We start from the raw sequence: 57,671 nt of genomic DNA, 5'->3' as shown, positions 1-57,671 counted from the left end.
GAATACGATCATCACGGTACGCATCGAGGCGCCGGATGAAGCGGGGGATTGGTCATGAGCATGGCAAGCAGGAAGCAGGAAATCGTCCGCCGTATCGCCTTGCTGGCACATGAGCAGCCGGTGCTGGGCAGCGGGCTTTGGTTTCATACCGATGTTCGGAATAATTTTTACTACGCCTCCTATTTATTCGCGGCCGCAGCGAATCCCGATCTGCAGCTTTCCTTCGACCGGACCGAGGCGCAAGCGAAGGCATGCCGCATCTTCACGGAGCTGCTTGAGCTGCAGGACCGGGACCCGCACAGCGGGACGTACGGGCACTGGCCGCTGCACCTGCATCCGGTTCCCCGCGAAGCGGAACCGAATTCGCTGCCGGTGGAGCTGATGGGCTCGCTGCTGATGTATTTCTTCCACCGTTACGGCGCGGGGCTGCCGGAGCGGCTCCGGGCATCGATGCGGCAAGCGCTGGAGCACGTATACCGAAGCGGGTTTTTCCGCAAGCCGCTGCGCGATTACAACCATCATGAGGCCAAATATACGGCGGCCAAATTGCTGTTCGGACAGTGGTTCGGCGACGAGGAACTGCTTCAGGACGGCTGGCAAAGCCTGAAGAGCACCTTGCTCCACGTGCAAACCAAGGGGATGCCGGAATACGGCTGCCTGCCGTGGTTTTGGCATTGGGTGCAGGCGTTCACCTGTGCGTTGGAGATGGTCCGGCAGGAGGAGATTGCGGCTGACTTACGCGCGATGCTCGACTATTTATGGACGGAAAGGTCGCTCTATTATGTCAAGGGCGCATGGGCGGGGCCTCATTCGCGCGGCTTGAGCCACGACATTCCGAAGGATGCGAACGTACTGTTCGATTACGTGCAGTACGGCGATTTCGAGCTGCCTCACGAGCTTCCAAGAGTGGAATATGCCGGATTTCTATCGTATGAAGCTCCCGCCCAAGCGAAGGCCGCTGCGCTTGACCGTAGTGTCCCCGCCGAAGTCAAGCGGGTCGTGACGAAGCAGACGGATTCCGGCGAGGTTCGGCTGAATACATACGCGTATATGACGCAGCATTATGCGGTCGGAGGCGTGCTGGAGCGGTTCCGGGAATACGATAACGAACAGCACCGCTGGGATGTGACGTTTCCTTTGGTCAACCATGACAGCGTGAATCAGCTCTTCTTCTTTCAGCCCGGAGACCATTATTCGGCCGGCGATCCGCGGCATCAAAGCGACGGCGGCGACATTGCCTTGAACCGGAACGTGTCGATAGCCTTGTACCCGGCGGCACATGGAAGCGGGGAGCGCATGGTCGGTATTTTACCGAAAGGCGATTGGCGGATGGAAGAGCGCTCGCTGTACGGATTCATTAACGATGAAGTGTACGCAGCTGTCTTCTTGCTCTTACCTTATGCAGCTGAACAATTGGACGATCGGATAACCATAACAGGGGAAAACGGCAGCAATGCCGTTGTCGTCGAGGTCATCAGTACGGAAGAGGCGGGAGCGATCGGGATCGGAAGCTTCGACAGCTTCGTAGCGGCGATGAGGGGGAAGCGTCCGCAGTTTGAAGACGCGGCGAAGGGATTCATACGCTATACTAGCTTGCTGGGCAATCAGGTGGCTCTTTCAGTGGAAATATGATTTGCGACACTTATATGTGCATGCGATGAAAGCGGTGATCGTCTTGACGAGGTCACCGCTTTCTGTATGCCATGCCGAACATTTCCGGAATGAAATTTCGCATAAGTTGGGCGAATTAGCCGCTGTTTATAATCAACTCATCTTGAACCTGTCAGCCGCTCGGCCAGCTCCCTCAAAATCAGCTCCCTCCCCCGGGGCGTCCAGCTGAGGAGCAGCCAATTCGAGATCAGGTGCGTGCCGGGATTGGCCTTCGCCTGCATCGAGGCCCACGCGGGAGTTTGCCGCAGCCTGGACAGCAGCGCCTCCACTTGAGGCTGCTGGCTCCGCCGAATTATAAACAGATGATCAGTTTCGAGCGGCGGAAACTCCTCCACGGTAAGCTCTTCCCTCATTTTATTGCGCGGTACGGCATTGCCCGGCCGGAAGCCCAGCTCGGCATATAACAGCTCATTGAGCGGGTGATGGACCGTCCCCTGAATCCGAACGACGTCTTGAATCACCTGAAGGACGGTCAACGTTTCCTTCTCAACGAAGCGGCCCAGCTGCTCCCGGGTTCGGTCCACCAGCTCGCTCAACCGCCGCTCGGCTTGCAGCGCCTCCTTCTCCCGGCCGACGAGATCGGCGATTTGCATCAGCGCGGCCCGCCAGTTCAAGTCATGCTGCAAAATAACCGTAGGTGCAATTTCCTTCAACGTATCGTATAAATCCCGATGAAAGAAATCGCCTACGATCAGGTCCGGCTTCGCCAGCCGCAGCTGCTCGAGCTGCGAGGAAAGCGTGCGCGCATATTCGGCTTCGTCCATCCAGGGATACCTGTAGCAATCGACGGCGGCAACCGCCTCTGTTCCTATCGAGGAAAAATGATCCTGAAAGGCGCAGCGCGAAGCTGCGGCCACCTTGAGGCGCTCTCTCTTGATGAAGTGGGTGGGCGAAAGGCCGACATACTTTTTGAAAATACGGCTGAAATAGTACTCGCTGCTGAAGCCGACGGCCGCCGCCACTTCCTTGACGGGAAGAGCCGGCGACAGCTGCGCTTTCGCATGATGAATCCGGATCTGATTTAGATAGTCGGTGGGAGAATGGCCCGTTGTCCGTTTAAAGCTGCGGCAAAAGGCGTTCGGCGTCAGCTTGGCCCGGTCGGCCAGCGTCTCCCGGCTTAATTTTTCAGCATAATGCTGATGCATGTAGGCGATGCAGGCTTCTACACCCGTTTCGGCAGATGGAGCCGTTTGCCGGCCGGTCAAATCATGGCGGAGGTAATCGAGCAGCCCCTGCAGCCGGATATCGGATTGACTCTGTGCGTGTCCGGCGAGCTCGGCTTGATAAGCCGCATAAAGCTCCTTTGTCCGGAGTAGCCCCTGCCCGATATCCCGGATCGGCAAGCGTCCTGGCGAAAGCTCAGGCGGCGGCTCGAGGGAGCCCGGATGCGCCGCCGCCGTATAGCGGCCCCGCCGCTTAGCAATTGTAATCGGCTCCAGCACGATGACATAATATTCGATCTCCGGCGAATGGACGTCGGCTTGCAGCTTCATTCCAGGCGCCAGGAAAAACCATTGAGGCGCATCGATCGCAACGTGTTCTTGGTCCACGTGCAGAACGCCCCGCCCTTCGGCGACGAATAAGAGCATGGCTGCCGGTACGGTTCTGCGGCTTGAGGATAACGTCTTGCGGCGCAGCCGGCGGATCGAAGAAAGCAGGTACACGGTTTTGCCGCTTGTTGTACGGACTGAGCCTGAAGGGGATACGATCATGAGGACAGGACTCCTTATAAGAAATAATCGTAAGCCTCGTCGAGGATACAATCGTGAATCAAAACGGATACACCAGGACATGGACGAACGAACGGCGATGCCCTACACTTTAAATGATAACAAGAATCATTATCAAAGAAAAGGGAGAGAGAAACAAATATGTCAAGACAGAGAAGGCAATTCCAGGTTGTGTCGCTGCTGCTGATGATTACGGCACTGCTCCTATCGGCTTGCGGCGCGAGCTCGCCGGCGTCTACGGGTGCGGCATCCGGCACGGCGGCATCGGGTACGGCGCCCGTCACTGCAGCGCCTGCGGCAAGTAAGAATGAGGCCAAGACGACGGCCAGTGCGTCATATACCGTCAAGCATGCGATGGGGGACACAACGATCCCGGCCGCGCCGAAGCGAGTCGTTGTGCTCGTGAACGATGCGGTTGAGGCTTCGCTTACGCTGGGGATCAAGCCCGTGGGCATGGTGAAGGCATGGGGCGTGAAGCCGATGTACGATCATTTGAAGGACCAGCTGGAGGGCGTTCAGATCGTCGGCGATGAGAACCAGCCGAACCTCGAAGCGATCGCGGCGTTGAAGCCGGATTTGATTATCGGCAACAAGCTCCGGCAGGAAAAGATTTACCAGCAGCTGTCGAGCATCGCGCCAACCGTATTCTCCGAAAGAACGAATTCCGATACGTTTATCAATTACAAGGTATATGCGGAAGCGCTGGGCAAGAAGGAAGAGGGCGACAAGAAGCTCGCCGAGTTCGACAAGCGGGCGGAGGAGCTCAGGAAGAAGCTGGGCGACAAAATCAATACGAAGGTATCGCTGGTCCGTTTCTACATAGAAGATAAAGTAAGAATTTATTACCATGACACGTTCCCGGGCGGCGTTCTGAAGAAGGTCGGTCTGCAGCGGCCGGCTTCCCAAGACAAGCCGACGTTCGCCGAAATTATCGGGAAGGAACGAATCCCGGATGCGGACGGCGATGTGATCTTCTACTTTACGCTGGAGGATGAGAAGGGCATTACGACGAAGACCGAGAAGGCATGGCAGGAGGAGACGCTGTGGAAAAACTTGAATGCGGTCAAGAACGGCAAGGCGTTCAAAGTGAATGACGGCATTTGGAATTCCTCAGGCGGTATTATCTCGGCCAATCTGATGCTGGACGATTTGGAAAAATATTTGCTCAAATAAGCGTGATGCCGCGCTGCAGATGAAGATGAACTTACCCGCATTCCGTCCTTCGGCACGGATGCGGGTTTGAATTTTGCCTGCGAGGCACAGTGGCGGCGGAAAGGTTCGGCAACACATGATACTTCAATCGAACAGGTCAAAGGGTTTGGGCTTGCTGTGGGGCTGGGTACTGGTGGCGGTCTTGTTTTTGTCCAGCAACGTGTACGGCTATGCCGATACGACATGGCTGAGCGTGTGGAACGCCTATACGAATTTTGACGGGTCGAACGAGCATGCCATTATTCGCGGGATCCGTCTGCCGAGGGCCGTCGTAGCGTCGCTGGTCGGGTCCGCACTGGCGATGGCAGGAGCGCTGATGCAGGCGTTAACCCGAAATCCGATGGCGTCCCCCGGCGTACTCGGCATCAATGCGGGAGCAAGCTTCTTTATTGTGGCGGGAGTCGCTTTTTTTTCGGTCACCTCGCAAAGCGAATTCGTGTGGCTTGCTCTGGGCGGCGCCGCTGCGGCGGCCGTGTCCGTCTATTTCGTAGGCTCGGTTGGGCTAGAGGGCATGACCCCGCTGAAGCTCACTTTGGCCGGGGCGACGATGTCAGCCTTGTTCTTATCCTTCTCATCCTCGATATTGGTGTCCAGCGAAGGAACGCTGGACAACGTACTGCTCTGGCTGGCGGGCTCGGTCGAAGGGCGGAGCATGGACAACGTGCTGCCGGTGCTGCCTTTGTTCGCGATAGGCTATGCGCTTGCACTCAGCCTCGGCAAGGCGATGAATGTCATTTCGGTCGGCGAGGATGTGGCGAAAGGGCTCGGTCAGCATACGTTTCGAGTGAAGCTGCTTTCCCTGTTTGTCGTCGTCCTGCTTGCGGGGGGCTCGGTATCTGTAGCCGGACCGATCGGCTTTGTCGGCCTTATTATCCCTCACGTAGCGAGGGGGCTGGTCGGCATCGATCACCGCTGGACCATCCCGTATTGCGGCGTTCTCGGCTCCGCCCTGCTGCTGGGGGCGGATATTAGCGCAAGGTTTGTCGCCTTCCCGAAGGAAGTGCCCGTCGGGGTGATGACGGCCATTCTTGGCGCCCCGTTCTTTATTTATTTGGCGCGAAAGGAGCTGATGGGCAAATGAGCCGGTATGTCACGATTCGGGTGCCGGGAGGCAAGTTCTCCACGTTATTCGAGAAGAGAGCGGGCTGGATCGCTGCGGCCCTTCTGCTGCTGCTGATCGCGCTGTCCGTCATCAGCATCGGCGTGGGGACGCTGCAGATCCCGCCCTGGCGCACGGTGCAGATGCTGGCCGCCGGTCCCGCAAGCGGGGAGATGGAAGCGAACATCATCTGGAATTTCCGAATGCCGCGTCTGCTCCTGGCGCTGATGGCCGGCATGGCGCTGGCTTTGTCCGGCACGGTGCTGCAGGCCGTCGTCCGCAATCCGCTCGCTTCCCCCGACGTGATCGGCATTACGAGCGGGGCTGCGATGATGGCAGTGCTGTACTTGGCGATTTTCAACGTCACGACGAGCATCCAGTGGCTGCCGCTGTTTGCTTTTGCCGGAGCGCTTGGGGTGGCGGCGTTCATTTATTTGGCTGCATGGAAGCATGGGGTATCTCCGATGCGGATGATATTGATCGGACTGGGCGTAACCGCGCTGCTGGAGGCGTTCAAGACGCTGTTCCTCGTCTTTAGCCCGATATTTGTGACCAGTCAGGCGAAAATTTGGATTACCGGCACCGTATACGGGGCGAACTGGACGGGCGTTCAATTTTTTGCCCCGTGGCTGCTCGGCCTCATCCCCGTGCTGGCCGTGCTGGCAAGGAGGCTGAACATTCAGGTGCTCGGCAACGAGCTTCCGGTGCTGCTCGGCGGCCGCATCCAGCTGCAGCGGTTTGCCTTGATCGGTACCGCAGCGGCTTTAGCCGGGGCGGCGGTCGCCTTTGTCGGCGGCGTTGGCTTTATCGGCCTGATGGCGCCTCACCTGTCGCGCAGGCTGGTGGGCGGGGCGCACGGACTGCTGCTGATCTGCTCGGCGCTTGTCGGGGGGATTCTGCTCGTTGCCGCGGACCTGGCGGGCCGGACGCTGTTTGCCCCGCGGGATATTCCGGCCGGCGTGTTCACTGCGGCGATCGGAGCGCCATTTTTTCTCTACACGCTGATTAAAGTAAAGAAGAGACGGTCCTGAAGACCTGATAAGGAAAGGAATGAACGGCAATGGATGCTTTGGCTGCGCAGGCTTTATCGTTAGGCTATGGAGACAGCGCCATTATCGACAATCTGGATTTGCAAATACCGCGGGGCCAAATCAGCGTGCTGATCGGGAGCAACGGCTGCGGCAAATCGACGCTGCTGCGCTCTTTCGCCCGTCTGCTGAAGCCGGCGCAAGGCTCCGTTCTGCTGAACGGCCGCAGCATTGCGCAGATGTCGACGAAAGAGGTGGCGAAGCAGATGGCCGTGCTGCCGCAGGGGCCGACGCTGCCTGAGGGGCTAACGGTGCTGCAGCTGGTCCGGCTGGGGCGCTACCCGTACCAGACGCTGTTTCAGCAATGGTCCGAGGAGGATGAGCGGAAGGTCATGCAGGCGCTCCGAGTGACTGATCTGGAGGAGTTTAAAGAGCGGCCTGTCGATTCGCTGTCCGGCGGACAGCGGCAGCGGGCTTGGATTGCCATGACGCTGGCGCAGGACACGGAGGTGCTGCTGCTGGATGAACCGACAACGTATCTCGATATGGCGCATCAGGTGGAAATATTGGATTTGCTGTTCGAGTTAAATCAGCGGGAACAGCGGACGATCGTGATGGTGCTGCACGATTTGAATTTGGCGTGCCGGTACGCGCATCATATGATTGCCGTTCACAATAAGGGCGTCCATTCTCAGGGGCTTCCGGAAGAGATCGTCACGAAGACGATGATTCGCGAGGTGTTCGGCATGGAGTGCGAGATCGGTACCGATCTCTTGTTCGGGACCCCGGTCTGCATTCCGCACGGCAAGGGAAGAGTAATCGCGTCCGCCCCGGAGAAGAAGAGCTCTCGCGAGCTGCTTAAAGCGTTTTGATGAAGAAGCGCCATCGCCGCTCTTACTCCGATCGGATAATCAAAATGATCAATTTAGAGTATTTTCACCAGTGCTGGAAAATGGTAGTATAAACCCACGTGAATGATAATGGTTATCAATATCAATTGGCGGATAGCGATCCGGACTCATTCATGGACGGTTACCATGCAAGCGAGGTGAAATGATGACATATAAGAGCCATCGTGCCCGATGACCTCCGCATGGAAAACGAATTTCCGGCTGCTGTGGGTCGGGCATTTTTTGTCGGTGCTTAGCTCGATGGTTATCGCGCCCATGCTGCCCTTCTACGTGGAGCAGCTGGGGGAGGACGATCCGTCATCCGTCCTGATGTGGAGCGGGCTGTGCCTCGTTGCGCCGGCTGTGTCTGCGGCTATGACGGCGCCGTTATGGGGCAGGCTCGGCGATCTGAGCAGCCGCAAATGGATGGTCGTGAGGGCGCTTCTGGCCACCGTCTGCGTGCTGGCCGCTATGGCCTGGGCGGCGACGCCGCTCCAGCTGCTCGTGCTGCGCTTTCTTCAAGGAGCGCTAGGCGGCGTCGTGGATGCGGTCGGCGCGTTCGCGGCATCCGAAGCCCGGCCGGAGGAGCAGGGGCGGGTGCGCGGGCAGCTGGAAGGTGCGCTTGCGGCAGGCTCCATGCTGGGGCCGCTGCTCGGCGGGCTGTTTCTTGGCACCGTCGGCTTCCGCAGCTTGTTTCTGCTGCTCGGCGGCGTTCTGCTGCTGTGGACGCTGCTTTGTTGCTTGAAGCTGAAGGAGAGCCGCCGCGAACGGCCTGCTGCCGCGAAGCCTGCAGGCGGCAAGGGCGCCAGGCTGTGGACTTCGCTGCTTGGGGACAAGCGGGTAATCCTGTATTTATCCGCCGGTATTGTTGCCAATTTTGCGATATACGGTCTGCTGCCTGTGCAGCCGCTGCACGTCAAGCAGTATGTCGGCGATCCGTCGCAGACGGCTTTGTGGGTCGGCATGCTGCAAGCGGTCAATTGGGCTTCCGTCTGGCTGTCTTCGGGATGGTGGGGAAGAAGAAACGACGCTTCGCCGGTGAACCGCAACTTTATGATTGCCGCCGCATTGTGCGGAGCGGCTGTCTACATGCAAGCTTTCGCACCGGGCGGCGTGTGGCTGTTCCCGTTCAGGGCCCTGCAGGGCTTTGCATCCAGCGCGCTGCTGCAGTCCGTATTTGTGATCGTGACCCGCGCCTCCCCGGGCGGACAGCTCGGTATGAGGCTCGGATGGACAAGAAGCATTCTGTTTACAGGCCAAATTGCCGGTCCGATGGCGAGCGGCTGGCTTGGGGCGGAGCTCGGTTCATCAGCGATTCTGGCGCTGTACGGGACGATGATCGCGGCGGGAGGGCTGCTGGTCGGGCTGTTTGCCGGCGCTCAAGCTTCCGCTTCTTCGAACGGAGCTCATGCCGGATCGGGCGTATCGAACATTGAACGCACTTAAGAATTTAAGATCGAGGAGGCGCTCCCATGAGGACAACGAAACGTCAAATGCATTTGAATTTGTTCGTGCTCAACACAGGCCATCACGAGGCGTCGTGGCGTCACCCGGATACGAACCCGGAGCGGGTGACGGACATTCGCTACTATACCGAGCTGGCACAAGCCGCCGAGAGAGCGAAGCTGGATTCGCTGTTTATTGCCGATGCGCTCGTCCTGACCCCGGCGATCAAGTACAAGATCGGCGGCGCACTGGAGCCGCTGACGATGCTGTCGGCGATTGCCGCCGCAACCGAGCGCATCGGTCTGATCGGTACCGTGTCGACCACCTACAGCGAGCCCTTCAACGCCGCCCGTATGCTCGCTTCCCTCGATCATATTAGCCGGGGCCGGGCGGGCTGGAACAGCGTGACCTCGGTCGGCGATGCGACGGCCCTGAATTTCGGACTGGAGCGTCATCCGGACCATGGGGACCGCGCTATGAGAGGGCCAAAGAATTTCTAGACGTCATGAAGGGATTATGGGACGGCTGGCAGGACGATGCTCTAGTGATCGATAAGAAGACGGGCATCTTTACCGACTACGATCATAAAATTCACCCGTTAAACCATAAAGGGAAATATTTTTCCGTCAAAGGGCCATTGAACATCGCTCGATCTCCTCAGGGCTACCCGGTGCTTGTGCAGGCAGGCTCCTCCGATGCGGGCATGGAGCTTGCCGCGGAAACGGCCGAGGTTGTATTTACGGCTCAAGGCTCTTTGGAGCAGGGACGGCGTTTTTACAGCGATTTGAAAAACCGGATGGCGAAATACGGGCGGTCCCGCAATGAGCTGCATATTTTGCCCGGCTTCAGCCCGATCATTGGCGATACCGAAGCGGAGGCGAAGGAGAAGGAAGCGATGCTGGCGGAGCTGACGACGGCGGAATTCGGTCTCATTCGGCTGTCCAATTCGCTCGAGATCGATTTATTCCGTTACCCGCTGGACGGCCCGGTACCGCTGGAGGATTTGCCTCCCATCGATCAGGTCAAAGGACAGAAGGCGCGGTTTCAAATGTTTGTCGATATGGCGCGCAAGGAAAACTTGACGATCCGTCAGCTGATTTTGCGCACGGCCACCGCTCGCGGGCATTATACGGCGGTCGGAACGCCGGAGCAAATCGCCGACCAGATGGAGCAGTGGTTCAACGAAGAAGCGGCCGACGGCTTTAACGTCATGCCGCCGTATTTTCCGGGGGGCTTTGAGGATTTCATCCATCGGGTCGTGCCGATTCTGCAGAAGCGCGGCTTATTCCGTACGGAATACACAGGAACGACGCTCAGAGAGCATATGGGACTGAAGCGTCCGGCAGGCAGAACGCTGCAGACGGTTTGACAGATCCATGATCACGGATTAGGAGTGAAATGATGACTGCAAGGAAGCTAAGGCTGATTGTCGATTCCAGGATTCACAGCGCAGGAGAGAGGGAGAAGCTGGCCCATTTGCACAGCTTGATCGTGAAGGAGCTATCGGCGATGGATATGGCCGATCGGGTCGTCATCACGCTGGAATGCGAACCGCCTGGCGAACCGGGGATGATGACGGGCGCGGAACGTTCCGAAGCGGCGCGCGCGGTTCCGGACGGCCCGTTCGGAAGATTAAGCGAGCGGCAGCGTCAGATCGCCTACATGCTCTGCAATCATTATTCGATCAGAAGAATCGCAAGCGAGCTGTACGTTTCGGAGAATACGGTGAAAAAGCATATGCAAAATATGAAAAAAGCGCTGGAGCTCGAGCATTCCGGTGCGGAGTTTATATATTATCTCAAGTAAATGATGCTAGGAGGCCGCGCGGACGAGCCTGCCCTGCATGAAATCTCCCGATTGCCGCAATAAAAATTACTTCAAACGTATGAAAACGATTATCCGAATGAGGAATTTACGGGGTTTTCCGGCGTATGCTACGATACTCGCGAAGATATTGAGAATGATTATCATTATCTTCGAGTTGAAGTTTGAGGAGGAACACTAATGGTATCCATCATGCATACGGAGCGGGACGTTACGTCGGTCAAAGGCTCGGTAGCCGACTGTGTCGGCGGTACGCCGCTCGTTCATTTAAGCAGGCTGTTTCCGCAGAAGCATGTGCAGGTCATAGCGAAGCTCGAATATATGAATCCGGGCGGGAGCATGAAGGACCGGCCCGCACGTTACATTATCGAGCATGGATTGCGCACCGGCGCCATCGATTCGCGTACGCATCTGATCGAGAGCACCTCCGGAAATCTAGGCGTCGCTTTGGCGATGATGGCCCGGATTTACGGGCTAACGGTTACCTGCGTCGTCGATCCGAAAATCGCTCCTACGAATTTGAATATATTGCGGCAGATGGGCGCACGAATCGAAATGGTTGAGGAGCGCGACGAGCAGGGAGGGTACCTCATCACCCGGATTCGCAAGGTGAACGAGCTGCTGCAGCAGGTTCCCCATTCATTCTGGATCAATCAATATGCCAATGAAAATAACTGGAAGGCGCATTATGAAGGAACGGGGGCGGAAATTGCCGAGTCGCTGGATCATGCGGATCTGTTGATTGCAGGAGTCAGCACGTCGGGCAGCATTATGGGCACGAGCCGCCGGATGCGGGAGAAGTTTCCGGCGCTGCGGGTCATCGCCGTCGATGCCGTCGGATCGATTCTGTTCGGAGGAGCGCCGGGCAAGCGGGAGCTGCCCGGCATCGGTGCGAGCCGTATCCCGGAAATTTTAAACCGGGCGGAGATTGACGATTTTATCTACGTCAGCGATAAGGAATCGGTACAGGGCTGCCGGGATTTGCTGCTCAGCGAAGGGATTTTCGCCGGCGGCTCGTCGGGTTCGATCGTCGCTGCAATCCGCAAGCTGCTTCCCAAGCTTGAGGCGGAGGAAGGGCGGCTGCTGAGAATCGTGACGCTTCTGCCGGACCGCGGGGATCGGTATCTGGACATGGTGTACGACGACGAATGGGCGGCGAAGCTGCCCTAAGCCTTCAAATTCGCAGGAACCGTGAACCGCATAGGGAAAGGAAGGGGAATGAACATGACGACAAATTCATTGCAGGAACAAGCTCGGACGGAGGAGGGAAACGCCATAGCTGCAGGAGCGGCATCCGGCGTTTTCCGCTCGCCGAATCCGGAGCTGCTGTATTTAAACCGCGAGACGATTGCCGGACTGGGCGGAGGCTCTTCCAGGCTGTATGCGGAAGCGCTGGAGGAGGCGCTGACACTGCATGCCCGCGGCGATTTCGTACAGCCTCTTAAGCCGTATTTGCGGTCGGCCGGCAAGGAAGGACATATTGCCGACCGGATCATCGCCATGCCGGCGCATATCGGGGGCGCACAGCCGATGTCCGGTATCAAGTGGATCGGAAGCAAGCATGATAACCCGCAGCAAAGAGGGATGGAACGGGCGAGCGGCGTTATCGTGCTGAACGATGCGGAGAGCCACTATCCGATCGCGGTGCTGGAGGCCGGACTGATCAGCAGTATGCGTACGGCTGCGGTGACGGTTGTCGCGGCCCGGTATTTGGCGCGGAAGGGCTTCACGTCGGTTTCCTGCGTCGGCTGCGGCGTCATTGCCAAAGCGCAGCTGAGCTCACTGCTCGAGCATTACGAGCACATTTGTGAGGTACATTTATTTGATCAGTCCGAGTCCGCTGCAAAGCGGCTTGCAGAGACGCTGCAGGCGAGCTGTCCGCACGTTAAGTTCCTGGTGGCAAACAGCGCCGAGCAGGCCGTCCGGCAAGGGGAGGTCGTGGTGACCTGCACGGTGACCGATACGCCTTATATTCCTTTCGAATGGCTTCGCAAAGGAGCTTTCGTCAGCAATATTTCCATTATGGATGTGCACAAGGAAGCGTACCTGCTGGCGGATAAGGTCGTTGTCGACGATTGGGAGCAGTCCAATCGCGAGAAGAAGGTATTGAACCAGCTCGTGCTGGAGGGACGCTTCTCGCGCGAGCAGCTGTACGCCGAGCTCGGGGAAATTGTGATCGGCTCGAAGGCCGGCCGGGAGCGCGAGGACGAAATCATTATTTTGAATCCGATGGGTATGGCGATCGAGGATATCGCTTGCGCAAGACGCATATATTTACACGCGTTACAGGAAGGGGCCGGCTTGCGGCTGCCGTTATATTAAGCGGAGGGAGAACGTGACATGCTGCACAACTATGAGCCTGCCTTAGCTGCACCCTTGGCCGGCCGTCAACAGGCGGAGCAGGCGGCGCTGCGCGGACTGCTTAACTGCTACTTGCGGGAAACAGGCGTGTTCGACCCGAGACTCCCGGATGGTCGGACGCTGCCCGGCTTTATCCGGCAAAGCGCCGGCGAAATCCCCTTCGTCATCTTGCTGCCGGCAACGGGAGCGAGGATTGCGGGAACGCTCGCTTATTATTCAATGACGGGTCAGCACGACTATGGGGAACGCTTTTATGCGGCATATGCGGATGAGAACGATGACGCCTACGCTTTGCTCGATGCAGGACAGCTCATCGACCTGCTGCTTGCCGAGGTCAGCTTTCGGGAGCCTGCCGGCTTGAGAAGTAACCGCCGGGCGGAGATGAGGGAGCAGATCGGGATCAGCATCCGCCGAACCGCCAAGTATATTGCGAGCAGATCCGAGCGTGCGGATATCGCGCCTGCGGACGGGAGCCCGCTCTCTTATATCCGATCCGAGCAATCCCTCATTCTGGGGCATCCGTTTCATCCGACGCCGAAAAGCTCGGAGGGCTTTACGGATCGTGAGCTGGAGCAGTACGCGCCGGAAATGGGAGGGGCGTTTCCGCTCCACTACATGGCTGTAGCCCGCGAGTGGGTCCGGGAGGAATGGGTAGGGGAACGCGGCGAAGTGCCGGCTGAGGTGCGCGGGCAGGCGCTGAAGCGGCTCGGTGCGCGAGCGGGAGAGTACGAGCTGCTTCCGCTTCATCCGTGGCAGAAGCGGTATGTGTGCGGGCAAGCCGCCGTCAAGGAGCTGCTGGGCCGTGGCGATTTGGTCGACCTTGGCGCGATCGGGCCGGTCGTATACCCGACATCGTCCGTCCGGACGGTGTGGGAGCCTGCGGCGGCGATGTTTTACAAGCTGCCGCTTCATGTCCGCATAACGAATTTCATCCGCGAAAACACAGTCGAGCAGGTGCGGCGGACGATGGACGCGGCTCGCGTGCTGCAGCGGGCGCTTGAGCAGCGTCAGGCGGCGGGAGACGGCTTAGGCGGGATGTGTATCCTGCGGGAGACCGGATACCGGACTGTGGCTATTCCCGGCGCCGGGGCGGCGGAGAGGGAACGGCTGATGGCAAGCTTTGCCGTCGTTTACCGGCCTGCGTCGGAGCTTGACGAAGAGGAGCGGACCCGCTGCTTTGTCGTAGCTTCCCTGCTGGAGGAGAGCGGTGATTCCGGCGAGCCGCTGCTGTTCCGGGCTGTGCGCCAGTCGAGCGGCGGCCGGCTTCCGGATTGGCAGGAATGGCTGGCGGCGTATTTGCAGCGCTCCATGCTGCCGCTGCTCCGCTTCTTTGCCGAGACGGGAATCAGCCTGGAAGCCCATGTGCAAAATTCGCTCGTATCGCTGGAGAACGGACTGCCGGCTCGTTATTACGTGCGCGATCTGGAGGGTGTCAGCGTTCACAGCGGGAAGGCGGCGGCGCTCGGCTATACGCCGCAGACGGTACCGGCGGACAGCCCGGTGCTGTACTCCGGGGCGGAAGCCTGGAAGCGGCTGAAGTATTATTTTGTCGTCAATCACTTGAGCGCTTTGATCCATTGTATTGCCAAATACAGCCGGACCGAAGAAGCGTACTGCTGGAGGACGGTTCGCCGGCTGCTGCATGCAGAGCGGGGGCAATGCCTGATCAATGGCACAAAAGAGGAGCTCTCCGGCTATATTTACGATTTGCTTACAGCGCCGGTGCTGCCGGCTAAGGCCAACTTCGTCAGCAGGTTTCAAGGACGGGGAGAAACGCCGGATTTCGTAACGATACCGAATCCGATTGTTGACTGCGAGGTGACACAATGAACGGGCTGCAAGATGAAGTAAAGCCAACGTTGTTTCGTGAGAACGCATGGGCGGAGGCGCTGCGTTCTCATGAGTTTGCGCGCGTGGAGCGCAGAATGCTTCGGCAATTGATTGAAACGTTACTCTACGAGCGTATCGTGGTCAGCGGGCACATGTTCGACCCGGACGGTAAAGAGGAGGAGCGCTTTGAGATTTACGGTACGTCCGCGGAAGGCGTTCCCGCTGCATATATCGTGCATGGGCGGCTCAAACGGAGCTTCGCGCGCATCCGCCTTAGCCGCCGGCATCCGATCGAGCGGCTCGGACCGGACGGGGAGCTATCCGAAGCGAGGCTGAGTTTATTCGTATGGGAGGTGCTCGGTCCCCGTGTTCCGCAGGAAAGGCTCGAGGCCTTCTCGGAGGAGCTGCTGCAAACGCTGCTCAAGGACATCCAAGCGCAGTTTGCGAATCCGCTGGCGGAGCTTCGGGGCTCCGAGCGCAGCTACGATGCGCTGGAGGGGAACGTCATGGACGGCCATCCTTACCACCCAAGCTACAAGTCCCGAATTGGCTTCAGCTTGTCGGATAACGAGGCGTACGGTCCGGAGTTTAAGCCTGCCCTCAAGCTGATTTGGCTCGCCGTACCGGCTCAGGATAGCGAACAGGCCGTATCGGATTCGCTGTGCGGCAGCGAGTTTATGCAGGCGGAGCTGGGAGCCGAGGTGCTGGCCGGCTTTGCGGCCAAGCTGAGGGAAGCGGGGAAACGTCCGGACGACTATCGCTTCGTGCCTGTCCATCCATGGCAGTGGAGAGAGTCGACAGTGCGCGTGTTTTACCGGCAGCTTGCCGACGGCCGCATGATTGTGCTTGGCGAGGGTGCTGACGAATACCGTCCGCAGCAATCGATCCGCACGCTTGCGAACATCAGCCGCCGGGAAAGGGCGTATGTGAAGCTTCCGATGAATCTTATCAATACGTCAACGAAACGGACGCTGGCTAAGCATACGATTTTGAACGCGCCGCTCATCTCGGATTGGCTTGCGCGCCTAATTGAGCAAGATGAAGAAGCGGTGAGGATGGATTTCGTGCTGCTGCGGGAAGTGGCGGGCGTCGCCTTCGATCACGAAGCGATGCCGGAGCCTGACAGGCAGGCGGCTTACGGAACGCTCGGGGCGATATGGCGGGAAAGCCTGCACGGCTATTTGCGCAGCGGCGAGGAAGCGGCGCCCTTTAATGCGCTGTGTCATGTGGAACGAACAGGGAAACCGTTCATCGATCCGTGGATTCGACAGGTTGGGCTCGAGGCTTGGACAAGGAAGCTGCTCCTGTGCTCGATTGAGCCGCTCCTTCATCTGCTGTTCGCCCACGGCGTCGCGCTGGAATCGCATGCGCAGAACATGGTTCTCATTCACAGGGACGGATCGCCGGTACGGGTCGCGTTCAAGGATTTCCACGACGGGATCCGTTTCTCGCGGGCGCATCTCACGGCTCCGGATGCTTGCCCGGCGCTGCATTCGCTGCCTTCGTACCATGCGCGCGTGAATCCGAACTCGTTTATCGAAACGGATGAGGCGGAGGGGGTACGCGACTTTGTTCATGACGCGTTCTTCTTTATTAACTTGTCGGAGCTCTGTTTCTTCTTGGAGGAGCACTACGGTTTGCCGGAGGAACGCTTCTGGGGGATCGCTGCCGAGATCATTCACGGTTATCAGAGCAGTCATCCTCAGCATGAAGCGCGCTTCCGGGCGTTCGATCTGTTCACGGAGACGATCCGGGTGGAGCAGCTGACGTCCAGAAGGCTGTTCGGGGACGCGGAGGTTCGGCTGCAGGCTGCGCCGAACCCGCTGCATCCGTTCAGGTGAGCGCGATGCTGGGAACGAATCATGTGAAGCGGAGGCTGCGAGAGGGACAGCCCGTATTCGGGCTGATCGGCTCCATTCCTTCTCCTGTCGTTGTTGAAATGGTCGCTTGCGCCGGATTTGATTTCATAATTATCGATACGGAGCATGTCATGGTCAATCCGGAAACGCTCGAGCATATGATTCGTGCGGCGGAGGCGGCGGGAGTGACGCCGCTCGTCCGCGTATCGGAGCCGAATCCGAAGGAAATCTTGCGCGTGCTGGATGCGGGTGCGCTCGGCATCGTCGTCCCTCAGGTGGAGTCGCGGGAGCAGGCGGAGCGGATCGTGCGCGCCTGCAAATATGGCCCCGAAGGGAGCCGCAGCCTGAACAGCGGGCGGATGGGGGCGTTCGGTAAATCCGATCTTGCCGGTTATATCAAGCGGGCGAATGAGGAAATCATGGTCGTGCCCATGATTGAAAGCAAAGCAGGTGTGGAGCGGGCGGAGGACATCTTGTCCGTGCCGGGGATCGATATGGTGCTCGAGGGGGCGGCAGATCTGTCGCAATCCTACGGCATTCCGTGGCAAACGCGTGCACCGGCCGTCAAGGAAGGTCTGCGGCAGGTGCATGCCGCCTCCTGCCGGAGCGGCGTACCGTATTGCGCGATTCCGCGGGCTGCGGAGGATTACGCCGAGTGGTGCAGGCTTGGCGTTAAGGCGTTCGTCCTTGGCGATGAGCGGGGCGTGTCGTTTCGGGCGCTGCGGGCGCATCTGCAGGCATTCGCCGCTTCGGAGCAGCCATAATTTGATAGGGAAAGGCGGGGGCATTCATGAGTGTAGCGGTATTGAAGAAGGAAGATAAGGTCATTGCTTGGATCGAGCAGTGGAAGCGGGAGCGCACGCAGCCGGTATCCGCATTTATATACGATCTGAAGGCGTTAAGGGAGCGCGCAATGGACATCGTACAGGGATTGCCGGACGGCTGCCGGCTGTTTTATGCGATCAAGGCGAACCCCTCGAAGGTTATCCTGGAGTGCCTGGAGCCCATTGTCCATGGCTTTGAGGCCGCGTCCATCGGAGAGGTGCGCAAGATTCGCGAGGTTTCGGAGCACAAGCCCGTTATTTTCGGAGGCCCCGGCAAGAAGGACGAGGAGATCGCGGAAGCGCTGGAGCGGCGCGTGATGCTGCTTCATGCGGAAAGCACGCATGAGCTGCGCCGGATATCTTTGCTTGCAGGCAGGCTTGGGGTGACGGCTTCGGTGCTGCTGCGCGTGAACCTGCGTGCATCGTTTCCGGAGGCGACGCTCGTGATGGCCGGGCGTCCGACGCAGTTCGGAATCGATGAAGAGCAGGTGCCGGAGGCGATCCGCTTAGCGCTGTCGCTGCCCCATGTGCAGCTGGAAGGCTTCCATCTGCACTCGATTTCCAATAACCTTGATCCTCAATTGCACGCCAAGCTGATCTCCGTCTATTGGGCGCGGGCGAAGGAATGGCAGGAGGCCTACAGCCTGTCTCTACGATACTTGAATGCGGGAGGCGGCTTCGGTATTTCGTATACGGATCCGAATCGGACATTCGATTGGAGTGTGTTTACTACCGGGCTGCGAGATGTTCTTGCGGAGCAAAGCATTCCGGGCGTCGAGCTGCTGTTCGAGCCGGGACGCTACATGGCCGCAGCCTGCGGCTACTACGCCGCCGAGGTCATTGACTTAAAGTGCAATCACGGCAAGCATTATGCGATACTGCGGGGCGGCTCGCATCATTTCCGGCTGCCGGGAGCGTGGCAGCACAGCCACCCGTTCGAGGTCGTGCCGCTGGAGCGGTGGGATTATCCGTTCGCTCGTCCTGAAGTTCGCGATGTCGAAATTACGGCGGCCGGCGAGCTGTGTACGCCGAAAGACGTGCTGGCAAGAGATGTGCGCGTAGCCCGGCTGCGTATCGGCGACGTGCTTCTCTTCCACTACGCCGGCGCCTACGGCTGGACGATTTCCGCTCACGATTTCCTCAGCCATGCCCATCCGGAGCATGTTTTCCTAGGGAGGGAACGGTCATGAGTATTGGCGGCGTCAATCTTTCCGCCTCTATGCCGGCACAGGAGCATGACGCGACAGCTGAGGCGTGTAGTGCGGAGGAGCGAATCCTTGCCGATTTGGTCAACGCTTTGCTGGCCGAGAACGTCTGGGGAACGGCTGAGGCTTTTACCGACTTACGGCAGGCTGCGTTCGAAATTCCCGGCTGGCGCACGGCAGATACGGACCTGGTTTGCTGCCAGTGGCGGATCGACAAGGAAGGGGGCCATTTCCTTGCGGTCCCCGTTCGTTCCGCCATTGTGCAAGCTTACCGGTATGCGGGCGGCGGTGTGTTTGAAGTGAAGGCGGATTTGCCGGAGAAGGCCGTTCGCCTCGGGCCGGTCGAGCTGCTGCAGCGGTTGACGGACAGTCTTTATGCAGGCGCCCGCAAGGAGGAAACCGCTTCGGCGGGGGGCTTCTCTGAAGCCGGGGAGGGTCCTGCCAGGCTGCTGCAGCTGCTCCGGCTGTCACTGGAGCAGACGCGATGGACCGAGGGCTATGCGAAGAGGTCCAGGCAATCCGGGCTGCAGCGTGAAGACGGAGCGGAACGCGGGCATGGCAGCAGGCTGGAGCGGATGTGGAGCATCATAGAGCTGGAGCGCCGAGCTTCGCTCCGGGACCGCCCGTTTCATCCCGTCGCCAAAGCAAAGGGCGGATGGACGCAGACCGAATATGAAGCGTACAGTGCGGAATCCGGTCTGCCGATCCGGCTGCGGTGGCTGGCGGTGCGGCGCAGCCGTCTGATCTCCGGCAGCGGAGCGCAGGATCCGGCCGGCAGCCCATTCCAGGCTCCGGCCGAGCTGCTGCTCACACCCGGCGACCGGCGGCGTGTGGAGGAGGCGATGGCCCGCCTCGGGCTAGCGCAGGACGAATATATGGCGCTGCCGGCCCATCCGTGGCAGGCCGAAGCCGTGCTGCCCGGCATGCTGCCGGAAGAGCTGGCTGAGGGCGTCTTCGTACCGCTGGAAGTGGAGGCCGGCGAATACTACGCTACCTCGTCGGCCCGGTCGCTTGCGCCGGCGGACGGCGGCGCACAGCACGTCAAGCTGCCGCTGGGCATCGTATCGCTCGGCGCGGTCCGCTATTTGCCGGCCGTACATATGATGAATGCGGAGCGGGGCCAGCGGCTGCTGGAGCAGGCGCGGGAGCGCGACCCGGAGTTAAGAAGGCTGCTGAGCCTTTGCGATGAAACCAAGTGGTGGGCCTACTTGCCGGTGAGCGGCGATCTGTTTGCCGATCCGCCGAGGCATTTGTCCGCCATGATTCGCAGCTATCCAAGCGGCTTGATCGGTACGGACGGCATTCGTCTCGTCCCTATGTCCGCATTAGCCGTTCATGGTCCCGATCATGACGACCACCTGTTTGACCTGTGGCTGCAGGAGCGGGGGCTTGACGCATCGGGAGCGGCCGAACTTTTTAGAGAGGTTTGTCTCGGTTTTTTCCATATCATCCTGAGGCTATTTCGTTTCGGCCTTGTTCCGGAAATTCACGGACAAAATGCCGTGCTCGTCGTACGCCAAGGGGAAGTGACGGGACTGCTCCTGCGCGACCACGATTCGGTCCGGCTGCATCTTCCTTGGATGGAGAAGCATGGCATCCCCGACCCGCATTACAAGATGAAGCCGGGCTATCCGAATTCGCTGTATAACGAAACGCCGGAGAAGCTGCTGGTCTATATACAGACGTTAGGGATCCAAGTCAATCTGTATTCGATCTTAGAGTCAGTGGCTGGCCGCTATCAAGAAGAAGAAAGCGCGCTTTGGCATGTGCTGAAGGAAAGCCTGAGCGAAGCTATATTGCTCGCAGAGCTCCCGTCCGAGGTAGCGGATCTCGTCCGGCGGACGTTATTCGATAACCCCTCCTGGCCTTGGAAACATATTATGAAGCCGCTGCTGGAGCAAACGGGAAGCCCGTCCGGCAGTATGCCATCCGGCATGGGGACCGCTGTCAATCCGTTCCACAGATGCAGCCGGGTCTGTACGGATGAGGCCTAAGACGACTCTGTAGCACGATGCGATGCCCGCCACGTCAATGCGATTCGGACAAAATAGTATTAAAAACGATCAATATATTGTTATGAATCAGCAGCTCCCTTCCTTTACAATGTACTGACGATGATCTGCCTGCAGGCGATAGGTCCGACGGCAAAAGGAGAGCTGCTTTCGTATGAAACCATTTGAATTACCGATTCGCGATAATCCGCTGCGAACGAGAGAAGATATGCAGACGGCGTTCCGCCAGCTGAGCGAGCCACTTCGCAGCTGCTACAGCCCGGGCTCGGCGCGCCTCCGCTTGGGCAGCACCGGCGCAAGCTACCCGGATGCGGTGGCTGAGCTGGAAGGATTTTCGCGTGTACTGTGGGGGCTTGTGCCGCTGCTGGCCGGCGGGGGAGATTCCGGGCTGGCGGATTTGTATGTGAATGGACTTCGCAACGGAACGAATCCGGAGCACGAGGAGTATTGGGGAGATGTCGCCGATTACGATCAGCGGCTGGTCGAGATGGCGGCGTTCGGAATGGCCCTGGCGCTGGCGCCGAACCGGCTATGGGAGCCGCTGAACGAGAAAGAGCGTGATCGTGTCGTCCGCTGGCTTCGTCAAATCAACGGAAGGAAGCTGTGGGACTGCAACTGGCTGCTGTTCCTCGTGCTGGTGAATTTGGGACTGAAGCAGGTGGGCGTTCCTTACGATCGGGAGCTGACGGAGCGCAATCTGAACCGGATCGACGACTACTATTTGCAGGATGGCTGGTATGCCGACGGGCTCGGCGGCCACTGCGATTATTACGGTCCGTTCGCCATCCATTATTACTGCCTGGTGTACGCCAAACTGATGGAACGGAAGACCCGGAACGGGCTGAACGCTACAAGCAGCGGGCAGCGTCGTTTGCCGGGCAGTTCATCTATTGGTTTGCTGAGGACGGTTCCGCTCTGCCCTACGGCAGAAGCCTGGCGTACCGGTTCGCCCAATCCGCATTCTGGAGCGCACTCGTGTTTGCCGGCGTCGAGCCGCTCCCTATGGGCGTTATGAAAGGACTTATTTTACGGAATATGCGTTGGTGGTTTCAGCAGCCGATCTTTACCCCGGACGGTACGCTGACGATCGGGTATGCGTATCCGAATCTGGTGATGGCCGAAAATTACAATTCGCCGTGCTCGCCGTACTGGGCGTTCAAGACGTTCCTGCCGCTTGCGCTTCCGCCGGAGCACCCGTTCTGGCAGACTGAAGAGCTGCCGCTTCCGGAGCTTGCGGGCGCCCAGGTACAGCTTCCCGCTCACCTTGTCATTCAACGGCAGGAAGCGAAGGGGCACGTGCTTGCGTTCAACACCGGCCACCCTTCGACCAACGAGCATACGCATACGTCCGCCAAATATGAAAAATTCGTTTACTCGAATGTTTTTGGCTTCAGCGTTCCCCGCGCCGAATGGGGCCTTGGCCAAGGAGCTTTCGACGGGATGCTGGCGCTCAGCGAGGCTGGGGACAATCTGTATCGGGTCAAAAGGCGCAGCGAAGAGCAGAGGATCGATGGAAATGTGCTGTATACGAAGTGGCGGCCTTGGCAGGACGTAACCGTCGAGACGTGGCTCATTGCAGGGACGCCCTGGCATATCCGGGTGCACCGGATCGATTCCCGGCGATCGCTGGACGCGGCTGACGGCGGGTTTGCGTTAGGTATTGAACCGATAGACCGCAAGCCGGGCGGCATCGATGTCGTTCAGGACAACGACCGGGTATTAGCTTCGGGCGCGAGAGGCGCCAGCGGTGTTGCCGTTTTATACGGGAACGGACGCGCAGAGCTGATTACGCCGAATGCCAATACGAACGTGCTGCATACACGTACGGTCATTCCGACCGTTCGCGCCGAGCTGGCGCCGGGGGTTTCCTGGCTCGTTACGGCTGTGTTCGGCGAGCCCGGCAGCGATACGTACGAAGTCCATTGGGAGCAGGCTCCAACCGTACAGTCGGATCGCGGTAACATTCGCATCTATACGCCGGGGCGATCGGAACCGGTCTTTCAAGCGGACGCGGGAAATTGGCTGAAATAATGGTTCTATAAAATTCCGCTCGAGCTTATTCGCATACGGCCTTCTCCTTATATCGACAGACAAAGGTCTGTAAGGAGGAGGCCGTTGTCATGCGGGGGCACAAGACTAAGGGCGGGTCGGGTCTTCGTTGAACGGATTTTATACAATAGTTGTAACGATTCGTGAACCGCTTCCGGCAAACATGCATATGCAGAAATAGGTACTGCTGTAAGAATGGCTGGAATCGGATGTTGAGACGGATATTTTTGTCATATTGGTAGAAAAATAGCAGAAGTCCGATGCATTTTCAAATATTTTGAAAACTTCATGAAAAACTTATTTCCTAATTACTCTTCATATGGTTTAATAGATGATATTAATTTTTGAGGTGAAAAGCATGCAATCGACTGAAGTCAACCTTGTACCGACACCATATTCACGAACCAATCCTTTTCAAGCGAAGATTATGAAAAATGTTAATTTGAACGGAGAAGGCTCCAGCAAAGAAACGCGGCATATCGAGCTGTCGCTGCAAAACTCCGGTCTTTCCTACGTCCCGGGCGACTGCCTTGGCGTCATTCCGGAGAATGACCCGGAGCTGGTGGCCGCTCTTCTGGAGGAAATGAAATGGGATGGCGAAGCGCCTGTGGCCATCTCTAAGCAAGGCGACACGCTTCCGCTGCGGGAAGCGCTGCTGAAGCACTTCGAGATTACGCTCCTGACCAAAAAAATGGTACAGCAGGCAGCGGAATTGACGGACAACGAGGCGTTAAAAAAGCTTGTTGCCGAAGACGGCGTGAAAGAATATATCGACGGGCGCGATTTGCTGGACTTGCTGCGTGACTTTGGCCCTTGGAAAGCTTCCGCCCAAGAGATCGTCGCTCTGCTGAGAAAGATGCCGCCGCGGCTGTATTCCATCGCCAGCAGCATCGCCGCTAATCCGGAGCAGGTGCATCTCACGATCGGTGCGGTCCGCTATACGGCGCATGGGCGCGAGCGTAAAGGCGTATGTTCGATTCAGTGCGCGGAGCGCGTTCAAGAAGGGGATACGCTTCCGGTCTTCATTCAAGTGAATAAACACTTTAATTTGCCGGAATCGCCGGAGAAAGACATTATTATGGTCGGTCCGGGCACAGGGATTGCGCCGTTCCGTTCCTTTATCCAGGAACGTGCAGTGACGAATGCTCCGGGCAGAGCATGGCTGTTCTTTGGAGACCAGCGTTCCTCGACGGACTTCCTGTATCGCAGCGAGCTGGAGCAATACATGCAAGACGGCGCGCTGACGAAATTGGATACGGCGTTCTCCCGCGACACGGAACAGAAAGTATACGTTCAGCACAAAATGCTGGAAAACAGCAAAGAGCTGTTCGAGTGGATTGATGGCGGTGCCTACTTCTACGTATGCGGCGATAAGCAAAATATGGCGAAGGATGTACATAACACGCTTATCGACATTATTGAAAAAGAAGGCGGCATGACCCGTGAAGCGGCCGAAGCGTATCTGAACGATTTGCAGGAGCAAGGCCGTTATCAGCGTGACGTATATTAATAGTGAATCTCCAAGCGAGCCGGCGGCTCTCTCGGGGATTTTTTTTGTTCATAATTTGTTCACTTATGTGACGCCTATCGATATCGCTATAATAACTTGGGTATTGATAAGAAGGGATGATGACAGAGATGAACAATGAGAACAAACCAGAAACAAGATTGCCTAGAAACGGAAAGGAAGGCTTCATTTTTTTATTGATTGTTTCATTCATTTCCGTAAATACGATTGCGCCGCTGATTACGGGATTGGAACGCGGCTTCAGTAAAGCGGTGTATCTGGATACGTTAAAAGTGCTACCGATCATGTGGGTCATCGTCATGCTGTCCGTAAGGCTGATTGCCGAGCCGATCGCCGGTAAGCTGACGCCGAAGTTCGCGGGGCAGACGGATGGATTTAACGCCAGAGTGCTATTACATACTTTATTTACTGTAACGGTAATGTCGCTATGGCTATCCATTATTGGAACTTGGGTTGGTATGAAACAAATAAGCTTGCAGCCGTTTGAAAATTTTGTTCGTATTTGGCCAAGAAACTTTGGCGTAGCATTTTGGATTGAACTGTTGATCGCACTTCCTGTCGCCAGACTCGCCATGAAAACATTGCACGCAAGACAAGCGAGGAAGGCTGGCGGGGTGCAGTAAAGAATACCTCCTAAGATGCATCCTGCTCGAGGTCAGGGGCGTGATCAAGCTTATATAAGGCGTAGATGAGAGCATTCTCATGCTTTAAGCTGGCTTCAACATCAATATAGGCGTAAAAAGCGAACGGATCGTGAGTTGGTACGGTATTCATTTCCAGGTTGGCCATGACGACCATCGGGTTGCCCGACATCGGCTCGAATCGGATATATGTTATTTCATTTATGGTTGTTACCTCTTGAAGACGGCCCTGAAAGGCCCGGACGATGTGATGCAGCTTCCACTGCTGATCTTCGCATTGGAAAATATAAATAATTTCATCTTGCAGCCCATTGTTGAACGAGCGTTCGAGGGTAACCTCGATCTGATGGTTCGCAACATATCGGTATCCCGAAACCGCATATCTGGTCAAAGAGATTGACTTCCTTTGATTGTAGGCTTTAATCTCGGTAAGCATATCGTCTACAGACATATCCTGAACCGCTCTTAATTGCAACGTAAAATAAATTTCCTTAATGAAGTTATCCGTCATCAAGCCCCGTAAAGCCGTGATACGGTGAAACTCCTTCATATAGGCTTGCAAGGCCTTTACGACCTGGCGATCCAACGGCCGGTTGTCTTCCTGACTGAGATAGTCGATGTAGCTGTTAATGCGTATAGTCATGATCATAAAAACGACGATCAAGGCAAGCTCTAGAGTGAAAGTCAAAAGCAGCGTTACATGTTCATATTGGTCGAATATCTTATTCAACACTCGGACGGCGAAACCAGCTCCAAGGGAAAGGATGTAAAAATATATGACGCTTTTCCGGATGGTTTTCGCTGCTTGAATGGAATAGCGCCTCATTTGCTCGCCTAACTTGTTAAACGTATCTGCAAAGCCGAACAACTGGATAATGGGCATCATTCGCAAGACAGCGCCGATTGCCGATATCTCGTACAGCGGATTCAATCTTCGAACGATGGAATGGACCTGATAAAGCCAGACTAAGTAATACAAATAAAGAGAGGCTACAGTTATGTAAAAGATATCGGACAGCATATCGGCAAACGCTGCGAAATACATGTAATAAACCGGCGAATCGAAAGCGGCAAGCAAATCAAGGACGAGCAGGATGACAAGGAACGCACCGGATAATGCCTGGAGTAATAGCTGCAGGGAGCCTATACGAAAAGTTTTTACCTTGGACATATCGATCCACCCTATTAGTGAAGTTTATATCATTCCATTATTCGGCAAAATTGCTGCATTTCCTTCCCCCAGGGAGGCTTGCAGAGCGATAGCTTCCAACTCCGCGATTGCCCTTCGGACGTTCTTGATTTTTGCCTGCAATAGTGCGTCCATAACCGTTCGACCTTCGCCCCTTGCTGTAGATTCGTCACAATATATCCCGCTTTTCCGGTCTTCCCGTATTTGCCGGACAACAATCATCAATTTTATTCCAAACGGTCAAGGTTAAACTAACCTTATAAGCACATCGTTGCTCTATACTGAAATGGACATGAAACCTTATCGAAGAGATGGGAAGGGAATGCCATGAATTCGCAGAGCACGACTACGGAAAATCATTGGACGATGCCGGAAGTGCAGCTTCCGGAAATACCGAACCGGTCCGTGAGGATAACCGACTTCGGCGCAGTGGGGGACGGCCGGACCGACAATACGGAAGCTTTCCGCCGGGCGATCGAAGCATGCACCCAAGCCGGCGGAGGCAAAGTGGTCATACCGCCGGGGCTCTGGCTGACCGGGCCGCTGACACTGAAGAGCCGGCTGGAGCTTCATGCGGAAGAAGGGGCGACCGTGCTGTTCAGCAAAAAGTTCGAAGACTATCCGCTGATCGCATCCACTTTCGAAGGCAAACCGTCGATCCGCTGCCAGTCGCCGCTGGACGCGGAAGGCGCTGAGCATATTGCGATTACGGGACAAGGTGTATTCGACGGCGGGGGAGAAGCGTGGCGGCCAGTGAAGCGCTGGAAAATGACGGAACCGCAGTGGAACCGTCTCACAAGCTCCGGCGGCGTTGTCGATGAAGCGGCGGAGATGTGGTGGCCGAATGAGGCCGCGATGGGAGGGCGCGCCAATGTCGAACGGCTTATGGCGGAAGGGAAGACGGAAGCGGCCGATTACTTGCCGTACCGCGACTACTTGCGGCCTAACCTGCTCAGCTTCCGGAGATGCAGACATATTTTGCTGAATGGACCGACCTTCCAAAACTCGGCGGCGTGGAATTTGCATCCGTGGGCGTCGCAGCATGTGACGATCCGTAATGTAACGGTGCGCAATCCGTGGTATGCCCAGAACGGCGACGGGCTGGACCTCGATTCGTGCCGGTATGCGCTTGTGGAGCATTGCACGTTCGACGTGGGCGACGACGCGATCTGTATGAAATCCGGCAAAGACGAAGCGGGCCGCGCGCTCGGCATTCCTTGCGAGTATGTAACGATCAAGGATTGCATCGTCTACCACGGGCACGGCGGATTCGTCATCGGCAGCGAAATGTCCGGCGGGGTCAAGCACGTACATGTCAGCGACTGCACGTTCATGGGCACCGATATCGGGCTTCGCTTCAAGAGCGCTAGAGGACGCGGCGGCGTTGTCGAGAATATCGTCATCGAACGAATTCGAATGACGGATATCGCCCATGAAGCGATCTCGTTCCACCTGTTCTACGAAGGGGTGGAGGGCTCGGGATCGGCAAGGGACGAAATGTTCCCGATCAACGAAGGGACCCCGGTATTCCGCAACATTTCCATCAAGGATGTTTTCTGCACCGGGGCGGAGAAAGCATTTCTTGTGAACGGGTTAGCGGAGATGCCGCTGGAAGGAGTGACGGTGCGCCATTATACCGCAACGGCCCGGCAAGGTGTCATCTGCCATCACGTCAAGCGGCTGGTGCTGGAGGATATTAGCCTGTACACGGCAGAAGGCCCGCTTGTGAAGCTGCACCGTAGCAAGGACGTGGAGATCGTCCGGCTCGGCGGAGCGGGCGGCGCGGCGGACCAAGCGATGCTGGCTGTATCCGGCGGCTCGTCCGCCAACATCGAATGCCGCGACCCGCGGACGGCGCCTTCGCAACGGAGCGTGACCATCGCCCCTGACGTGGAAGGCCAAGCGGCGGTCCGCCTCAGCTAGTAGCGATTCTCCTGCCTGTAGTGCAAAGGGGAAATTCCGGTCACCTTCTTGAACGTTTTGTTGAAATGGGAAATGTGCTCGAAGCCGACCTGCTCGGCTACGGTGTGCACCTTCTGTCGCGTCGTCCGGAGCAGCTTCTGGGCTTCGCGGATGCGGACCACTCGAATATATTCGCTGATATGGAAGCCGGTCAGCTTCAGGAAGATGCGGCTTAAATAAGCCGGGCTGATATAAAATTGTCTCGCCAAGAGCTCCAAAGTAAGCGGTTCGCGGTAGTTCGAGTGAATATACGACGTAATTTCCGACACCTTCTGGTGCATCGGATGGCTGGAGCCGGGCGCCACGGGGCTGACCGCGTTCAGGCGGTGCAGACGAATAAGCAGCTCGAGGAGCAGCTGGCGTACATAGCTGTCGTGTAAGGGCTGCTCCTCCTTGCACTCCCCGACTATTTGCAGCAGAAGCCTCTCGATTTCGGGCTGCTCTTTGCGGGGGAGCCGCAGCAAGGTCGATTGCTGGAACGGAGGCATCCTCAGGATGTCCTTGCCCGACTCGCGAAGGAATTCCGGAGTGAAATGAACGAGCACCCGCTCGAATTGCTCGACCTCGGAGCTGGCGGTGGAATGGAGGTCATGCGGAACGACAACGACGATGTCGCCTTGCTGGGCGGTGTATACGTTGCCGTTCATAAAATAGACCCGTTCCCCCTCCAGCAAATAGTACAGCTCGTAGAACGTATGCGAATGCGGGCGCGGCATGGCGGAGAACCCGGTGCGGCGCATTCGCTGAATGGCGAACGATGCGCCGTCGATGATGTATTTTTTATCGATCAGGTCGTTCATTTGGACAGCCTCCCTTGTCGGTAGAAGCAACAAATGCCAAATTAACCGGTAAAGCGTTGGTGAATTGAACTTATTTTAGCATATATTTGTGCTGCAAAGGAGAACACAGATATGAACGTTAGCGGCAATGCGGCAAGTCCGGTCTGGTACGCCGATTTGGGCAATGGCGAGTACCGCAATCCGATTCTATACGCAGATTATTCCGACCCGGATATCATACGCGTTGGAGAAGACTATTATATGACAGCCTCGAGCTTCAACAGCTCGCCGGGACTGCCGATTCTGCATTCGAAGGACCTCGTGAATTGGACGTTGATCGCACATGCGGTTGACCGGCTGCCCGGCGGGTACGACGATGTCGTCCGGCATGGAGACGGCGTCTGGGCGCCTAGCATTCGGTACCATGCGGGGAAGTTTTGGATTTTCTTCAGCGCGCCGGACGAAGGCATCTACATGACCAATGCAGCCGATCCGGCCGGGCCTTGGTCGCCGCTGCACCTGGTAAAGGAAGTGAAAGGGTGGATCGACCCTTGCCCGTTCTGGGATGAAGACGGCCAAGCTTACCTCGTACACGCTTTCGCCAAGAGCCGAACGGGAATCAAGCACAAGCTGAAGCTGTGCCGGATGCATCCGGAGGGCACCTCGCTGCTGGATGACGGAGAGATCGTCTTCGACGGAACGCAGGATCACCCGACGATGGAAGGGCCGAAGCTTTACAAGCGAAACGGCTACTATTACATCTTCGCCCCTGCCGGAGGTGTGCCGACCGGGTGGCAGACGATCCTTCGTTCCAAGCACATTCAGGGGCCGTACGAAGACAAAATCGTGCTGCATCAAGGGGACACCGAAGTCAACGGACCTCATCAGGGAGGTTATGTAGAGCTCGATAACGGCGAGTCGTGGTTTGTTCATTTTCAAGACAGGGAAGCGTACGGCCGAATTCTTCATCTACAGCCGATGCGCTGGGAAGACGATTGGCCGGTCATGGGCATCGATACGAACGGGGACGGGATCGGCGAGCCGGTGCTCGTTCACAAGAAGCCGAATGTCGGGCGGGAGTGGCCTGCGGCCGTTCCGGCAACGAGCGACGATTTCGAAACTACGGTTCTCGGGCTGCAGTGGCAGTGGCAGGCGAACTGGAGGCCCGAATGGTACTCCCTGTCGGCGAACCCGGGACATCTGCGCTTATTCGCCCGGCCGCTTCCGCCTGAAGCAGCAACCTTGTATGGAGCGCCGAACGTGCTGTGCCAGAAGTTCCCGGCACCGGCGTTCTCAGCGACGGCGAAGCTGACGTTCAAGCCGCAGACGAGCAGCGAGCTTGCCGGCTTGACGGTATTCGGACACGAGTACCGGTACTTGGCGCTCCAGCCTTCCGATGCCGGGCTCCGGCTCACATTCGTCAAGGGGCAGGGCGACAAGACATCCTCCTCGGAGGAAACGGCGGAGAGCATCGCGCTGCCGGCCGGCACCGACACGGCCTTCCTCCGCGTCCAGGTCGTACTGGAGGCGCTCTGCACGTTCCAGTACAGCTTGGACGGCGAAACGTTCGAATCGATCGGGGAACCGTTCGCGGCAGTGCCCGGTGGCTGGGTAGGTGCGAAGCTCGGTCTGTTCTGCATTCGGCAGGCTGACGGGACGGACGGCGGTTACGCGGATATCGATTGGATGGTTGTGGAATAACGTTTCCGTGGTTTGGACCAGGAGGCGATCGAGTTGAGTGCTGCTCACCTTGGTCGCCTCTTTGTGCGAATGCATGAAGGTAGGCGAAATCCTTTTCATGTTGACGATTCATCTGACGCTTTTGTGCCGATCGTTTTAGGCTGATGGGGAACGGTTTGAACGAAACTCAAGCCTTTGTCACTTTTAGGGAACTCATACGCAAGCAAAAAGTTATCTTGTGCATATTGCGTGAAACGCATCCAGCGTAGATGATGCAAGTATGCGGCGCAAATGCAACCGCACCGCAATCGCAGCCGATAGGGCTTACCCGCCAATAGGAATAATGAATAAACAACTCGAACGGTCCGGCAGCAATTGCCGTTATGTTATATAATGATTACTTGAAGGTTGTTTGAGGCGTACCCCCACATATGATTTGAGATTGTTTCAACGTCAGCTATCGAGAAACGGCACACAGGAGGAATCAAGTTGAGCAAGTATTTGTTGCGGCTATTGTCCTACAGTCTGATCTTGGGAATACTTCCTGCCGTCTTCATCGGTATCGTCTCCTATTTTATCGCATCCGGAGATATTGAGAATAAAGTGAAAGAAGCGAATATGCAGTGGTTAGCCCAGACTCAGATGAGGGTGGAGCAGATGCTGAGCTCGATCGAGAAGTCGGCGACCCAATTCGCCAATTCCTCGATTGTGAAGAATTCGATGAATGCTTCATATGCCGCTTCGGATTTTGAACCGATCCGCAATCTCTCTCAAGAGCTGTATAATCTGCAATCGAGTGAAGCCGTCATTACGCAGGCATATTTAGTCAATCTCGAACGCAGATGGGTACTGAACCTGCATACGCTGAAACCGCTCGATCAGATGGAAAACCGGGAAGAACTGGAGGGTTACGCCAAAGGGCCAAGAAGTATCCAGTGGTATTCGGGAATGACGACTTCGAGCGGCGGAGATTTGTCCGAACCGACGGAGACGATCACGCTGGCCCACAAAATCCCGATACTCCCGCAAACGGATACGCCGCAAGGCATACTCGTCATCCGCATTGTCGCATCCGAAATTACTAATGCGCTTTCATCGTTGAATACATCGGAACGCAGCTATGTCCTGGACCGTTCCGGGGCCGAAATCATAACGTCCGAACAGAATAAGGAAATGTATGCCGACATTAACCGTGAGGTGAACGAGCGTTTGAAGTCGGATACGTCCGAGCGCAGCGGGCTGTTTCATTCGAGCCTGAACGGCGAAGAGGTTGCCGTGCTGTACCGTTCGTCCCACTATAACAGCTGGACGTATGTTTCCGTCGTATCGATCGCGGAGCTGAAGAAGGAATCCCGGAAGATCGCCGAGCTTACCGTGCTGGTTTGTGTAACTGTCCTGCTGATCGTCCTTATCGCCGCCCTTTACGGGACCCGCCGTATGTACCGACCTATCGGCAATTTATTCGAGGTGGCCAGGGGGCTCGGCCCCTCCGCGCAGGAACAGCCGGGTTCGCACAAGAGAGATGAGCTCGAATTCATCAAGAACAGCATGCAGTCCCTGGCTGTGTCCAGGGATCGTGTCGAGCAGCAGCTTCTGGGACAGGCAAGCCACCTTAAGGAATTTTTCGTATTAAAGCTGTTCACGGGCCAATTGACGGAAAATGACTATGTATACCGTTCCGCTACGTTCGGCTTCCCGGCAGGCTGGAAACGGCTCGGCGTGCTTGCGCTGCAGATCGATAATCTTCAGGAAACCCGTTACGGAGAGCAGGACCGGGAGCTGCTGCTTTACGCGATCGGCAATATCGCCCAGGAAGTGCTGCCGGCATCGATCCGTTTCACCCCGATCACGATCGATCAATCCCAGGTGACTCTGATTGCCACGGACGAAGAAGAGACGGAGGGGGTCAAGAGCATTCTGTATGCGTGTGCGGAGAGCATCAAGCGCAACGCCGAGCAGGTGCTGCAGGTCAAGGTGAGCATCGGCATCAGCAGCCCGTTCGAGCAGCTGATGGGTACGGTCAAAGCGTACGGGGAGAGCCTGTCCGCCTTAAAGGCAAGAATCAGCCTCGGCCCGGAAATCATCGTTCATTACGGGGATATTGTGAACAGTCCGGGCACGGTCCAATACGAATATTCCCATCTGAAGGTGCTGGAGGAGAGGCTCGTTTACGCGATTCGGGAGATGCAGCCTAGCAGCGCCTCGGACATCATCCAGCAATATTTGGATGCGCTGCTGTACAAGGACGGCTCCCTGCACGAGCATCAAACGCTGCTCCTGCAGCTGGTGTCCCGTCTACTGCAAATCGTACAAGATCAGGGCATTTCGATTCAGAAGGTGCTGGGGGAGAATCGGGGCATAGAAAAACTGCTCCATCTGCAAACCCGCGAGGAAATTATTCATTGGTTCGAATCCAGGCTATTCGATCCGCTCATTCAGGTGCTGTCCGAAAAGTCCGAAACGCAGTATATCAAAATTGCCGACAAGCTGGTGAACATGATCAAGGAGCAGTACGACCGGGAGATCAGCCTCGAATCATGCGCCCAGCTGCTCAATTACCATCCCGTTTATTTAAGCCGCATTTTCAAGAGAGAGATCGGCATGCCGTTCAGCGATTATTTATCGGACTATCGGATGAAGATGGCCAAGGTCATGCTCGAGACGACCGATATGAAAATCGCCGAAATCGGCGAGAAGCTGCAGTACAAAAACATCAGCTCCTTCATCAGAAGCTATAGGAAGACGTACGGCACCACACCGGGAAAATATCGCGAGAAGATCATGGAGGGGAGCACCGAATGAAGACGTATTCCGCTGTCCTGATCGTCATTTTGCTTGTTTCCGGTACGCTGACGGCTTGCGGCCGGTTAAGCGGCGGCGGCGAGAAGCCGTCCTCCGAGCCATTTTATTTATCGATTGGGGCCGGCCTCACCGGCGAGCTTCCTCCCAAAAATAATGCTGTTGAGCAAGAGATCGAAGCTTATACGAATACGAATCTGCAAATCCAATGGATTCCGCAATCCGCTTACGACGACAAGGTCCGGCTGATGATTGCTTCAGGCGAGCTTCCGAAGCTGATTAAGATCGCCTACTCGCCGACGTATATCGCAACGCTGAAGGCCGGACAATTTTGGGAGCTGGGTCCGTTCCTGAAGGACTACCGGAATTTATCGGCGCCCGACAAGCGGTACTATGACAACATCTCCGTGGATGGCAAAATTTACGGCATTCCCGTATTCCGCAGTCTCGGCCGCGCCGTCATTCAATACCGCAAAGATTGGTTCGATAAGCTGGGCCTTAAGGTGCCGGTTACGCTGGATGACTGGTATCGGGTCATACGCGCTATGGCGCTGGAGGACCCTGACGGGAACGGGAAGCGCGATACGTACGGCTTGGTGCTGGACAAACGCTACAACCAGGATGTCAGCTCCACGTTAACCCGATTTTCGGTATCTCAGGGCGGTCCGAACAAGTGGAAGGTAGAGGACGGCCGATTCACCCCGGAGTTCATGACGGAGCCGTTCTATGAGACGATGAAGCTCTTCAGGCGGCTCTATCAAGAAAATTTGATCAATATGGACTTTGCCGTCGTCGATACGATTGAAACGGTGAAAATTTATGATTCGGGCCGCGCCGGCATTCAGGTTAGCGGCGGCAATGCGCAGACGTGGCAGGATAAGCTGGTGAAGTTCGTGCCGGACGGTGTTGTGGATGCGGCGCCGCTTACGGGCCCAAGCGGGATCAGGCTGCCGGGCGAGCCGGGGAATGCCGGATTTCTCGCGATTCCGAAAGATTCGGTGGGGTCGGAGGAAGAGGTGCGCCGTATTTTGGATTTCTTGAATATGCTGCTTGAACCGTCGATGCAGACCGTTATTTCCAAAGGAATTGAGAACCGGCACTATACGGACAAGGGCGAGTATACGGAAGTGATAGACCGGACCTTGGATCTTAAGGAGGTAAAGCCTTACCGGGATATGCTGCCTTATTTGGGGGATGAGGAAGCCGCCATCAAGCCGAGCATTCAGCCCGGACTGTTTCGCAAAAATCAGCAGATCGTCAAGGCCTATCAATCTTATATTGTGACCAACCCGGCACTGACTCTGAATTCGGAGACGTTTGCGGAGCGGGGAAAGGAGCTGGATACGATGATTACGGATGCGGTGACCAAATTCATCATGAGCAAAATCGACGAAGCCGGCTGGAAGGCCGAATTGGACAAATGGAAGCAGGCGGGCGGCGAACAGCTGATCCGGGAATATGAGAAGTCATACAGAGAGCTGGCAAAATAACGAGTGTAGCGTGGCGCGGTGGAGGAGCTACGGAGCGGACGCCGCGGAGGAGCTTCGAGTCGGACGCTGCGGTTGATTAACGTGAACAGAGTGCGGTACACAGGGGCATGCTTCAAGGAGAAGGCGCTGGTGTCCACGCGAAGTAAGCGAACTACACTTCGAAGCATTTCGTTGAGTGGTGGATATAGCGGCCGCCCAACTTCGAAGTACTCTGGTAAGAGTGTTCCTATACTTGCTGAACGAGAGATAACTTGAATAATGTGGATGGCTTGTGAGAAATAACGGTTTTCGTGTCCTTTATTTTGCTCTGTACTGGCCGTCATAAAGAATTAGAGGACTTTGAGGGAGCTAAAGTAAAGCGATCTGGCCAAAACTAACCCATTTCCAGCAATTGTCGCTCATTAGGGCCTTCAAAGTCCGCTATAATGCAGGAAACCGGCGAAATCCACAGAATAGCGCCCCTAAAAACCGTTACCTGCCAGCGAAACTAGTGTACATTTAACGTCCCATCGTTCCATCCCCATCCACCCCCGCCAGACTCGCAAACCCCGTTAACCCACCAACCCAAGCCCGCCAAACCCAGCAATCGGAGTCACCCCCGGCACCCCCAACAAACCCAACAAACCCAACAAACCCAACAAACCCAACAAACCCAACAAACCCAACAAACCCAACAAACCCAACAAACCCAACAAACCCAACAAACCCAACAAACCCAACAAACCCAACAACCCCGGCAAACCTACCAATCCCCGCAACCCCGCCAAACCCAGCAACCCAGCAACCCCGCCAAACCCAGCAACCCAGCAACCCAGCAACCCCGCCAAACCCAGCAACCCAGCAACCCAGCAACCCAGCAACCCCGCCAAACCCAGCAGCCCAGCAACCCAGCAACCCAGCAACCCCGCCAATCCCACCAATCCCATCAACCCCATCAACCCCATCAACCCCACCGCACCACCCATAATCCAAAATCCGCCCCATCCCCGAAACGTTCTCCTTACCTCTTACATGTACAGCGAAAAGTAGGCGCCCCGTTGTGAGCGCAGTAAGTCCCCGGTCCCACACTTATTGGCAACCACCCTTATTTCCCCGTATACAGCGTGGTTATCCGACGCACATCCACAGGTTAAGCCGTGATTATCGGGGGCCGGTAGCGCCGCTGAACGGCAGTTGGTTATGTGAGCGGTATAGCCGGACACGGCGGACTGACCCGATAATCGGTTGCAGAAGCCAAATAGGAGGTTGCAGAGATGAAGCAAGAGACGGCTCTTCTTGCAGGAAAGCCGGCCGTGCAGCAGCGCAAGGGCAAGTTCGGCATCCTGCTGAGGGATATCATTCGGGACAAGTGGCTGTACCTGATGCTGCTGCCCGGAGTGCTGTATTTTCTAATTTTCAAGTACGTGCCGATGTATGGGGTTACGATGGCGTTCCAGGATTACAGGCCTCATTTGGGTTTTGTCGGCAGCCCGTGGGTCGGGTTCAAGCATTTCGCAAGATTTTTTTCCGAGCCGCAGTTCGGCATGCTGTTCCGCAATACGGTCATATTGGCCGTGTATAACCTGGTATTTTTCTTTCCGATGCCGATTATTTTGGCCCTCATGATGAACGAAGTGCGGCGGGCTAAATTCAAGAGCTTCGTGCAGACGCTTGTCTATATTCCCCATTTCGTATCGTGGGTTGTCGTAGTAGGGATTTTCTATATTTTGTTTACGACCGAGAACGGGCTGTTGAACGAGCTGCTGTTCCAATTGACGGGCAAGAAAATTGCGTTCCTGCTCGAGGCGGAATGGTTCCGGACGATGATCATCACCCAATCGATCTGGAAAGAGGTCGGCTGGGGAACGGTTATTTTCCTCGCGGCTCTGGCCGGCGTCGATCTGCAGCAATATGAAGCGGCCCGCATCGACGGAGCCGGGCGCTGGCGCCAGCTATGGCATATTACACTTCCGGCGATCCGCAGCACCATTATTATTTTGTTTATTTTGCGGCTGGGCAATTTCCTGGACTCCGGCTTCGAGCACATCTTCCTCATGCTGACTCCGACGAACCGCGAGGTCGGCGAGGTGTTCGATACCTACGTTTACACCAAGGGCTTGACGCAAGCGCAATACAGCTACAGTGCGGCGGTTGGCCTATTCAAATCGGCGGTCGGCCTCGTGCTGGTGCTCGGGTCCAACTGGCTGGCCAAGAAGTTCGGCGAAGAAGGCATTTATTGAGGCCGCGCCGCAAGAAAGGACGGAAATATCCATGATGATTCAAGATAAAACGCTGGGCAACCGCATCTTCGACATTGTGAACCATACCCTGCTGCTGGTCATTGCCCTCGTCTGCGTAATGCCCTTTGTATACGTGTTAGCGGTCTCCTTCGCCAGTCCGGCCGAGGTGGCCAGAGGCGGCTTGATCTTACTGCCGAAGGAATGGTCGCTTGCGTCGTACCGGTATATCTTCTCAACGGATACGCTGTTCCGCAGCATGCTCGTTTCCATCTACATCACGGTTCTGGGCACGCTCATTAATTTATTGTTCACTTCGCTGATGGCGTATCCGCTGGCGAAGGCGCATCTGCGGGGCCGCCAGTTCATTCTGCTCGCCGTTTTGTTTACGATGCTGTTCAGCGGGGGCTTGATTCCGACTTATTTTGTCGTGAAGGCGCTCGGTCTGACGAACTCGCTCTGGTCGCTGATGATCCCGAATGCGATCAGCGCGTTCAATCTGATTGTGCTGAAAAATTTTTTCCAGCAGATCCCCGACGGGCTCGAGGATTCCGCCCGTATCGACGGCTGCAACGATCTGAGCGTGCTGTTCCGGATCGTGCTGCCGCTGTCGCTGCCGGCTATGGCCACCTTCGGGTTGTTTTATGCGGTCGGCCACTGGAACCAGTTCTTTAACGCGATTCTGTATATTAACGACAACACGAAGTGGCCGATTCAAGTGCTCCTCAGAGAGATCGTCATATTGGCCTCCAGCAGCATCGGCGACAATACGATCGATAACACGGAAATACAGCCGCTTACAATCCGGATGGCGGTCATCGTGTTTGCCACCGTTCCGATTTTGCTCGTGTATCCGTTTCTGCAGAAGCATTTTGCCAAAGGAGTTATGCTCGGTTCGGTCAAGGGCTAGCTTCGCGGCAGTTCGCGCTATGAGCCTCCGTACGCAGCTTCGTATGGAGATGACATAGAAATCAAACAACATGGAGGGGTAAAAAGATGAAGAAACAACTAGCATTGATGATGGGCGGAGCGCTGCTGGCGACTACCGTTCTGTCCGCCTGCAGTTCGGGCGGTGAGCAGGGATCAGGCGCCGGCACAGGAGATAGCGCTAACCCGGCGGCGGAGGATACGAAGCCGTTCGACTTGTCGATCGTCGTTCACCAGGTGGGCGAAATTCCGCCGAAGGGCAATCCGATGGAGGCGGCAATTGCGAAATATACGAACACGAATTTGAGCTTTCAATTTATTCCGACAGCGGCTTATGACGAGAAGATCAACGTGATGATGGCTTCCGGCGAGCTTCCGAAGCTGATGAAGGTGAGCTATGTGCCGAACATCATCAATGCGATGAAATCGGACTTGTTCTGGGAAATCGGCCCGTATCTCAAGGATTACAAAAACTTGTCCGCGCAGCCGCAGCCGTATTATGACAATATTAAGGTCGACGGCAAGCTGTACGGCATCCCGGTATTCCGCGACATGGGCCGCGCCGTCGTCCATTACCGCAAAGACTGGTTCGACGCAGCTGGCCTGAAGGTGCCCAAGACGCTGGACGATTGGTACAACGTGATGAAGGCTGTGGCGGAAGGGGACCCGGATAAGAACGGCAAGCGGGATACGTACGGGTTTTTGCTGGATAAGAACTACAATCAAGGAACGGCTTCCACGCTCACCCGTCTCAGCGTAGCTCAGGGCGGCCCGAATAAGTGGAAGGTGGACGACCAGGGCAACTTCACGCCGGAGTTTATGACGGATGAATTCGTCGCCACAATGAAGCTGTTTAAGCGGCTGTATGACGAGAAGCTGATCAATCAAGATTTTGCCGTGGTGGATGCCACTACGAACGATAAAACGTATGAATCCGGACGCGTGGCCCTCCGCATTTCCGGCGGCAATGCCCAGTCCATGCTAACGAATCTGATCAAGGTGGTACCGACAGCGGCCATGGACGCGGCTCCACTGGAAGGGGCGGCCGGCATCCGGGTACCGGGCGAAAGCGGGAATGCCGGGATACTGGCCATTCCTAAGTCCTCGGTCAAGACGGAAGCGGAAATGAAAAAGGTGCTGACCTTCCTCGACAAGCTGCTGGACAAAGAGATGGTCAACCTGATCAACAAAGGGATCGAAGGCAAGCATTACAAGGTGGAAGGGGACTACACGATACCGCTGGATAAGGATGCCGACGCCAAGGAAGTGAAGCCTTATCGCGACACGCTGATCCAACGCGGCGAAAATTACAATATGGATAAGCCGATGAAAGAAACCGAGCTGTTCCTGAAAAACAAAAAGATCGTCAGCGAAAACGATAAATATGTCGTGAACAATCCGGCTCTGACGCTGATCTCGGACATGTACAACGAGCGCGGCAAAGAACTGGAGCAGATGATTACTGACGCCGAAACGAAATTTATTATGGGCAAAATCGACGAAGCCGGCTGGAAGGCGGAAGTCGAAAAGTGGAGAAAGGCCGGCGGGGATAAGATGATGGAGGAATACAAAGCGGCGTACTTGAAGACGAAAAAATAATGGTGCAAGCGGTCTCGAAAGCCGTCTTATACAGCTGTGAAGCTTGATAAGGCGGCTTTGAGATGTGGCCGGTCCGAAACCAAGCCATACGCCGGAGCCAAACGCGCGAAATGCGTCTGCAAATAATGTTAAGCGTTTACATCATGGGGCCTCCCGGGCTGCAAGCGGTTATCCGTGTTATAGGGATTGTTTATCGATAGCCGTTCATGAAAGGAGGTGAAGCGAAACCGGGCTGCAAGCTTGAGGCAAACGGCTGTTGGCGTATTGATGCACGACCATTCTATGAACGGAAGGGGAACGCAATTGTGAGAAGCCGCAATCATCCAGCTCGCAAAGGCTTAATCATCACACTGATCACCGCGTTGATCATGTCTATGGTAAGCTCGATCGTTATGCCGGTTCCGCAGGCTTTGGCTGATGAAACACCGGCGAATGTCGCTGCTCCGAATCAGGAGTTCCGAATCGTCGGCGCAAATGGAGACAACATCAATATTACAGGCTACAGCAACAATGACCCGATTAACGTATGGTTTACGCAAGGCTTGACGAATGAACGGTGGCGGCTCGATTCCTCGGACGGGCAAAATTATAAATTGGTCAATATGACGACCAAGAAGCTGCTGTCGCCGAAGGACTGGAATTTGGCCGGCGAATCCGTGCTGTATGAAGATGCATCCAGAGAAGAGCAGCAGTGGCAGTTCATCGCTACGGATCCTTTGAACGAGGAAGGCTTCGTCCGCTACAAAATCGTGAACAAAACAGATCCGTCGAAGGCATTGACGCTGGATGCCGAGGCCAGAAGGGTCAGAATCGAAACGTACCAGGGCCTGGAAACCCAGAAGTGGAAGCTGGTCAGCGACGGTACGCCGGCGTTCCCGGGAGCGGAAGGCGGCGGCATGTACACGACCGGCGGCAGAGGCGGGGACGTCTATGAAGTGACGACGCTGGCGGATTCCGGGCCGGGCTCGCTGCGCGAAGGGGTCAGTCAGAGCAATACAACGATCGTATTCCGGGTGGGGGGTACGATTCATCTGCAGTCCCCGCTGAAGATTACCGGCTCGAACTTGACGATTGCCGGCCAAACGGCCCCCGGGGAAGGCATTACGGTATCCGATTATGCGACTTACTTCGAAGCGGATAACCTGATCGTCCGGTACATGCGCTTCCGGCTCGGGGACCGGTATCCGAGCGAGGACGATGCGTTCGGCGGACGCTATCATAAGAACATCATCATCGACCATTGCTCGTTCAGCTGGTCGGTGGACGAAGTGCTCAGCATGTACGTGAACGAGAACACGACGGTGCAGTGGTCGATCGCTTCGGAAAGTATGCTGATGACGTCCCACCAGAAAGGAAGGCACGGCTACGCCGGCATCTGGGGCGGCAACAACGCGACGTTCCATCACAATCTGATCGCCCATAACGTGAGCCGTAATCCGCGGTTTGCAGGCTCTCCGAACTTCCCGCTGGATATGTATAACAATGTGATTTATAACTGGGGCTTCTTCTCCGTTTACGGCGGCGAACAGGGCCGGTACAATCTGCGCGACAACTACTATAAGTACGGACCGAATACGTACCATTCGGTTCGCGATATGGTATTCCTTGACGTGAGCCAGGATACGCGGCTCTTTGTCGGCGGCAACTATATGTACGGCTCTCCTGAAGTGACGGCGGACAATTGGAAGGGCGTCGGCGCTTTAGCGAATCCGGAGTCCAAGCTGAGCACGCCGGTTACGATGCCGCAGCCTGCCGCTCCGGAAGCGGCGGAAGCCGCCTATGAGCATGTGCTGGCACAGGCTGGAGCGATTTTGCCCAGAAGAGACGCCATCGATGCCCGGGTCGTGCAAGATGTGATGAACGGAACCGGCCGGCATATCAACTCGCAGAAAGAGGTTGGCGGGTACCTGGAGTTCGCTCAGACGGTTTCGACGCTGGCGGATGACGATCACGACGGGATGCCGAACGAATGGGAGACGGCGAAGGGGCTTAATCCGAACGACGCGTCCGACCGCAACGGAACGGATTCGTCCGGCTATACGAATCTGGAGCTGTATTTGAACGGGATTACAGGCAACGGTTCGGCGAATCCGGCCGCTGCCATCGTGTCTCCGGCGGATAACACGGTCGTGTCGGAGGGCGCAAATGTAGACATTCAGGCTGCAGTGTCCGATTCCGACGGAACGGTGGCGAAGGTGGAATTTTATGCGGGCGATGTGAAGCTGGGCGAAGATACTGCGGCTCCATTCTCGTTCACATGGCAAAATGTGCAGGACGGCACGTATTTCCTGACCGTCCGGGCCATCGACAACACCGGTACGGCGACGCAGTCCAGCAGCGCTGCCATTCATGTGAATAAGCCGGGCAGCACGGCACCGTGGATCGCCCAAGATATCGGCATGCCGGGAATTGCCGGCCATACGCAGCTCGGTGCGGCAGCTACCGATGTGACCGTGAAGTCGGCGGGAGATATCGACGGCAGGACCGACAATTTCCATTATGCATATCAGACGCTGACGGGGAACGGCGAGATCGTAGCCCGCGTCGACAGCATTACCGCTACGGACGACGGGGCTGAAGCGGGCGTAATGATCCGCGAAAACCTCGGGCCGTCCTCGAAGTTTAGAGCGCTGCTCATTCCGTATGTGAAGTACGGGAAGAAGAGCGTCGTCATGACCCGGACTTCCGAAGGCGGCACGGTAACGCGAGTGGAGCCGGAAGATTTTATCAACACGCCTTACTGGGTGAAGCTGGTCCGGCTCGGCAACCAGTTTACGTCGCTGATTTCGAGCAACGGAACGGACTGGTCCGTCATCGACTCGTCCACGCTTCCGATGGCGGATACCGTCTATGTCGGTCTGGCCGCGGACGCTTCCAAGATGGATAACGATGTGAACAAGTACAACGCCTCCGTCTTCTCGCATGCTGAAGTGCGCACGCTGGATCCGGAATTTCCGCCGGCGCCGGCAGGAGTAATGGCAACGCCCGGCGATAAATCCGTAAGCTTATCCTGGAATGCGGTTGCGGTAGCAGCAGGCTACGATGTATACCGCAGCGAACTTCCGGGCGGACCTTACACGGAGATTGCTGACGGCATCACCGGTACGACGTACACGGACGCGAATCTCATTCCGGGAAAAGCTTACTTCTACGTCGTGACGGCAGGCAACGCGAAGGGCACCAGCTTCAACTCGGCGGAAGTCAGCGCCGTACCGGAAGGGGAGACGGAAACCGTTTATTATGTGAATGACGATTTCGAGAGTGCGGCGAACGAGTCGACACCGGACGGCTATACGTTCACACCTGTCCCGCAGGATGCCGACCATAAGGTTGTCGTCACGAACGTTCCGGCCGAAACGGCCGGCAACACATCCGGCAAAGCGTTAATCATGTACGATAACGCGGCAGGCAGCACGGAGCTGATCCGGAGGTTTGCGCCGCAAACGGGCAAGTTTGTGCTGGAGGTCGACGTTACATCCGCGGGATGGCCCGGGACGGCGACGGTGCTTAACCTGCAGGACGATGCCGGCAGCAAGACGGCGCTGTCGCTGCAGCTCCGCAAGCCGACGCTGCCTGCAGCGGAAGCGAACTATACGCTGGTGTACAAGAAGAACGGCGCGGATTACAAGCTGATCGACCCGCCGGTGAACAATCAGTGGTACAACCTGAAGATTGTGACGAACGTGGCTGCGCAAACCGCGGACATCTATGTCAACAATACGTTGGTGGAGAACGATGCGCCGCTGCAAGCCGATGTGCGGACCGTCGGGATCGGCCGTATATCGGCGAAGACGCCGGGCACCGGCAAAGGGACGATCTACTACGACAACCTGAAGGTTTATGTAGAGCCGGTGGAAACGCCGAAAGGGCTCACCGCAACACCGGGCAACGCCAAGGTGCAGCTGAACTGGTCGGCCGCCGAAGGGGCGTCCACATATTCGGTCAAGCGAAGCACAACGGACGGAGGTCCGTACGAGACGGTCGCTTCGGGGTTAGCGGATGTTTCGTATATCGACGAGTCTGTCGTCAACGATACGACGTATTACTACGTCGTGACGGCAACAGGGGCGACAGGAGAAAGCGGAGCATCCAATCAGGTTGCGGTTACGCCGTCGCTGGCTGCCGTTAAGCCTGAAGCGCCCGCCGGTCTGACAGCTGTGCCGCGCAGCGCGCAGGCCGATCTGGCCTGGCAAAGCGTAGACAATGCCATCTCTTATACCGTGAAGCGCAGCACAACGCCGCAAGGGCCGTTCACCGCCGTTGCAAGCAACATAACGGCGACGTTTTACAGGGACGGCGGGCTGGATAACGGCGTCACCTATTATTACGCCGTGTCGGCGACAAGTATCGGCGGAGAAGGGGCGGATTCGGCAGCGGCATCCGTCGCTCCTTACCGTCATCTGGCGACACCGTCCGTGTCCGCCCGGCCGGTGCCGAACGGCGCGCAGCTGGAGTGGGAGCCGGTCAGCGGCGCCGAAGCTTACATTGTGAAGCGAGCCGCCAGAGCCGATGGTCCGTACACGGTCATAGCGGAATCGATCAGCGGCGGCACGTATGAGGATTCCGGTTTGGTCAACGGCTCGCCATACTATTACAAGGTGGCTGCAGTGAACGACGCGACATCCAGCCTTGATTCGGCCGCCGTTGGCGTACGGCCTTCCGCAGGCGACGGTACACCGGTTTCGCCTGCCGGGCTGACTGCCGTACCGGATAACGCCAGCATCGCGGTCAGCTGGACCGGTGTGCCGGGAGCGGCATCCTACGCGGTCAAGCGCAGCGAATCGCCGGACGGCGCGTTTACGGAAGTTGCCGGCGGTCTGACCGGCACATCCTTTACCGATAACGGCTTGGAGAACGGCAAAGCTTATTATTATACGGTTACGGCTTCCAATGAAGCCGGGGAAGGCCCTTCTTCGCCCATCGTCAGAGAGGTGCCGGCGCCTGTACTGACGGTTGCCGCCGACGGCAGCGGACAATTCGCGAAGGTGCAGGATGCAATCAATGCCGTACCGGCGAACAGCGCCATCCCGACCATCATCAAAATCAAGAACGGCACGTACCGCGAGAAATTGGATCTTTCGTCTGCAAAGGTAAAAGTGCGTATGATCGGGGAAAGCCGGGAAGACACCGTGCTCGTCTACGGGGATGCGGCCAGCACGCCGGATGCGAACGGCAATCCGCTCGGCACATCCGGCAGCTACAGCTTCCGGGTGCAGGCGAGCGATTTTACGGCTGAGCATCTCACGATTCAGAACGACGCCGGCATATCGGCCGGGCAGGCAGTGGCGCTATACGCCAATGCGGACCGCTTAATGCTCCGGGACGTCAGCTTGCTGGGCCATCAAGATACGCTCTATGCGAATAACGGACGACACTATTACGTCGACAGCTACATTGCCGGAACAGTGGACTTTATCTTCGGAAACGCGGCGGCGGTCTTCGAGAACAGCACGATTCACAGTCTCGGCGGCGGCTATGTCACGGCGGCTTCCACAGCGGCGGGCAAGCCGGGCTATGTGTTCTGGAACAGCCGGATCACGTCGGAGCCGGGCATATCCGGTGTTGCGCTCGGCAGGCCGTGGCGCGGAGATGCGAATGTCGTCTACGTGAACAGCTATCTTGGCGAGCATATCGCTCCGACCGGCTGGAACAATTGGGGCAACGTCAATAATGAGAAAACGGCGCGCTACGGCGAATTTGCCAGCTACGGTCCCGGTGCAAATCCGAAGAGCAGATACAGCTGGGCGAAGCAGCTGACGGCTGAGGAAGCGGCGCAGTACGCTCCTGCGGTCGTGCTCGGCGGCAGCGACGGCTGGAATCCGTTCGCACAGGCCGCCATGGCGGAGGGCAGCCGGGAGCTGGCCAGCTTGACGGTGAACGGGGAGCCGGTGCCGGACTTCGTATCGTCGAAGACGCAATACACGGTGGAAGTGCCGGATTCGAGTGCGGTCCCGGTCGTTGCCGCATCCGCACTGTCGGCCTCAACCTTGGTTGAAGTTGAGCAAGCGGCTGCAATCCCGGGAACGGCGATTGTCCGTGTCACTGCGCAGGACGGCGGTGAACGGTCGTATACGGTCAAATTTGAGGCGGATTCGCGCGATCAGCAGGCGCCGGTTACGAGCGACAACGCACCGGCCGGCTGGGTCAATCAACATGTTACGGTGACGCTGAAGGCCGCCGATGAACAATCGGGCGTAGCAAATACGTATTACTCGCTGGACGGCGGCGCCTTCCGCACCGGAAATCAAGTTGAGATCATGACAGAAGGCCAGCATACGCTTACCTACTACAGCGTCGATCTGGCGGGTAATGCCGAGGCTCCGCGTGCCGTAAGAATTAACGTCGATAGAACTGCCCCGTCCGTTGCGGTATCGGTGTACGGGCAAGTATACGGCAGCTCCGTGCAGGTTCAGGATTACGAGCCGATTACCGTGAATGTGCAAGCGACAGACCTGTTGTCCGGTGTGAAGGGGCAGTCGATCCGGGTCGACGGCAAGCCTTATGAGCCGGGTAGCTCCCTGAATTGGGCGGGACAGCTCGGCAAGCATCGGATCGAGGTTAGCGTAACGGACAACGCCGGCAATACAACGACGAAGGAACTGACGGTGAACGTCATAACGAGCGTAGAGTCGATACGGCAGCTCATTGCCCGATTCAGTCAGTCCGGTGAGCTCGACGGACCGCTGCAGGGGCAATTGTCCAATCGACTGGATCAGGCTGCGGATCAGTGGAGCAAAGGCCATTCGAAGCAAGCCATGAAGCATATGCAGGATTTCTTGAAGCATTTGAACGGCGATGGGCAGCTTCAACACATATCCGCATACGCAAGAAAGGTGCTTCAAGCCGACGCCGATGCCGTTATTGAGATGTGGGGCAAGTCGGATCGTTAACATGTACGAACTTGTGTGTCCGGCGTAACGAGCAAGCCTGCGGCGACCTTTGAGTCTGCCGCGGGCTTTTTATAAATTCCCGTGCCAAAGGAGTTTGAAACATTCTCGAGTGCGTGACGGTGTTCGTGCTCGCGCAAAACGGTTTCTATTTTCCGGCCAAAGGAAAACCTAACCAACGATCTTGGATTGGACAAAAATAGTTAATTAAACTGAAAATAGACAAAAAAATTACCATAAAATTAGTTCATTCTTGCTCTATAATCAACGTATAGTCACTTACTATGCTCGATGGGATGGGGAATGCATGGAGGCAAATCGGTTATCCGATCCGCTGCTATGGGCCGGGCAATTTATGGACCGGTATCGGCAAGCGGAGCCAGGCTTCAATTTGACGAGGCGCTGGCATTATGAGAACGGCTGTTTTTTACGGGCGCTGGAGGCGTGCTATCAACAAACCGGCCAAGCCCGTTATGTGGATTACATACGCAGCATCATGGATCTTTACGTTCAGGAAGACGGCAGCATCCGCACTTACGTGCTCGAGGACTACAACTTGGACCAAATCAATCAGGGGAAGCTCCTGTTTCTTCTGCTGGAGAAGACGGGGGAAGCCAAATTCCTGCAGGCGATCGAGCTGCTGATGACACAGCTGAAGGGACACCCTCGCACGGAGGAAGGCGGCTTCTGGCATAAGAAGGTGTACCCTTTCCAAATGTGGCTGGACGGTCTGTATATGGCCTCACCGTTCATGGCTCAATATGGAAAGCTTACCGGAGAACGAATATGGTTTGACACAGCTGCGGAGCAGCTCATCCTGGTCGAGAGGAAGACGCGCGACCCGAAAAGCGGCCTGCTTCACCACGGATGGGACGCGGCGGGGGAACAAGGCTGGGCGGATCCGCACACCGGCCGTTCGCCTCACGTATGGAGCCGGGCTATGGGCTGGTATGCGATGGCTTTGGTCGATTCGCTGGAGCATTTCCCGGTTGACCATCCGAAGCGGGGGCTGCTGGCCGGTCTGATGGAGCGTCTGGCCGGGGCGCTGGACCGCGTACAAGATACGCGGACCGGGCTTTGGCCGCAGGTGCTCGACCAGCCGGACCGTGAAGGCAATTATTTGGAATCGTCGGGCACCGCGATGTTCGCCTATGCGCTCGCGAAGGGCAAGCGGCTCGGGTACTTGAGCGGAGGAGCGGGGGAGACGGCGCGCAAGGGCTATGAAGGTCTCCTTCGCCATATGGTCAAAGAGGATGAAGACGGTCAATTGCACCTCACGCAATGCAACGCCGTAGCCGGGCTTGGAGGCACGCCTTATCGCGACGGCTCGTTCGAATATTACATTGGGGAACCGATCATACAGGACGATGCGAAAGCGGTCTCGCCGTTTATTTTGGCCGGGCTTGAAATCGCCGTTAATTCCTCAACAAAGGAGCTGCAACGATGAGCATGCATATGAACGAGGGTACGTTTCGCAATCCGATCTTGCCGGGCTTTTACCCGGACCCGTCGATCTGCCGGGTAGACGACGACTATTACATGGTGACGTCCACCTTCGAATATTTTCCCGGTGTGCCGATCTTCCACAGCAAAGATTTAATCAACTGGAGGCAAATCGGGCATGTGCTGGACCGTCCTTCCCAATTGGATTTGGATGGAACCCCGACGTCCCGAGGAATATATGCACCGACAATCAGGTACTCGAACGGCATTTTCTATATGATTACGACGTTCGTGGAAAGCGCAACAGGCGCCCGTAAAAATTTCTTCGTCACGGCGACGGACCCTGCGGGCGATTGGTCGGATCCTTATTGGCTGCAGGATGCGCCGGGTATCGATCCGTCCTTGTTCTTCGACGACGACGGCAAGGTGTATTTTACCGCAAACCGGAGGCCGCCGGAGGGACAGCAATATCCGAAGCATATGGAAATTTACCTGCAGGAGCTGGATCTGGAGACGAAGCAGCTGACAGGGCCGAAGTTCAGCTTGTGGGACGGTGCTTTGAAGCAAATTCATGCCCAGGAAAGTCCGCACCTGTATAAAATCAACGGCTATTATTACTTGATGATCGCGGAGGGCGGCACCGGCTTCACCCATTCCGTTACGATCGCCCGCAGCGAGACCATCACTGGACCCTATGAGAATTGCAAAATGAATCCGATCCTGACTCACCGGCATTTGGGCAAGCAATACGGCATCGTCAATGTCGGCCATGCCGATATTGTTGAAACGCAGAACGGCGAATGGTGGATGGTATGTCTCGCTTCCCGCCCTTATGGAGGGTATTATCGAAACATGGGTCGGGAGACGTTCCTCGTTCCGATGCAGTGGGAGGACGGCTGGCCGGTCGTCAACCCGGGGAAAGGGATCATCGAATGGGAGATGAAGCGTCCGAATTTGCCGGAGAAGCGCTGGCCGTCGCTTCCGGCATGCGATCATTTCGACGCTGAGGTGCTGGAGGACCGGTGGAATTTCATCCGGACGCCGCGGGGAGAGTTCTGGAGCTTGACGGAGCGGCCGGGCTATCTGCGGCTTCGTCTGAAGCCGGAGCCGATGACGGAGGAAGTGAATCCGAGCTTCGTCGGACGCAGGCAGCAGCATATGTCTTTCGCCGTCAGAACGGTGCTGGAGTTTACGCCGCAAGGACCGGCAGAGACGGCAGGACTTGCAGCGCTGCAAAATCATGATTTCCAGTACCGCTTCGAATGCGGCTTGAACGGCGACGGCCAAACCGTTGTGCGGGTCATTTGCAGAGAAGAAGGCCGGGAAACCGAGCTCGGCTCCAAAGCAATCGATACGCGCAAGCTGTATTTGAAGCTTGAGGCGACAGGACAATCGCTTCGGTTCTCGGCGGCTTTGGAGGCTGAACAATGGGAGACGATCGTGGAGAACGCCGACGGTACCGTGCTAAGCGCGGATAAAGCGGGCGGCTTCATCGGGGCCTATATCGGGCTGTTTGCAAGCGGGAACGGATCGGAGAGCTCGAATTACGCGGACTTCGATTATTTTGAATATGTGGGGTTATAAAAAGGACCGGAGGCAAAGCGCCTCCGGTTATTTCTTTGTTTACTCTGCGTATGCGGTACCGTTCGACCTGGCATCATGATGTGACGTCCCACGTTGCTGTCGATAACTTTCGAACAAATATCAAATGTAAATGTCAGTAAGAGGGAAATAATACTTGTTGTTGATGTTGACTTGAGTGTGATTTTAATTTTTAAGATTGCATGATAATTCCGAGAAGGTGGAGTTATTTTTAAAGACTTGATTTGTAGAGAAATCTTAGTACAATAGTTTTATGACTACTCAAAATACTATGCATGACGAGCTCAGAGTCAAAATATTTAAAGCATTAGCTGATGAAACCAGATTAGACATCATACGAGCTTTATACGCCAGTAAGAAGGAGATGAATTGTGGAGAAGTAGGAGACATTCGCGATACTTCGAAATCGAATACTTCGTATCACTTACGTACTTTAAAGGAGGCGAAATTGATAAAAGTACGAAAAGAAGCTCAAGCGAAGTATATGAGTATCGAATTAGAGACATTTCAAACATACCTACCTGGATTTCTGGATACGTTGTAGAAGGAAATTTCTTTTTTCTTCATTTGTTCAATATTATTTGAACTATAGAACTAAAAGAGAAGGGTGAAAAATCATGTTTAAATTAACAACCTTGTTTTTCCTCGTCATGTTTGTAATCGGTACAGATACGTTTTTGATTTCTCCGCTTATCCCCACGCTACAATCTTTATTTCATATTCCGACCGAGTATTCGGGTTGGATGGTAGGATCTTATGCTTTAGGTTATGCCCTATTTGCGCTAATTGCCGGACCACTTTCCGATGGTTGGGACCGCAAAAAGGTCATGCTTTTCGGTATGGTTTGTTTCTCGGTTTCAACTATGTTGTGCGGCTTAGCCACAGGATTTTGGTCGATGTTCTTATTTCGCTTTTTAGCCGGTGTTAGCGCTGCATTCACAGCGCCTCAAGTTTGGGCCATGATCCCTGCTCTGTTCCCAGCACAAAAAATCGCCAAAGTATCAGGAATCGTCATGGCGGGCTTGGCTGCCTCCCAAGCGTTCGGTATCCCTGTCGGGAGTCTGCTTGCCTCAACCCATTGGTCTTATCCTTTTTTTACAATCGGGATATGGGCGTTATTGGTGGCGGTATTCATCTTCTATGCTTTGCCTGAAATGAAACCGAATCAAGTTCCAAAGGCCAAGACTTCGATTTTCAGCAGATACCTCCCACTATTGAATAGTCGAACTGCTAGAAGGGCTTTCCTCGCACATTTCTTATTTCAATGCGGATTCTTTGCAGCCTTTTCGTTCATTGGAAAATGGGTGGCAGATCGCTTTCATCTTTCCATTGATCAAGCGGGGTACGTGATGTTTTTTCTTGGTCTCGGGAATATAGTTGGCAGCTTAGGCGGTGCCTACGTGATCAAAGCGCTAAACCGTTTTAATACACTGGTTGTGGGCTTTTTTGTCTCAATCATATGTTTTATTGTTTTGCCTCACTTGCCATCGGTTACGGCTTTCGAAAGTGTTTACTTTTTCATATTCGTGAACATGGGGATCACTTTCCCATTAATATTGGGCTTGCTGAATTCATTAAATCCAGCCATCCGCGGCACGATCTCCAGCTTAGCAAATTCGATCATGTACGCTGCGACAACGTTCGGTTCTTGGATTGCAGGCCTGATTTACGCGGCTTTTGACGGTTTTTCTGCAGTAGGCATTTTAGCGGCTATTTGCTTTGCCGGTTCGTTGTTATCTTTTATTTTCAGCGGTATTTTAGCAAGGGATGCGAAAGCAAAGAAGGAGTTTGCATCATAAATGCATAGAAGAAATTCATCTGGATATTTCTATTTTGATTGAAAAGTAGGAGAAACGAGTTTCATAGCCTTTTCCACCATAGCTTTCGAATATCTCAAATAAACAACATTCTTCTCAGCGCTATTGAACCAACGGGTACGATAGTTGAATAACTTAGGAGTTATCGCCTTTTATCCCCTGTTCTCAATCTTTCTACGGTAGTAAAGTTCGCTCGTTTGCATGTATCCAACAGGAGTTTCTTCTGTCTGTCGGTAAAATCCAGTTTCTAATGTAACTCTAGGAATAATAGTTTCCCACTTGCGCTGCATACTGGGAAAACCGTTCTTGAACAAGAGGTTCCAAGCCCCTACTAGCCAATTCGAGGAAAGGTGATGTATAATAATGTACGCGCGTACATTATCGTCATTATCATTCCCGAGGAGGAAACAAAATGAGCAGCAAGCCGGTACCTAAGCAGCCGTTAGTCACTCATATTTATACGGCTGATCCGTCCGCCCATGTGTTCGAAGGCAAAATCTATATTTATCCGTCGCACGATCTCGACCACGATGAGCCAAGCAACGACAACGGCGACCAGTACAAGATGGAGGACTATCACGTGCTGTCCTTGGACAACTTCGACTCGCCTGTCGTCGATCATGGCCAAGTGCTTCATCTGAACGATATTCCTTGGGCTTCCAAACAGCTGTGGGCGCCGGATGCAGCGTATCGCAACGGCATATATTACTTATTTTTCCCGGCCCGAGATCATGACGGCATCTTCCGGATTGGCGTAGCTACGAGCACATCGCCGGCCGGCCCGTTCAAGCCTGAAGCCAGTTACATCGAGGGCAGCTTCAGCATCGATCCGGCCGTGCTCGTTGATGACGACAACCGGGCGTACGTCTATTTCGGAGGCTTGTGGGGCGGACAGCTGGAGAAATGGCAGACCGGTACGTTCGAGCCGGATGCATCGGGACCTGCTGCGGATGCGCCTGCGCTAGGACCGCGCGTGGCGCTGCTGAGCGACGATATGCTGTCCTTCCAAGGGGAGCCGCAAGAGATTTCCATTATCGATGAGAACGGCAATCCGATTGTGGCCGGCGACGAAGAACGGCGTTATTTTGAAGGCCCGTGGGTACATAAATATAACGGCTTATACTACTTGTCCTACTCGACGGGTACGACGCACAAGCTCGTGTACGCTGTCAGCGACAATCCGCTGGGGCCGTTCACGTTCAAGGGAACGATACTTACTCCGGTCATCGGCTGGACCACGCATCATTCGATCGTCCAATTCGAGGACAAATGGTACTTGTTCTATCACGACAGCTCGTTGTCGGAAGGCGTGAACCATAAGCGCTGCGTGAAGTTCTGCGAGCTGCATTATAATGAGGACGGTACGATTCAAACGATCGATCCGTATAAGTGACGAGCAGGAATGCTAAGTCATCACGATAGACCCGAGAGGAGCTCCTCCCGGGTCTATATTCGCTTCAATGCCTGAGATTGCCTCGGGATTCCCAAGTTCGAGAACCGTCCGCCGGCAGCGAGAAGCTGAATTCCACTCCCCCCGCCGTATTGCGGACCTCATACAGTCCGTTATGCAGCTGCAGGATTTGCCGGACGATCGCCAGACCGATGCCCGTTCCTCCGGAGTCTCTCTCCCGCGACTTCTCCACCCGGTAGAAATGATCCCAAATATGACTCAGCTCATCTTCAGGAATCTGCTCTCCTTCGTTCCAGACGACCGTCCGGACGCTCTTTGCTTCCAGCATCATTCGGATTCCCAGCCTGCCGTTATCGGGGGTATGCCTGATTGCGTTGCCCAATAGGTTTGTGAGCACCTGCTCGATTCGGAACCGGTCGGCTCTCACCGCGACCGGCAGAAGCTGCAGCTCGATGCGCTTTCCGCCGCTGCCGGGATGATCCTGCAGTTTTTCCGCCAGATGGCAAACGAGCTCGTCAAGCCGAAAATCGTCGAGCACAAGCCGGTACTGTCCCGTTTCCATCTGGGTCAGATCGAGCATATCGTTTACGATGCCCGCCATTCGCGACGTCTCTTCCCGAATGACGGCTGCATAACGATCGCGTTTCTTGCCGTCCCCCACGTTATCCTGCAGCGCCTCGGCGAATCCGCTGATCAAGCTGATCGGCGTCTTCAGCTCGTGGGACACCCCGGCTACGAATTCGCGCCGCAGCCGCTCCAGCCGCTTTTCCTTCTCGATGTCTTCCTGCAGCTTCGCATTGGCCTCCTGCAGCTCCGACAATGCCTTATTCAGATTCTCTGAAAGGAAATTTAACGTTTCGGACAAGCTGCCGATTTCGTCGCTGCGGCGAATGCCGCTTTGTTCCCTGAAATCCAGCTTTGCCATTCGCAGCGCGGTATTGTTTAATAGCCGGAGCGGCCGCGTAATCATTCGGGAGTACAGAAGCACAAGCAGCAGCGCACCGGCGGCCGCCAGCAAATAGAAGTATGAATAGAAGCCGCGGAATGCGGAAACCGCATCGCCTACCGGCTGGAGAGAGGATACGGCGGCGAGCACCGTTCCTTCTCCGTTCCTCACGTTAAGAGGAGCAATAACGACAAACTGTCGGCGATTGGAGTCGGTAGTGAGCTGCACATCCATGAAGAAGGAAACCTGCTCGGCTTGAACGAGAACCTTCCGCTGCCGCTCCGCATTTTGAAACCATTGATCCAGGCCGGCTAACAGCTTGTCCATCTCCACATCCGGGAACGGCGTGATTGTCGGAAGATCCGGTAATAGCGGCGAATATAGGGCTCCGGGGTTGCGTTCATTCACAGATGCAGGCGCGCGGAGCCGGAGGAACTTGTCCTTGCCGTTCCCCTTGCCGACAGATACGAGCAGGTCCCCGCTCCTGGACAACGTCAATATGGCAGTAGTGGCGTAGTAGGGCTCCTCCAGATTCGCAAAATAAGCGGGAACCGTATGTTCGTCCGGAGTTTCCTGCATAAACCGCTGCCGGGCTTGTTCAAAATCCCGAAGAAAGCCGCCGGTCTTTTCACGGACATAATACGGCTCGAAGAAGGCGAGCTGAAGCAGCATCATGATCGTGAGGCAGCCTATGAACACAAGACTCGTAACGGCAAAGAGCTTGAAGGAAATGCTTTTCCACTTCATGACGGCACCTTCAGCATATAGCCGTTCCCGCGTACGGTGTGGATCAGGCCGGCATAAGGCCCCAACTTTTGACGCAGCCGTTTGATGACAGCGTCCACATTACGGCTATCCCCTTCGTATTCATAGCCCCACACTCCTATGAGCAGAGCTTCACGGCTCTGGATGATGTTGCGGTTTCGGTATAAGTAAAGCAGCAATTCGAATTCCTTCGGCGTCACTTCCACCGGCTCCTTATCCACCAGCAGCTCAAAGGATTGCTCCCGAATTTCGAGACCTTCCACCCGGTGAACCGTGATAGGTGCGGTCTCCCCCGTAGCGCTTGCTCTCTTCAGCAGGGCCTTTACCTTTGCGACCAGCACTTTGGGGCTGAACGGCTTGGTGACGTAATCGTCCGCGCCCAGTTCATATCCTTGCAGCTTGTCGGTTTCTTCCGATTTCGCGGTAACGATGACGATCACGGCATTCGAGGTTTGCCGGATAAACCGGCATACCTCAAACCCGTCCAGGTACGGCATCATCACATCCAAAATAACCGCATCCGCCGGTGCTTGGGCGAATTTGTCCAGCGCTTCCGCTCCGTTCTTCGCTTCGAGAACGCGGTAGCCTTCGTCCTTCATATAGTCGGAGATCAATTCCCGCATGAGAGGCTCATCTTCAACGACCATTACGGTTTGCATTCGATCGCTTCCTCTTTCGTCGCATCGTTCTTCCCTCATTTAAACAAAAAAGTCCGTTCTTGTCACACAAGAATCACAATCGGCCAATAAAATGACTTCCGTAAGCAGATCACATTCCATTGGAGGAGGGCATCTATGCTTCAGCTTGCGCGTCGGAGCAAACGGGCCGTCTTTCGTCCTCTCCAGGGCCCGGGGAAGGACGGAACGGCCGCAATGTTGTTTTTGGCGCCCAGTCTTATCGGATTTGCGGTATTTTACTTGTTCCCATTTATCGGCGGCTTCTATTATTCGTTGATGGACAGCCCGGTGGAAGGCTCGTTCGTCGGTGCGGCGAATTACGCGGAGGTATGGAACAGCGACTCCTTTCGCAAAGCGGCGGCCAATACCGCTTATTTCACCGGAATCGGCGTGCCGCTGCTTCTGACCGTATCGCTTCTCATGGCCATCCTGTTAAACCGTTCCTTCCCGCTGCGCAGGTGGATTCGAACGGCGTTCGTTTTGCCGCTGGTGCTGCCGGTTGCCTCGGTCGTGCTGTTCTGGCAAGTATTGTTCGACACGAACGGGTGGCTGAACCGTCTGATCGTAGACTGGGGGTACGCTCCCGTCAGCTGGATGGAAAGCGGCGAAGCCCGCACCGTCATCATCCTGATGTACGTCTGGAAAAATGCCGGCTATAACATCGTGCTGCTGCTGGCCGGACTACAGACGATCCCGAAGGATTATTACGAAACGGCAAGCATCGACGGGGCGGGAAAAGTCAGACAATTTTTCGGCATCACGCTGCGCTATTTGATTCCGACCTTGTTTTTTGTCACCATCATGTCGGTCGTAGGCTCGTTCAAAGTATTTCGCGAGACGTACTTGATGTCGGGCGAATATCCCCACGATAGCATCTACATGCTTCAGCATTATATGAACAACATGTTTCTGTCGCTTGATTATCAGAAGCTGACGTCAGCCGCATATATCATGGCGGCAGGGATGATTGCCGTCGTTGTGCTGCTGTTTCAAGCGGACAGCCGCTTCCGGCGTTCCATCGAATAGGGCGGTCTGAAGGGCTAAGCCGCCGCCACATATCTCAGGAGGCGAATACCATGCTTTCCGCAGTGAAGAAATGCCTGCTGACAGCGGTCCTGCTCTGTATCTCGCTGCTGATGCTGGCGCCGCTTGTCGTTACGATAACCAACGGCTTCATGTCGGAGGAAGAAATCGCGGTCAATTACGATGCGATTGGACAGGAAGCGAAGGCGGGAGACTACGCGAATTTGAAGCTGATTCCGGACCGGGTTACGCTCGCCCAGTACAAGCGGATTCTGCTGGAGAAACCGCAATTTTTAACCATGTTCTGGAATGCCGTTATTGTGACGCTTCCAGTCGTTGCCGGACAAACGATTGTAGCGGCTCTTGCGGCTTACGCGTTCGCCAAGCTGCGCTTTCGAGGCAGAGACGCGCTATTTTTGCTATACGTCATCACCATGCTGCTTCCGTTCCAGGTCACGCTGGTCCCCAACTTTATCGCGATCGATGTACTGGGGCTGCTCGACACGTATCCGGCGATCATTCTTCCCGGCATGTTCTCGGTCTTCGGGGTATTCCTGCTGCGCCAGTTTATGTCCCAAATTCCCTGGGCTTACATAGAAGCGGCGAAGGTCGACGGGGCGGGGCACGGGACGATCTTTCTCCGTATTGTCGTTCCGATGTCCATGCCCAGTATGGCCGCCATGCAAATTCTCGTTTTTGTGGACAACTGGAATATGGTGGAGCAGCCGCTGTTGTTTCTGCACGATGCGCTTAAACAGCCGCTGTCGGTTTATTTGTCCCGGATTCATGAAGGCGACCGCGGAGTCGCTTTTGCTGCGGCGTCACTGTATATGACTCCGATTCTCTTTATTTTCCTGTACGGGGAGAACGAACTGATACAAGGGATTCAGTTGTCAGGGATTAAGGGTTAACGGTCACTGTCAGAGCCACAAGGAGGTTTAGCCATGATAGGGCTTGCGGATGAGGAAATCCGTGCCAAACGGAAACGGGCGATTCGTTGGGCGGGGGGGATATTTACGGTCCTCTTGCTGGCGCTCACCTTTTTTTCCAATACATATCAGCAAATGGCGCTGCCGAAAGTATCCGTCGAGAAGCCCCAGATCGGCCAGCTTTCGTACGACATCGAGGGAGCTGGGACGATCGGCCCCAAAAGGACCGTTTCGCTTTACGATCAATCGGGGTTGGAGGTAAAGGAGCTATTCCTGTAATGAATTAATTTGCGGTTTGAAAAGAAAAAGCGCCTCCTGTAT

Annotated in this window: 38 protein-coding genes and 2 pseudogenes; 34 read left to right on the top strand and 6 right to left on the bottom strand. The window is 55.9% G+C overall.

The genetic code is table 11. The features are described from left to right. Positions 1 to 54: 54 nt before the first annotated feature. On the top strand, positions 55 to 1,632 hold the full coding sequence (locus tag ACFFK0_RS25840; protein ID WP_377473379.1) for a hypothetical protein: 1,578 nt from the start codon (positions 55 to 57) through the stop codon (positions 1,630 to 1,632). Between the two features lie 137 nt (positions 1,633 to 1,769). On the opposite strand, the gene ACFFK0_RS25835 is transcribed toward ACFFK0_RS25840, so the two are convergent. Then, complete coding sequence (locus tag ACFFK0_RS25835; protein WP_377473377.1) at positions 1,770 to 3,383, bottom strand: helix-turn-helix domain-containing protein; 1,614 nt, start codon at positions 3,381 to 3,383, stop codon at positions 1,770 to 1,772. 159 nt (positions 3,384 to 3,542) lie between these two features. Here ACFFK0_RS25835 and ACFFK0_RS25830 point away from each other — a divergent pair, with 159 nt between their 5' ends. The 17 genes and pseudogenes from ACFFK0_RS25830 to ACFFK0_RS25750 all read left to right on the top strand — a co-directional run bounded on the left by ACFFK0_RS25830 (position 3,543) and on the right by ACFFK0_RS25750 (position 25,191). Continuing rightward, entirely contained in the window at positions 3,543 to 4,574 is a 1,032-nt protein-coding gene (locus ACFFK0_RS25830) for an ABC transporter substrate-binding protein (RefSeq protein ID WP_377473375.1), read from the top strand. A 145-nt stretch (positions 4,575 to 4,719) separates the two neighbouring features. Next, positions 4,720 to 5,694, top strand: a complete 975-nt coding sequence (locus tag ACFFK0_RS25825; protein WP_377473373.1) for a FecCD family ABC transporter permease — start codon at positions 4,720 to 4,722, stop codon at positions 5,692 to 5,694. Then, positions 5,691 to 6,743, top strand: a complete 1,053-nt coding sequence (locus ACFFK0_RS25820) for a FecCD family ABC transporter permease (RefSeq protein WP_377473371.1) — start codon at positions 5,691 to 5,693, stop codon at positions 6,741 to 6,743. The genes ACFFK0_RS25825 and ACFFK0_RS25820 overlap by 4 nt, the downstream gene beginning before the upstream one ends. A gap of 29 nt (positions 6,744 to 6,772) precedes the next feature. Further along, positions 6,773 to 7,612: an ABC transporter ATP-binding protein gene (locus ACFFK0_RS25815; RefSeq protein WP_377473368.1), complete on the top strand. Its 840-nt coding sequence runs from the start codon at positions 6,773 to 6,775 to the stop codon at positions 7,610 to 7,612. Positions 7,613 to 7,822: 210 nt separating this feature from the next. After that, positions 7,823 to 9,076, top strand: a complete 1,254-nt coding sequence (locus ACFFK0_RS25810; protein ID WP_377473366.1) for an MFS transporter — start codon at positions 7,823 to 7,825, stop codon at positions 9,074 to 9,076. A 26-nt stretch (positions 9,077 to 9,102) separates the two neighbouring features. Further along, positions 9,103 to 10,445 (top strand): annotated as a pseudogene (locus tag ACFFK0_RS25805) (LLM class flavin-dependent oxidoreductase). A gap of 32 nt (positions 10,446 to 10,477) precedes the next feature. Next, entirely contained in the window at positions 10,478 to 10,882 is a 405-nt protein-coding gene (locus ACFFK0_RS25800) for a response regulator transcription factor (RefSeq protein WP_377473364.1), read from the top strand. A 198-nt stretch (positions 10,883 to 11,080) separates the two neighbouring features. Further along, on the top strand, positions 11,081 to 12,070 hold the full coding sequence (gene sbnA / locus ACFFK0_RS25795) for a 2,3-diaminopropionate biosynthesis protein SbnA (RefSeq protein WP_377473362.1): 990 nt from the start codon (positions 11,081 to 11,083) through the stop codon (positions 12,068 to 12,070). Between the two features lie 54 nt (positions 12,071 to 12,124). Beyond that, positions 12,125 to 13,222, top strand: a complete 1,098-nt coding sequence (gene sbnB, locus ACFFK0_RS25790; protein WP_377473361.1) for a 2,3-diaminopropionate biosynthesis protein SbnB — start codon at positions 12,125 to 12,127, stop codon at positions 13,220 to 13,222. A gap of 18 nt (positions 13,223 to 13,240) precedes the next feature. Continuing rightward, positions 13,241 to 15,091, top strand: a complete 1,851-nt coding sequence (locus tag ACFFK0_RS25785) for an IucA/IucC family protein (protein ID WP_377473359.1) — start codon at positions 13,241 to 13,243, stop codon at positions 15,089 to 15,091. Next, on the top strand, positions 15,088 to 16,932 hold the full coding sequence (locus ACFFK0_RS25780; RefSeq protein ID WP_377473357.1) for an IucA/IucC family protein: 1,845 nt from the start codon (positions 15,088 to 15,090) through the stop codon (positions 16,930 to 16,932). The genes ACFFK0_RS25785 and ACFFK0_RS25780 overlap by 4 nt, the downstream gene beginning before the upstream one ends. 5 nt (positions 16,933 to 16,937) lie before the next feature. Continuing rightward, positions 16,938 to 17,714 carry an HpcH/HpaI aldolase family protein gene (locus ACFFK0_RS25775; protein ID WP_377473355.1) on the top strand — a complete coding sequence of 259 codons (777 nt, stop codon included), beginning with the start codon at positions 16,938 to 16,940 and terminating at the stop codon, positions 17,712 to 17,714. A gap of 26 nt (positions 17,715 to 17,740) precedes the next feature. Next, entirely contained in the window at positions 17,741 to 18,964 is a 1,224-nt protein-coding gene (locus ACFFK0_RS25770) for a type III PLP-dependent enzyme (protein WP_377473353.1), read from the top strand. Beyond that, on the top strand, positions 18,961 to 20,973 hold the full coding sequence (locus ACFFK0_RS25765; RefSeq protein WP_377473351.1) for an IucA/IucC family protein: 2,013 nt from the start codon (positions 18,961 to 18,963) through the stop codon (positions 20,971 to 20,973). The genes ACFFK0_RS25770 and ACFFK0_RS25765 overlap by 4 nt, the downstream gene beginning before the upstream one ends. Positions 20,974 to 21,145: 172 nt before the next feature. Beyond that, a pseudogene (locus ACFFK0_RS25760) lies at positions 21,146 to 23,022 on the top strand (DUF2264 domain-containing protein). A 376-nt stretch (positions 23,023 to 23,398) separates the two neighbouring features. Then, positions 23,399 to 24,550 (top strand): sulfite reductase subunit alpha, encoded by a 1,152-nt coding sequence (locus ACFFK0_RS25755; RefSeq protein ID WP_377473349.1) that lies wholly within the window; start codon positions 23,399 to 23,401, stop codon positions 24,548 to 24,550. Between the two features lie 128 nt (positions 24,551 to 24,678). Next, positions 24,679 to 25,191: a DUF2798 domain-containing protein gene (locus ACFFK0_RS25750; RefSeq protein WP_377473348.1), complete on the top strand. Its 513-nt coding sequence runs from the start codon at positions 24,679 to 24,681 to the stop codon at positions 25,189 to 25,191. Positions 25,192 to 25,201: 10 nt separating this feature from the next. Here ACFFK0_RS25750 and ACFFK0_RS25745 read toward each other — a convergent pair whose 3' ends face one another. Continuing rightward, positions 25,202 to 26,254 (bottom strand): hypothetical protein, encoded by a 1,053-nt coding sequence (locus ACFFK0_RS25745; RefSeq protein ID WP_377473346.1) that lies wholly within the window; start codon positions 26,252 to 26,254, stop codon positions 25,202 to 25,204. A gap of 471 nt (positions 26,255 to 26,725) precedes the next feature. On the opposite strand from ACFFK0_RS25745, the gene ACFFK0_RS25740 reads away from it, so the two are divergent. Continuing rightward, positions 26,726 to 28,321, top strand: coding sequence for a glycoside hydrolase family 28 protein (locus ACFFK0_RS25740; RefSeq protein ID WP_377473344.1), 1,596 nt, complete (start codon positions 26,726 to 26,728; stop codon positions 28,319 to 28,321). Here ACFFK0_RS25740 and ACFFK0_RS25735 read toward each other — a convergent pair. Then, positions 28,318 to 29,160 (bottom strand): AraC family transcriptional regulator, encoded by an 843-nt coding sequence (locus ACFFK0_RS25735; RefSeq protein ID WP_377473342.1) that lies wholly within the window; start codon positions 29,158 to 29,160, stop codon positions 28,318 to 28,320. The two genes, ACFFK0_RS25740 and ACFFK0_RS25735, sit on opposite strands and share 4 nt — an antisense overlap. 111 nt (positions 29,161 to 29,271) lie before the next feature. Here ACFFK0_RS25735 and ACFFK0_RS25730 point away from each other — a divergent pair, with 111 nt between their 5' ends. The 3 genes from ACFFK0_RS25730 (at position 29,272) to ACFFK0_RS25720 (ending at position 35,108) form a co-directional block, all read left to right on the top strand. After that, positions 29,272 to 30,840, top strand: coding sequence for a glycoside hydrolase family 43 protein (locus tag ACFFK0_RS25730; protein ID WP_377473340.1), 1,569 nt, complete (start codon positions 29,272 to 29,274; stop codon positions 30,838 to 30,840). Positions 30,841 to 31,308: 468 nt separating this feature from the next. Beyond that, positions 31,309 to 33,621 (top strand): helix-turn-helix domain-containing protein, encoded by a 2,313-nt coding sequence (locus ACFFK0_RS25725; protein WP_377473338.1) that lies wholly within the window; start codon positions 31,309 to 31,311, stop codon positions 33,619 to 33,621. Further along, positions 33,618 to 35,108, top strand: coding sequence for an extracellular solute-binding protein (locus ACFFK0_RS25720; protein ID WP_377473336.1), 1,491 nt, complete (start codon positions 33,618 to 33,620; stop codon positions 35,106 to 35,108). The genes ACFFK0_RS25725 and ACFFK0_RS25720 overlap by 4 nt, the downstream gene beginning before the upstream one ends. A 551-nt stretch (positions 35,109 to 35,659) precedes the next feature. On the opposite strand, the gene ACFFK0_RS25715 is transcribed toward ACFFK0_RS25720, so the two are convergent. Beyond that, positions 35,660 to 36,073, bottom strand: coding sequence for a hypothetical protein (locus ACFFK0_RS25715; RefSeq protein WP_377473334.1), 414 nt, complete (start codon positions 36,071 to 36,073; stop codon positions 35,660 to 35,662). A 288-nt stretch (positions 36,074 to 36,361) separates the two neighbouring features. Here ACFFK0_RS25715 and ACFFK0_RS25710 point away from each other — a divergent pair, with 288 nt between their 5' ends. The 9 genes from ACFFK0_RS25710 (at position 36,362) to ACFFK0_RS25670 (ending at position 52,992) form a co-directional block, all read left to right on the top strand. Beyond that, positions 36,362 to 37,327: an ABC transporter permease gene (locus ACFFK0_RS25710; protein ID WP_377473333.1), complete on the top strand. Its 966-nt coding sequence runs from the start codon at positions 36,362 to 36,364 to the stop codon at positions 37,325 to 37,327. Between the two features lie 34 nt (positions 37,328 to 37,361). After that, positions 37,362 to 38,234 (top strand): carbohydrate ABC transporter permease, encoded by an 873-nt coding sequence (locus tag ACFFK0_RS25705; protein WP_377473386.1) that lies wholly within the window; start codon positions 37,362 to 37,364, stop codon positions 38,232 to 38,234. 86 nt (positions 38,235 to 38,320) lie between these two features. Continuing rightward, the gene (locus ACFFK0_RS25700) at positions 38,321 to 39,850 is read left to right on the top strand and encodes an extracellular solute-binding protein (RefSeq protein ID WP_377473331.1); all 1,530 of its coding nucleotides are present in this window, start codon (positions 38,321 to 38,323) and stop codon (positions 39,848 to 39,850) included. 305 nt (positions 39,851 to 40,155) lie between these two features. Then, entirely contained in the window at positions 40,156 to 46,740 is a 6,585-nt protein-coding gene (locus tag ACFFK0_RS25695; protein ID WP_377473329.1) for a pectinesterase family protein, read from the top strand. 304 nt (positions 46,741 to 47,044) lie between these two features. Beyond that, positions 47,045 to 48,184, top strand: coding sequence for a glycoside hydrolase family 88/105 protein (locus ACFFK0_RS25690; RefSeq protein WP_377473327.1), 1,140 nt, complete (start codon positions 47,045 to 47,047; stop codon positions 48,182 to 48,184). After that, positions 48,181 to 49,764, top strand: coding sequence for a glycoside hydrolase family 43 protein (locus tag ACFFK0_RS25685; RefSeq protein WP_377473325.1), 1,584 nt, complete (start codon positions 48,181 to 48,183; stop codon positions 49,762 to 49,764). Before ACFFK0_RS25690 ends, ACFFK0_RS25685 begins: the two co-directional genes overlap by 4 nt. A gap of 271 nt (positions 49,765 to 50,035) precedes the next feature. After that, on the top strand, positions 50,036 to 50,326 hold the full coding sequence (locus ACFFK0_RS25680; RefSeq protein ID WP_274470092.1) for an ArsR/SmtB family transcription factor: 291 nt from the start codon (positions 50,036 to 50,038) through the stop codon (positions 50,324 to 50,326). Between the two features lie 73 nt (positions 50,327 to 50,399). Continuing rightward, on the top strand, positions 50,400 to 51,581 hold the full coding sequence (locus ACFFK0_RS25675) for an MFS transporter (protein WP_377473323.1): 1,182 nt from the start codon (positions 50,400 to 50,402) through the stop codon (positions 51,579 to 51,581). Positions 51,582 to 52,011: 430 nt separating this feature from the next. Continuing rightward, positions 52,012 to 52,992, top strand: coding sequence for a glycoside hydrolase family 43 protein (locus ACFFK0_RS25670; RefSeq protein ID WP_377473321.1), 981 nt, complete (start codon positions 52,012 to 52,014; stop codon positions 52,990 to 52,992). Positions 52,993 to 53,056: 64 nt separating this feature from the next. Here the strand turns inward: ACFFK0_RS25670 and ACFFK0_RS25665 are convergent, their stop codons facing one another. Together ACFFK0_RS25665 and ACFFK0_RS25660 are read right to left on the bottom strand one after the other, a co-directional pair. Continuing rightward, a complete protein-coding gene (locus ACFFK0_RS25665) occupies positions 53,057 to 54,703 on the bottom strand; it encodes a sensor histidine kinase (RefSeq protein ID WP_377473319.1) in 1,647 nt (548 codons plus the stop codon). Next, positions 54,700 to 55,380: a response regulator transcription factor gene (locus tag ACFFK0_RS25660; protein ID WP_377473317.1), complete on the bottom strand. Its 681-nt coding sequence runs from the start codon at positions 55,378 to 55,380 to the stop codon at positions 54,700 to 54,702. Before ACFFK0_RS25660 ends, ACFFK0_RS25665 begins: the two co-directional genes overlap by 4 nt. 135 nt (positions 55,381 to 55,515) lie before the next feature. On the opposite strand from ACFFK0_RS25660, the gene ACFFK0_RS25655 reads away from it, so the two are divergent. The 3 genes from ACFFK0_RS25655 to ACFFK0_RS25645 are packed head-to-tail and all read left to right on the top strand — an operon-like array spanning position 55,516 to position 57,629. After that, a complete protein-coding gene (locus tag ACFFK0_RS25655; protein ID WP_377473315.1) occupies positions 55,516 to 56,424 on the top strand; it encodes a carbohydrate ABC transporter permease in 909 nt (302 codons plus the stop codon). Between the two features lie 50 nt (positions 56,425 to 56,474). Continuing rightward, on the top strand, positions 56,475 to 57,332 hold the full coding sequence (locus ACFFK0_RS25650; RefSeq protein ID WP_377473313.1) for a carbohydrate ABC transporter permease: 858 nt from the start codon (positions 56,475 to 56,477) through the stop codon (positions 57,330 to 57,332). Between the two features lie 33 nt (positions 57,333 to 57,365). After that, positions 57,366 to 57,629 carry a hypothetical protein gene (locus tag ACFFK0_RS25645; RefSeq protein ID WP_377473311.1) on the top strand — a complete coding sequence of 88 codons (264 nt, stop codon included), beginning with the start codon at positions 57,366 to 57,368 and terminating at the stop codon, positions 57,627 to 57,629. Positions 57,630 to 57,671 lie beyond the last annotated feature (42 nt).

Source organism: Paenibacillus chartarius, from assembly GCF_042432825.1.
GTDB lineage: Bacteria > Bacillota > Bacilli > Paenibacillales > NBRC-103111 > Gordoniibacillus > Gordoniibacillus chartarius.
The sequence above is the reverse complement of the archived record's forward strand: the minus strand, read 5'-3'. Positions and strand labels throughout refer to the sequence as shown.

What these genes read in the sequence shown, in the direction of transcription:
- ACFFK0_RS25840 (WP_377473379.1), top strand. Translation starts at nt 55, where the DNA reads ATGAGCATGGCAAGCAGGAAGCAGGAAATCGTCCGCCGTATCGCCTTG.
- ACFFK0_RS25835 (WP_377473377.1), bottom strand. Translation starts at nt 3,383, where the DNA reads ATGATCGTATCCCCTTCAGGCTCAGTCCGTACAACAAGCGGCAAAACC.
- ACFFK0_RS25830 (WP_377473375.1), top strand. Translation starts at nt 3,543, where the DNA reads ATGTCAAGACAGAGAAGGCAATTCCAGGTTGTGTCGCTGCTGCTGATG.
- ACFFK0_RS25820 (WP_377473371.1), top strand. Translation starts at nt 5,691, where the DNA reads ATGAGCCGGTATGTCACGATTCGGGTGCCGGGAGGCAAGTTCTCCACG.
- ACFFK0_RS25815 (WP_377473368.1), top strand. Translation starts at nt 6,773, where the DNA reads ATGGATGCTTTGGCTGCGCAGGCTTTATCGTTAGGCTATGGAGACAGC.
- ACFFK0_RS25810 (WP_377473366.1), top strand. Translation starts at nt 7,823, where the DNA reads ATGACCTCCGCATGGAAAACGAATTTCCGGCTGCTGTGGGTCGGGCAT.
- ACFFK0_RS25800 (WP_377473364.1), top strand. Translation starts at nt 10,478, where the DNA reads ATGACTGCAAGGAAGCTAAGGCTGATTGTCGATTCCAGGATTCACAGC.
- sbnA (WP_377473362.1), top strand. Translation starts at nt 11,081, where the DNA reads ATGGTATCCATCATGCATACGGAGCGGGACGTTACGTCGGTCAAAGGC.
- sbnB (WP_377473361.1), top strand. Translation starts at nt 12,125, where the DNA reads ATGACGACAAATTCATTGCAGGAACAAGCTCGGACGGAGGAGGGAAAC.
- ACFFK0_RS25785 (WP_377473359.1), top strand. Translation starts at nt 13,241, where the DNA reads ATGCTGCACAACTATGAGCCTGCCTTAGCTGCACCCTTGGCCGGCCGT.
- ACFFK0_RS25780 (WP_377473357.1), top strand. Translation starts at nt 15,088, where the DNA reads ATGAACGGGCTGCAAGATGAAGTAAAGCCAACGTTGTTTCGTGAGAAC.
- ACFFK0_RS25775 (WP_377473355.1), top strand. Translation starts at nt 16,938, where the DNA reads ATGCTGGGAACGAATCATGTGAAGCGGAGGCTGCGAGAGGGACAGCCC.
- ACFFK0_RS25770 (WP_377473353.1), top strand. Translation starts at nt 17,741, where the DNA reads ATGAGTGTAGCGGTATTGAAGAAGGAAGATAAGGTCATTGCTTGGATC.
- ACFFK0_RS25765 (WP_377473351.1), top strand. Translation starts at nt 18,961, where the DNA reads ATGAGTATTGGCGGCGTCAATCTTTCCGCCTCTATGCCGGCACAGGAG.
- ACFFK0_RS25755 (WP_377473349.1), top strand. Translation starts at nt 23,399, where the DNA reads ATGCAATCGACTGAAGTCAACCTTGTACCGACACCATATTCACGAACC.
- ACFFK0_RS25750 (WP_377473348.1), top strand. Translation starts at nt 24,679, where the DNA reads ATGAACAATGAGAACAAACCAGAAACAAGATTGCCTAGAAACGGAAAG.
- ACFFK0_RS25745 (WP_377473346.1), bottom strand. Translation starts at nt 26,254, where the DNA reads ATGTATTTCGCAGCGTTTGCCGATATGCTGTCCGATATCTTTTACATA.
- ACFFK0_RS25740 (WP_377473344.1), top strand. Translation starts at nt 26,726, where the DNA reads ATGAATTCGCAGAGCACGACTACGGAAAATCATTGGACGATGCCGGAA.
- ACFFK0_RS25735 (WP_377473342.1), bottom strand. Translation starts at nt 29,160, where the DNA reads ATGAACGACCTGATCGATAAAAAATACATCATCGACGGCGCATCGTTC.
- ACFFK0_RS25730 (WP_377473340.1), top strand. Translation starts at nt 29,272, where the DNA reads ATGAACGTTAGCGGCAATGCGGCAAGTCCGGTCTGGTACGCCGATTTG.
- ACFFK0_RS25720 (WP_377473336.1), top strand. Translation starts at nt 33,618, where the DNA reads ATGAAGACGTATTCCGCTGTCCTGATCGTCATTTTGCTTGTTTCCGGT.
- ACFFK0_RS25715 (WP_377473334.1), bottom strand. Translation starts at nt 36,073, where the DNA reads ATGGGTGGTGCGGTGGGGTTGATGGGGTTGATGGGGTTGATGGGATTG.
- ACFFK0_RS25710 (WP_377473333.1), top strand. Translation starts at nt 36,362, where the DNA reads ATGAAGCAAGAGACGGCTCTTCTTGCAGGAAAGCCGGCCGTGCAGCAG.
- ACFFK0_RS25705 (WP_377473386.1), top strand. Translation starts at nt 37,362, where the DNA reads ATGATTCAAGATAAAACGCTGGGCAACCGCATCTTCGACATTGTGAAC.
- ACFFK0_RS25700 (WP_377473331.1), top strand. Translation starts at nt 38,321, where the DNA reads ATGAAGAAACAACTAGCATTGATGATGGGCGGAGCGCTGCTGGCGACT.
- ACFFK0_RS25690 (WP_377473327.1), top strand. Translation starts at nt 47,045, where the DNA reads ATGGAGGCAAATCGGTTATCCGATCCGCTGCTATGGGCCGGGCAATTT.
- ACFFK0_RS25685 (WP_377473325.1), top strand. Translation starts at nt 48,181, where the DNA reads ATGAGCATGCATATGAACGAGGGTACGTTTCGCAATCCGATCTTGCCG.
- ACFFK0_RS25680 (WP_274470092.1), top strand. Translation starts at nt 50,036, where the DNA reads ATGACTACTCAAAATACTATGCATGACGAGCTCAGAGTCAAAATATTT.
- ACFFK0_RS25675 (WP_377473323.1), top strand. Translation starts at nt 50,400, where the DNA reads ATGTTTAAATTAACAACCTTGTTTTTCCTCGTCATGTTTGTAATCGGT.
- ACFFK0_RS25670 (WP_377473321.1), top strand. Translation starts at nt 52,012, where the DNA reads ATGAGCAGCAAGCCGGTACCTAAGCAGCCGTTAGTCACTCATATTTAT.
- ACFFK0_RS25665 (WP_377473319.1), bottom strand. Translation starts at nt 54,703, where the DNA reads ATGAAGTGGAAAAGCATTTCCTTCAAGCTCTTTGCCGTTACGAGTCTT.
- ACFFK0_RS25660 (WP_377473317.1), bottom strand. Translation starts at nt 55,380, where the DNA reads ATGCAAACCGTAATGGTCGTTGAAGATGAGCCTCTCATGCGGGAATTG.
- ACFFK0_RS25655 (WP_377473315.1), top strand. Translation starts at nt 55,516, where the DNA reads ATGCTTCAGCTTGCGCGTCGGAGCAAACGGGCCGTCTTTCGTCCTCTC.
- ACFFK0_RS25650 (WP_377473313.1), top strand. Translation starts at nt 56,475, where the DNA reads ATGCTTTCCGCAGTGAAGAAATGCCTGCTGACAGCGGTCCTGCTCTGT.
- ACFFK0_RS25645 (WP_377473311.1), top strand. Translation starts at nt 57,366, where the DNA reads ATGATAGGGCTTGCGGATGAGGAAATCCGTGCCAAACGGAAACGGGCG.